Here is a 57,475-nt window from a genome sequence, read left to right as displayed (position 1 = left end):
GAAAGATCGGAAACGCACTCTGACGTACTTCGAAGCACAGCTTCGTACATTGATGGAGAACAAGCCGTGAATGCAAGACTAATTGACGACGTTGATCAACGGTATGCATCGGCAAGCTCATTTCAGGAGTTCTTCACCGCCGATGAAATTAAGAAGCTAAATCGCTTGGAGCAAACCCAGGCTCGCGTACTTCCCGATGAGCCTTGCTCAAATAATCTTTATTTCGGCTTTTTTTTCGATGGCACCAAGAACAATTACAAAAAAGCGGATGTCAACTTGGCCCATTCAAACGTAGCACGCTTGTACGACGCGTTCCCAGGTATTGGGGTCGAACCATCATTGACCAAGAAAGAGGCCTGGGACAAGTATCATCACTGTTTCAAGGTCTACGTACCTGGCGTCGCGTCGCCCTTCCCACAAATCAAAGACGATGGCGAATCGACCCGTAGTGCTGCGATGGGCTATCGCTGCTCGGACCGCATCATTTGGGGCTTGATGCAAGCGATAAACAATGTGCACAGCTACTTCCACAAAACGCCGCTGTTTTCGACGGATCAGATTCTTCATCTGATAAGGACTATCGACCTTACCCCAAACCTGCTCTGGAATATGATGCACCGCGAATATGCGGAAACCGCAGATGATCCGTCAGCAAGTCAGACGTCTCGCCAACTCATCGAGAAACAGCTACAAAGCCTGCATTCGGCGGTCAGCTTGCATTGGAAGGACAACGCCACTGATCGCCCGCAAAAGAAAGACCCAGGGATCGTGAAGACAATTCACGTATCAATATTTGGATTCTCTCGCGGTGCAACCGAAGCGCGTGCGTTTGTCAATTTCCTCATTGCGATGTGTACTTGCGACAGGCGCCTCAGCAATAAGAAGGGCCCGCTTACTTTGGGCGGGTTTGAACTGCAGATCGATTTCGTCGGCATCTTCGATACGGTGGCGTCAATCGGGATTGGCAACACCTTTGGGAATAGCTTGCTGCTGCAGGGTTTTGATGGACATGCCGCATGGGCCGATGCTGAAACCGTACTCCGAATCCCGGAAGACGTACGTTGTGTGCATCTGGTTGCCGCACATGAAATTCGACGCAGTTTCCCGCTCGACTCAATCTCAGTCAAAGGCGCATTTTCATCCTCGTTCGAAGAAGTCGTCGTTCCCGGAATGCACTCGGATATCGGCGGAGGATACGAGCCCACCGAACAAGGCAAAGGAACCGAGTCCGATGGGCACGACATGCTCTCGCGAATTCCATTGATCTACATGTACAAAAAGGCCCGGCTGGCGAACGTACCCTTTCGACTCGAAGATGCGGACGAAGAAGCGAAGAAGAAGTTCAAGATTTCGCAGAAGACCATTGATGACATGAACGCATACCTGGCCCTATGCGAATGCAAAGAAGGCATGGCCACCGATATTATGCGAGAGCAGCGCAAGCTCTACATTCAATGGCGTCGCGCACGTCGGTCCGGAAGCGGTCTCCCGCTTGAAAGGACCGCAAGCTTTGGCAGAGCCACCCAGTTCGATCAAAACGACCTGCACAGCGCGAATCTAGAATTCGACACCGAAGTGCACACGTTCGAGACCTGGCTGAATAAAAAAGGTAGCGGCTACGTTCCAAAACATCAAAAGCCTGGCTTTAAAGATTCGCATCCTAATGAATGGGAGGAGATTGCCACATGGTGGAAAGCGCCTTATCAACTGCCTGACGCAATCGCAAAAGTGTTTGACGAGTACGTTCATGATTCGCGCGCATGGTTCAAGATGATTCCTGGGAATCCAGATAGCGAAGAGGCGGCCCACGCGCAGCTCCGTGAGTGGTGTGAAATCCTGGCGAAGGAAAAGGAAGAACGCGCCCATCAACCAACTGGTGCCCACGGCGAAAGGGCCGAAACGTCCCCGCCTCAGAGCCGCCTGACTGCTGCACAACGAGAAGCCGCCCAGTCCTATATGCAGAACAAGAAGATTCCGCAAATGATCACGACGGGCCGTGAGCCATTCGATGGGCCAGGCATGTTCGCCTATCAGGATGCCAAGGCCGGTTATCTGCGATTCAGGAAGGTCTACGCAGGTGGCGACAGTATGCTCATCTCGAAAGCCGATCAGCCAGCCGCAATGAAGGCAGCGTGATGGCTTTGATCTGGCGTCCAATGCAGCGTTCAATTGCCAAAAGTATGGCGGCCAGGCATGCAGTTGGTAATCGACGCAACCGTCTATCCCGTCGACGAGACGGACTTCAAGCGCGAAGAAATACTTCGAGGTAAAGCTGCGGCAATTAATCGAGAGCAATCCATGAGCGTTCGACCAATCGAGTATGCCGATTAGACCATGGCCGCCGATTGAACTGACTGTAAAGGCTGTGGCCGCCCTACTCCATAACCCTGGGCGAAATCGACGCCCATGTTGCGCAAGCAGGCCAGCACCGCATCGTCTTCGACGAATTCAGCGATGGTCTGCTTGCCCATCACGTGGGCGATCTGGTTGATTGATTCGACCATGGCGCGTTCGGTCGGATTGTGAAGGATGCCGCGAATGAAGCTTCCGTCGATCTTCACGTAATCGACCGGCAGGTGCTTGAGGTAGGCGAAGGAGGACATGCCGGCGCCGAAATCGTCGAGCGCGAAGCGGGCGCCTTGCGCCTGCAAGTCCTGGATCAATGTCGCCGCCTGCGCGAGGTTGGCCACAGCCACCGTTTCGGTGATCTCGAAGCACACATCTTCCAGTGCAACGCCAGTCAGTCGCTTCTGCTCCATCACGAATTCCAGCAAGCCTTCGTCGCACACCGACGCGCCTGAGAGGTTGATGGCCCAGCTGGTGCCGGCCGGCTGTTCGGCCAACGCGGCGAAGGCGTGGCTGATCACCCAGCGGTCCAGCATCGGCATCAGGTCGTAGCGTTCGGCGGCGGGAATGAAGGCCATTGGCGGCACCAGGCCGCCGTCTTCGTCCAGCATGCGCACCAGCACTTCGGCGTGCGCGCGCAGGCCCGGGCGCAGCGGGGCGATGGTTTGCAGGTGCAGGCAGAAGCGGTCGTTTTCCAGCGCGGAGCGAATGCGCGAGACCGCTTCCATTTCCGTATGACGCACGGAGAGTTCGGCATCATCGTCGCTGTACAGGTGGATGCGGTTGCGGCCTTTTTCCTTCGCCATATAGCAGGCGGCATCGGCCGACTTCATCACTTCCTTCAGGCTGCTGCTGCGGCTATCGAGCAGCACCACGCCGATGCTGACGCCGATGCGGTAGCTGCGCACGCCCCAGGCGAAATGCAGGTCGACCACGGCCTTGCGCAATTTCTCTGCCACGCGCAGCGCGTCGCTATGGCTGCACTGGGTCAGCATGATGCCGAATTCGTCGCCGCCCAGGCGGCCCACGATGTCGCGCTCGCGCAGCGTGGACTGCAGCATCTGGCTCACTTGCTTGATCAGTTCGTCGCCGGCCGCGTGGCCGCTGGTGTCGTTGACGATTTTGAAGCGGTCCAGGTCCAAGTACAGCACGGCGTGTTCGCCGCCGCTGCCCTGGCGCAGGGCTGCCAGCAGCTCGCACAGGCGGCGCTCGAATTCGCGCCGGTTCAGGATATCGGTCAGCTCGTCGTGCGTGGCCTGGTAGGACAGCTGGGCGGCATGGCGGCGCGCTTCGCTGGCGTCGTGCAGCACGATGACCTGGCCGATGGCGGCGCCGTCCGGCGCGTGGATCGGCGCCAGGGAGCGGTCGACCGGCACCCGGCTGCCGTCGGCTGCCAAGAGATGCAGTGCTTCCGCCTCGCCTTCCAGTTGGCAGACTTCTTCCAGCGGGCGGCCGAGGATCACGGATTGGGGTAGGCCCAGCATCTGTTCGGCATTGCGGTTGCAGTAGCTGACGCGCTGTTCGCTGTCCGTCGTGATCACGGCGTCGGCAATCGAGCCCAGGGTCACCTGCACCAGTTCTTTTTCAGCGAAGGCTTCGGCCTCACTCTGGCGCAGTTGCTGCACCAGGCGTTCGCGGCGCGCAAAGGAACGGCGCAGGTAGCGGTGGCCGCTCAAGGTGAGGACGGTGGCGGCCAACAACAGCACGGCCAGCAGGGCGTTCGAAACCTGGCGCGCGGCGTCGTTGATGGCGGCGGAAAAACCGATGGCCAGCGGCGTCAGGCGGCGGTCGATTTCCTGAATTTCCAGCAACACTGTGGGGGCAGCGCGGTCCCCCGGTGACATGGCATGCACTTCCACGCCGAGCTCACGCAGGCGCAGCAAGTGCTCGTCGCTGTGTTCCCAATAGGTGATGGCGCGCGCCATCAGGTAGATGTCTTTGCCGCCGCGATAAAGCCAGACCATGCCGCGCACGTCTTCATCAGCATTGCGGCCGCCGAGGAAGCCCTCGCGCACCACATTCCAATCCATGTCCGGCTTATCCATTTCGCGCCGGGCGCGCATATCCGACAGAGGCACGGCCAACTCGGACTGGAACTGCGAATAGTCCTGTTCGTCGGAGGTCACCAGGTAGCGCTGGAGCGAAGCAATAGCCGCCTTCTGGCCCTTGGACCAATGGCTCTCCCCGCTGACGTAGGCGCGCAAGGTGGCCGCCATGGACAGGCTGAACACCGCCACCAGGGTGAGCGCCGCCACGGCCAGCGCAAACGGCAGGACTACGGCGGCGTAGCGTTCCTCTGGAGGGGCCATGAAATTGAACTGCAGGGGTCAAAGATCCCATGATGCGGGAATCCCTCACCTCAGCGCAATGGCTCTGATGTCATACGTTGCTCAAAGGCAACATAATTGCAGCAACATTAATTGAACACCAACTGCCGAGCCCGTGTCACACCTTGGGGTCACACCCCAAGTGTGACACGGGCTCAAGTACGTGATGGTTGAGCTCGTGTCACGTTTAGGGTGTGACCCCAAGGTGGGACACGGGCTCGGCCGTAGCCACAAGAATTAATTCAGGGCGAGGATTTGGGTGGCTTTGGCGGCGTTGGCTTCGGCGTTTTTCAACAGGCTCATTTGCGTTTCGAAGGAGCGTGCTAACGCGATCATGTTCACCATGGCGTCGATGGGGTTGACGTTGCTGCCTTCGAGCGTGCCGTCGGCGAGGCGGACGTTCTGGTCGGCGTCGGCTGGCAGGCCGCTTTGGTTGCGGAACAGGCCGTCGTCGCCGCGTACCAGGCCTTTGACGTCGGGGTTGACCAGCTTGATGCGGCCCAGCACGTTCGATGGGCCGGGCTTGGTCTGGGTGGTGTCGATGGCGGATACCGTGCCGTCGGCCGCTATCGCTACTTCGGTGTCGGGCGGGATGGCGATGGGGCCGTTCTCGCCGACCAGGGTCAGGCCTGCGGCCGTTTGCAGCATGCCGTTTTCATTGACCTTGAGACTGCCGTTGCGGGTGTAGGCTTCCGAACCGTCGCTCGATTGCACGGCAATGAAGCCGTCGCCGCGCAGGGCGACGTCGAGCGGGCGGCCGGTGGTCTGCATGGTGCCGGCGCGGAAGTCGGAGCCAACCGTGTTGTCGACCACGAAGGTGCGGGTCGGCAGGCCTTCCGATACCACCGGTACTGCGCGGAAGGAATCGAGCTGGGCGCGGAAGCCGGTCGTGGTGGCATTGGCCAGGTTGTTCGACGTGGTGGCCTGTTGCTCCAGCAAATGCCGCGCGCCAGTGGCGGCGGTGTAAATGAGGCGGTCCATCGCTTAGCTCGCTTTATCCGATTAACGCAGGTTGACCAGGGTTTGCAGCACGGAGTCCTGGGTCTTGATCGTCTGGGCATTGGCCTGGTAGACGCGCTGCGCGGTGATCATGTCCACTAGTTCCTTGGTCAGGTCGACGTTGGACGATTCCACCGACGATGAGCGCAACTGGCCGTTATTGCCCTGCCCTGGTGCGCCGATCTGCGGCTGGCCGGAGGCGGAGCTTTCGGCCCAGGCGTTGTTACCGAGCGGGATCAGGCCGTCCGGGCTGGCGAAGTTGGCCAGCACGAATTGCGCCAGTGGACGGGACTTGCCGTTGCTGTACTGGCCGACGATCACGCCGCTTGGGTCGGTCGAGAAGCGCTGCAGGCTGCCGGAAGAATAGCCGTTCTGGGTCGATTCCTTTTCGCTGGTTGGTGAACCGTATTGCGTGGTGCCGACGAAGTTGGTGGAAATCGTCATCAGCAGGTCGGCGCCATTGTCCGGGAAGATCGGCAGGTTGATCGAGAATGGCAGGGTCTGCGGCGGGGTCAGCAGGGCCATGCGCGCTGCGCTCAGGTTGCCGTTCTGGTCGAACGCCAGGGTGCCGACTTTCACTGCCGGCACTTCAATCGCGGCCGCCAGCTTCTGGTTGATGATGTCCGGGTTATTGCCAGGGATCGCGCCGACGTCGGTTGGCGGCGTGTACACGGCGGCCAGTTTCGCCAGTTGGGCCGGGGTGGCGCCAGCGGCGGTCGCTGCCGCAGTCATGGCGGCGCCGGCTGCTGCGGAGTATTGCTGCTGGGCGGCCAGCATGCCGGCTGCGTTGCCTGCCAGCGCCGCCGCGTCATAGGCTGCGCGCGCTGCGATCGATGGCGCGTCGGTCAGCACGGCCTGGGCGACCTTCTTGGCGTCGACTTCAACGCCGTCGCTGCCGGCGTACACGTCCCACACGCCGCTGCCTTTGTTGACGTAGAAGGTCGACATGGTGTGGGCATTGCCCAGGCTGTCGAACACGTCCATGACGGTCTGCTTGGTGTAGGTCAGCGGGTCGGTGGCGTCGAACGGTACCTTGGTCGGCACCGGCGAGGTGGACGACAGGTTGATCTTGAAGTTGGCATCGGTGGTTTCGACCGGGGTCAGGTCGGCGGTGTCGATCTTGATCGGCACGGGTGCGCCGGCCAGGATCACGCCGTCCTTGTTGGCAAGGTAGCCGGTGATCGCGTTGCCCTGGGCATTGGTGATGATGCCGTTCTTGTCGAGCAGGAACTGGCCGTTGCGCGAGTACTGCACTTCGCCGCTTGGCGCAACGGTGCGGAAGAAGCCGCCGCCGTTGATGGACACGTCCAACGGGTTATTGGTGGTTTCGATATTACCCTGGGTGAATTGCTGGGCGATGCGCGAGATGCTCACGCCGATACCCGGGTTGTTGCCCGCAACACCGTTCAGGGAGTTGGCATACAGGTCGGCGAATTGCGCCTGGGATCCTTTGAAGCCCACCGTGCTCGCGTTGGCGATGTTGTTGCCGATAACGTCGAGCGACTTGCCTGCGGCGTTCAGACCGCTGAGACCTTGTTGAAACATGGTATTTCCCCTATCAGGTTGGGCTTACAAAACTTGTTTGATATCGTTCATGCTCAGCTGGCCGAGCGCTGGCACGTTCAGCTTGACGCCGCCGGCGCCGGTGGACACGCTGGCCACGGTGCCAAAGCTCAGCGCCTGCACGCCGGTGTCGGCCTTGCCGCCCAGGGTGCCGCTGACGTCAACGGTGTAGATGCCGTCCGCTGCGGTGGTGCCATCGTCCAGCTTGCCGTCCCAGGTCAGTGGCAAGGTGCCGGCGTCGACTGCTTGCAGCGACAGCGAGTGCACCACCTTGCCGCTGGCATTCTTGATATCGATCTGCAGCGTGTCGACCGCATTTTTCAGGTCGATGCCGAACAGGCCTTTGCCGCCGGCCAGCTGCATGCTCTTGCCTGGCGCGAGCACGCCATGGCCGATCAGGTTGGTTGCCTGCAGCGAGGCCGATGAGGCGTAGTCTGTCTTCAGCGATTCAATCGTTTCGTTCAGCTTGTTGATGCCGGTGACGGTTTGCAGCTGCGCCAGCTGGCTGGTCACTTGCGCGTTATCCAGTGGATTCAGCGGGTCCTGGTTTTTCAGCTGCGTGATCAGCAGCGTCATGAATTTGTCCTGGTCGGCTGAGACGCTCTTGCTGGAAGAGGCGTTGTTGCCGCGCGTGTTGACCGCGTTGAGCAGGGCTTGCGATGGTGCGGCGCCGCCGGTGACTGGGGTGTTGGTGATGGCCATGATTACTGTCCGATCGTCAGGGTTTTCAGCAGCATGGTCTTGGCTGCATTCATTGTTTCTACGTTGGTCTGGTAGGAGCGCGAGGCCGACAGCATGTTCACCATCTCATCGACCACGTTCACATTCGGCATCGTCACATAGCCTTTTTCATCGGCCAGCGGGTGCTTGGGGTCGTAGACCTGGCGCATCGGCGATGGGTCTTCCACGACCTGGCTGACCTTGACTGCGGTGGCAGCGCCGTTGGCGGTCGGCGTGGCTTGGAACACGACCTGCTTGGCGCGGTAGGCTTCGCCGCTGGCGGAGGTGGCGCTGTCGGCGTTGGCCAGGTTCGAGGCGGTCACGTTCAGGCGCTGGGCCTGGGCGCTCATGGCCGAACCGGACACATTGAAAATACTGAACAAGGACATGGTTAACCTCCCTGGATCGCGGCCAGCAGGCCTTTGATCTGCCCATTAATAAAGGTCACGCCGGCTTCGTAGCGCAATGCATTGTCGGCAAAGTTGTTGCGCTCGACATCCATATCGACCGTGTTGCCGTCCACCGCGCCTTGCGCTGGATGGCGGAACAGCAGCGGCGTGCCGTCGGGCAGCGTGTTGCCGTCCTGCGGCCCGGTCGGGAAATGCTTGGCTGCGGTGGTGTTCAGCGGCTGCGGCGCGCTGGCGCGTTGCAGGGCCGCCTGCAGGTTGGCGGCGAAGTCGATGTCGCGCGCCTTGTAATTAGGCGTATCGGCATTGGCAATATTCGAAGCGAGCACGGCCTGGCGCTTCTCGCGCAGGCTGAGGGCCGCTTCATTGAACTGCAGGTAGTTGTCGAGTCTGCCTAACATGGCGCTTCTCCGCTTGATGACAGGTTCGATGATACGGAGCAATGCCTTGAATTGATCGGAAGAGAAAGGCGGGGTTTTTGCCCCTATTCGCGGCTTGCCGGTTTCGCGCGAGGGCTAAGATGGCTAGCATGAAACACATTCTCATCATTGCGTCCCTGCTCGCTGCAGGCGTTGCCAATGCGGCAGCGCCGGCAAGCCCAGCCCGCATGGAACCGGCCGCACTGCGCCAGGTGGCCGAACAATTCCTGCAGGTGCAGACCGCCGGCCTGCCGGGCATGGTCACGGTCAGCGTCGGTGCGCTCGACCCGCGCCTGAACCTGGCGCCCTGCCCTGCGCCGGAGGCCTTCCTGATGCCGGGCGCTCGCGCTTGGGGCAAGACCACGGTGGGCGTGCGCTGTGCGGCGCCTTCCACGTGGACGGTATATATTCAAAGTACGGTATCGGTGCTGGGCAGCTATGTGGCTGCGGCGGCGCCGCTGGCCCAGGGCCAGGCTATTGAAGAGGCACAGTTGGCGCTAATGCAAGGCGAGCTGACCGCCCTGCCCGCCGGGATCGCGACCGAGAAGGCGCAGCTGATCGGCAAGACCAGCAGCCTGTCCATTTCCGCAGGTACGCCGCTGCGGGTAGATATGGTGAAGGCCAAGCCGGTGATCCTGAATGGTCAATTGGTCAAGCTGGTCTCGAAAGGCAACGGCTTCTCGGTCTCGGCCGAGGGCAAGGCAGCCGGATCGGCAGCCGAAGGCCAGGTGGTGGCAGTCCGCACCGGCAATGGCCAGCAAATCAGCGGGATTGCCCGAATGGGCGGCCTGGTAGAAGTAGCTTTTTAAACAAGTTTCAACATGCCAGCTAAAGTTTGGCCGAAGGTTGCCGTAAAAGACTCGTATGCCGGGGTAAAGTACTCCAACCAGACGAGGATAAAGCTGTGAAGATCAACGATACATTGAAGAACACGCCGGGCTTGCCAAGTTCGCCTGCGACGAGCACAAACGCGCGCAGCGCGGACAAGGCCGCCGCAGCAACTTCGACCGCACCACAGGCAGGTACCGACAATGTGCGCCTGTCCGCGCAAGGCCAGGCGATGGCGGCCAGTGGAGCCGCCGCCAGCAACGCCGTGTTCGACACCAAGAAAGTCGAACGCATCAAGATGGCGATTGCTGACGGCCAGTTCCAGGTCAACTCCGAAAAAGTGGCAGACGGTTTGCTGGACACGGTCCGCGACCTGCTGAACGCTCGTAAGCAACGCTAAGGAAGCATGATGGCCGCTGTCTCCCCTAAACACAGCCTGCAGGCTGAGTTGAGCAAGATCTCGGAATTGCTGGAAGTCCTGAAACAGGAACAGCAAGACCTGGTCGCGGCGGACATCGACCACCTGACTTCGCTGACGCCGCAAAAGTCGGCCCTGGTCAATGAAATGGCCAACCTGGCCACCGCGCGCCACGCTGCCCTGGCTGAAGCCGGCTATCCGGCGCTGGAACTGGGCATGGAGTCGTGGCTGGAAGCTGCGAATGACGATGCCGCCAATATCCTGTGGCAGCGCCTGCTGGACCAGACGCGCGAAGCGAAAGAACTGAACCGCCTGAACGGCGTGTTGATCAACAAGCACCTGGGCCACACCCAGGGCGCCCTGCAAGCGCTGCGTCCGCAGCAAACCACGGTCTACGGGCCGAGCGGGATGACTTCCGGCGGCAATGCACGCCGCGGGTTCATCGCGGGTTAATCCCCTTTAAAACCGGTAAACCTGGGTCTGACCCGCAGGGTCAGACCCTGTCAGCGCATCTGCCGCGGACTCACAACATACCCCGAGGCTGTGGCGCAGAGGGGGTCTGACCCTGCGGGTCAGACCCCGGTTTCCGGGTTTTGCGGTTTATTGCATAATGCGCAAATGCGCACATTTCTCTCAGGAATCATCCTAGCCGCCGGCGCCGCCCAGGCCAGCCCCACGCCGATTCAGCCTGCCCTCGACGGCGAGCATTTCGGCCTGCACCCAACGGACAAGTTCCGCCTCCAGACTGGCCGCTGCGAAGGCTGCGGCCAACCCCAGGCCTTATGGTATTTCCAGGATGACCTGGTCGCCATGCCCACCATCGGCGCGGGTGATGCTCCAGGACTGGTCTGGGTCGGTTCGCCGCAACTGGTGCCGCAGGCACGCTACGACGGCAAGTCCCTGCGCACATCCGACGGCGCCACGCTGAACCTGCGCCTGGCGCCAAAGATCGTCACCAACCGCTCCTATTTCAACGCCAGCTCGGAAGCATTCTTCCGCCAGCGCGATGTGCGCGTGCGCGGCCAATGGGATGAAAAGAACCAGCAGTTTGAGGCGCGCACCATCTGGCCGCAAGATTTCGTGATCGACTCCAGGCTGCCGCTGCAGCCGCTGGCGGGCGCCGACAACCTGCAAGGCTTTGTGCGTCACGCCGATGGCGGCGCGCGCAGCGACTACGCGGTGCGCAAGGTATGGCAGCGGCCCGGGGCAACTGCACCCGACCTGGCTGGCAAGCCAGTGATGGCGATTGTGCTGAGCGGCGCCCAGGGCGACGATGACGAAGCCTACGGCGGACATTTCGCCATCGCCACTGGCAAGCTTGGGCCAAAGGGTGAATGGGCGGACTGGCTGGTGAATAACTTCTACAACCTGGATTCATTCAGCGAAAAAGGCATCGTCGCGTCGGCGGTGCCGATGGATAACTACCTGATGGATTTGAACAGCGGCCAGCAGTATTACCGGCCGTCGTACATGCTGGTGGCGGTGCTGGACGATGCGCGTACTGCGGAAGCGTTCCAGGGCAAGGTGAATCAGGTTTATCGCGAGTTTTATGCCCACCATTTCAGCTACAAGCATGCGGCGGATAACTGCACGGGGATCAGCGTGGATGTGCTGCGCAAGCTGGGGTGGCAGTGGCCGTTCCAGGGGCCGACCAACCGGCTTAAGGCAGTTGGTGCGTTTGCCTATATGGGGGTGAAGGAGATGAGCTTTGCCAGCGGGCGCAAGGCTTTCGACTATTTCACTGAGGAGCAGACGCGTTTGCATCCGGCAGTGGCGTTTGATGCGCTGGGCAGGGATTTGCTGGATGTGCTGGGTGGTCAGGCTGGGCGGAAGCTGGGGGCGTTTGAGCAGTCGCTGAAGTCGGATGTGGCGGCGGTGATGCTGGTGAGGATTCCGCAGGTGCCTTCGAGCCGCGCGTTCGGGTCGGCACCGGCGTATTCGATTGATGAATTCATGGAGCGGGCGCCGGCGGATCGGAGCAAGTGGCAGGTGGTGCCGACGGAGCCGAGGCCGTTTCCGGAGGCGTTGATGGATGCGCAGGCGCGGAAGAATTTGAAGTCGTCGGCCTGGCCGGTGGCGGGGGTGCTGGCTGCGCTTGCGGCGATTGGGACGGCTTGGGGTTGGAGGCGCAGGCAGCGGTTGCGGGCGGAGATGCCGCAGCAGGAGCGGCTGCGCGCCTGAAACCGTTACCCCAGTGTCTGACCCGCAGGGTCAGACACTGATACGCGGCGGCCGCATGTCGGGTGTCAGACCCTGCGGGTCTGACACCGGTTTACCGGTTCTAGGGGTTTGGAATTTCAGTCGCCGGATCCGGAACCCCCGACAAAATCGTCACCGCCACCCTTCGATTCCTAGCCCGCGACTCAGGGTCAGTATTCGGCGCCACCGGCTCATTATCCGCATGCCCCACCGCCGTCATGCGCGAAGGCTTGATCCCCGACTCAATAAACAGCCGCACCACACTCCCCGCCCTCACCGCCGACAACTCCCAGTTCGACGGATACGCCGTATTCTTGATCGGCACATTATCGGTATGCCCCTCCACCTGCACCGCATGCGGATCATCCTTCAGCAAGGAAGCCACCGCCGTCAACGCCTCGCGCGACTCCTCGGTCAAACTCGCATCGCCAGCCCTGAACAGCACCGAAGCATTAATCTCCACGCTCACCCCACGGCTATTCTGCGTGACGCGCACCTTGCCCTCCTTGACCAGGGGCGCCAGCGTACTCGCCAGATCCTTGGCCAGGCGCGTCATCTGCTCCTTCTCCTTCTTGATCGCCTCATTGCGCTTGCGCGTGGCAGGATTCGGGATGGGCAGGCTCTGAACCTCGGTATTGGTCGGCGTTGCAGAGCCGGCGCCACCGAACGCATCGCCTAAAGCATCGGAAAACACCTTGTACTTGCCCAGATTGACCGAGGACACCGCATACATCACCACAAAGAACGCAAACAGCAGCGTAATGAAGTCGGCGTAGGAAATCAGCCAGCGCTCATGATTCTCTGGCTCGTCGTCGAACTTGCGGCGCGCGCGGCGGTTTTGCATATCACGGCTCCCGCATCAGGGTCGCGATCCGCTCGTCGATAACTCGTGTGAAGTCGCCGGTGGCGATGTCGTACATCACCGCCGCAGTCAGCTCCTGCAGGTAGACCTGGCGCGTGATGATGGTCTTGAGCTTGTTGGCGATCGGGTAGAAGAACAGGTTGGCCAGGCCGACGCCGTAAATGGTCGATACAAACGCCACCGCTATGCCGGAGCCCAGCTTGGCCGGCTCGGTCAAATTTTCCATCACATGGATCAGGCCCAGCACCGCGCCCAGGATGCCAATGGTCGGCGAGTAACCCGCCGCCGATTCCCAGATGCGCACCGCCTGGCGCTCCGCCGTTTCGAAAGCGGTGATTTCCATGTCCAGCATTTGGCGCATCTTGTCCGGGTTGATACCGTCCACGATCATGCGCAAGCCCTTGGCAATGAATTTGTCCTTGGCGCCCAGCATGGGGCGCTCCAGCGCCAGCAGCCCGTCGCGGCGGGCCAGCATGCTCCAGTTATTGATATCGCGCGCCAATTGGGCGCGATTGTCTGGTGGTGGTTTGAAGACCCAGCGGATCATGGACAAGCCACGGCGCAAGGTCGGCACGCGGGTTTGCAGCATCACCGCGCCGAAGGTGCCGATCACCACGATGGCGAATGCAGCCGGCTGCAGCAAGGAAGTAAGCTTGCCGCCTTCCAGCCCCTGGCCGACGATGATGCCGGCCAGCGCCAGCAAGACGCCGGCTACGCTGGACCAGTCCATGCCTGCTCCCGCAACGAGGCACGCAGGCGCGCCACGGCTTGTGTGTGCAATTGCGAAACCCGAGACTCGGAAACGCCCATCACGGCGCCGATCTCCTTCAGGTTCAGCTCTTCCTCGTAGTAAAGGCCCATCAGCATTTTCTCACGTGGTGGCAGCGCATCAATCGCATCGATCACAGCCTGGCGGAAGTCGGTGTCGAGCAGCGCGCGCAGCGGATCGGCATCATCATCATGGGCATAGCGGTCGAGGAAGCTGTCGTTGCCGTCTTCCTCGTGAAAATCTTCGTAATACACCAGCTGGTGGCCGCCGCCCTCGGACAGCATTTCCTGGTAATCGGACAGCGACAGCTTGAGCGATTTCGCCACTTCCGACTCGGTCGGCGGGCGGCCAAGGCGCTGCTGCAGCGTGGCCATCGCAGTTTCAATCTTGCGCATGTCCTGCCGCATCGAACGCGGCATCCAGTCGGAGGAACGCAATTCATCGAGCATGGCGCCGCGGATGCGCATCACCGCGTAGGTTTCGAATTGGGCGCCGTGCGTTTCTTCATACCTGTTAATAGCGTCGAGCAAGCCGATCATGCCTGCCTGTACCAGGTCATCCACTTCCACACTGGGCGGCAATTTTGCCTTCATATGGTGGGCCAGGCGCTTGACCAACGGCATGTGCTCCGTCAGCAAGGAATCCTTGTCCACCTTCCCTTTGACCGTGTACATAAAGGTTCTAATTCTTTTCAGGCTCTAAAATGGTTGCAGCTCCCCATCGCAAAACGCCCTGCCAGCTGGCGGAAGGCCACTGAAGCCCCGGCCAATGGGAAGGCGTCCACCACCGCACGACCCAACCGGGCTGCACGCTGCAGGTATTCGTCAGCCGGGACAGACCCCATGGAAACGAGGTTGACCGCCAGGTAACGGCTTGCCGCATGTGCCATATTATCGTAAACCACCCTTGCTTCGGCCTCCGAAGCGCCGGTAACCAGGATGCCAAAGGGGCGGCGGCCCAGCTCATGGTTGAGCCGCTTGATCATCATATAAGCATTCTTGATCGAAGTCGCACTATTCGACACCTGCACCACGATCTCGGAGCTTGCCATCAGCGGCACCGGGAAGGCTTCGCCGTCGAATTCGCCATCCACCAGCACAATGCCGGACTGGCTGGCCAGCACGCCGAAAGCTTTCGCCAGGCGGCGCCCTTCGTCCGGGCCGCGGCGCGACTCGCCGCGCGTCATCGACACCACGTTGAAGCCTTGCGGTGCAGCATGAAGCACCTGGTTCAAGCCGCAGCGCTGGCGCGCCACGTCCAGCAGGCTGCTGCCGTGGTCCAGGCCCAGGCGGGAGACCACGCCATGGGCGCTGGCGCAGGCATCGACCACCAGCACGTCGTTGCCGGTCTGGGACAGCGAGGCGCCCAGGTTAACCAGCATGGCGCCTTTGTCGTCCTGCGGCGTGGCCGACAGGAAGGTAATGATGCGTGGCCGGGGACCGGCCAGCATCCGGCGCAGGCCTTCGGCCTGGTCGAAATCGAAATTAGCCAAGGCGTACCTCGCGCAGCATTGGGTCCTGGGCGGCGCCGGCTACCAGCAAAGGCAGTTCGGCATCGCCGTATTTCGGGACGGCCTGGCCGCCGAAGGCGCGCTCCACCAGCGCAGCCGGATCGGCCAGGTGCAGGTCTTCCGGCACGCGCTGGCCGTTGGACGCATAGAACAGGCGCAGCTTGTGGCGGATCACCACGTCCAGGGCGGAGCCGATCGAGGCGGCTTCGTCCAGCTTGGTGATGATGGCGCCGGCCAGGCCGCTGCCCTGGTAGGCGCGCACCACCTCGGACAGGGTTTCCTGGGTCGAGGTGGCGTTCATGCACAGGATGCGCTGCACGTCGGTGCCGACGCCCTGCAGCATGGCGACCTGCTCGGCCACCATCTGGTCACGCTGGCTGACACCAACAGTATCAATCAGCACGGTGTGCTTGTTTTTCAGTTCGTTGAGGGCGATGCGCAGGTCCGCTTCGTCCTTCACCGAGTGCACCATCACGCCCAGGATCTTGCCGTAGATGCGCAGCTGTTCGTGGGCGCCGATACGGTAAGCATCGGTAGTGATCAGGGCCAGTTTTTCCGCGCCGTGGCGCATGACGCAGCGCGCGGCCAGCTTGGCGGTGGTGGTGGTCTTGCCGACGCCGGTCGGGCCGACCAGGGCGAACACGCCGCCCTGCTCCAGCAGCGCGTCTTCGTTGCTCATGGCGTTGATGTTGCGGGCCAGGACGGTGCGGATCCATTGCAGGGCTTCGGCGCCGTCGCGGGTGGCCGGCAGCTTGTCGGTCAGGTAACGCGCCAGGCTGGCGGAGAAGCCGGCGGCCAGCATTTCGCGCAGCACCACGGTCTTGTGCGGCTCGCGCTGCTGGGTGTTGGCGAAAGCCAGTTCATTGAGCTGGGTTTCCATCATGCCGCGCATGGCGCGCAGTTCGCTCATCATGCTGGTCATTTCGGCGGCGGCGCTGGCTTTAGCGCTGGCGACGGCTTCGGCGACCATGGTCGAGATGCGGTCGATGTCGATGGCGGGTGCAGGCGCCGGGGCGGCTGGACGAGGAGCCGTTGGCGTTGGGCGCGGAGTGGCGCGCACTACCGGGGCTGCGGGCTGGGAGACCAGGGCCGGGGCCAGGTCGAGCTGCGGCGCCGGGGCGGACATTGGGGAATCGGAGGAGTGCGGGGCCAGGGCGGCGGCATCGTCGCCGGCCAGGGCCAGGATTTCAACCGTGCCGTCGACGGCGCGGTTGGACAGGATCACCGCATCCGGGCCAAGTGCTTCACGCACCTTTCGCAGCGCTTCACGGGATGTTGGGGCGGTAAATTTTTTGACGTTCATTTCCAGCGGCTCCTGCTGATTATTTCGCACATGGTCAGATTATTGACGATGCGTCGAGGTAACAATCGGTGGAATAGCTTGGGAAATGCCCTCTTAATTCAAAACCTTTGAAAACCGGGAAAACAGGGTACGACCCAAGGGTCGGACCCTGAATGAACTCACGGCCAGCGGGGTTGGGTTTGAGGACTTTGACTTTCGACGAAGATCAACAACCTAAACCCACCCTCGTTGGCGGCGCCGCAGACGGGGTCTGACCCTGCGGGTCAGACCCTGGTTTACCGGGTTTTACTGCGCCCCAACCAGCGCCGTCACCCGAATCGTCTTCGTCTCCGGAATCTCCGCATGCGACAGCACCTTCAGCTATGGCAACGCTCGCCATCGCCTGCATCAGCAAACGCTCCAAAAACCCGGTAAACCTGGGTCTGACCCGCAGGGTCAGACCCCGTCTGTTCGCACTTTCGGGGTTGGGTTTGAGGACTTTGACTTTCGCCGAAGATCAACAGCCTAGAACCAACCCCGTTGACCCTGGTTTACCGGGTTTTACTGCGCCCCAACCAGCGCCGGCACCCGAATCGTCTTAGTCTCCGGAATCTCCGCATGCGACAGCACCTTCAACTGCGGCAACGCTCGCCATCGCCTGCATCAGCAAACGCTCCAAAAACCCGGTAAACCTGGGTCTGACCCGCAGGGTCAGACCCCGTCCGTTCGCACTTTCGGGGTTGGGTTTGAGGACTTTGACTTTCGCCGAAGATCAACAGCCTAGAACCAACCCCGTTGACCCTGGTTTACCGGGTTTTACTGCGCCCCAACCAGCGCCGGCACCCGAATCGTCTTCGTCTCCGGAATCTCCGCATGCGACAGCACCTTCAGCTGCGGCAACGCTCGCCATCGCCTGCATCAGCAAACGCTCCAAAAACCCGGTAAACCTGGGTCTGACCCGCAGGGTCAGACCCCGTCTGTTCGCACTTTCGGGGTTGGGTTCGACGACTTTGACTTTCGCGGAAGATCAACAGCCTAGAACCAACCCCGTAGCCCCTGGTTTACCGGGTTTTACTGCGCCCCAACCAGTGCCGTCACCCGAATCGTCTTCGTCTCCGGAATCTCCGCATGCGACAGCACCTTCAACTGCGGCAACGCCCTCCGCAAAAACTTGGACAGCAAAGCCCGCAGCGGCCCCGGCACCAGCAACACCGGCGTCACCCCCAACGCCTCTTGCTGCTGCGTCGCCGCCGCAGCCTGCTGCGCAATCGTATCCGCCAGCCCCGGCTCGATCCCCGCCGCATCCGTGCCACCGCTCGCCATCGCCTGCATCAGCAAACGCTCCAAACGATTATCCAGGGTCATCACCGACAACTCCCCTCCCCCCGGGAACAGCTGCTGCACAATCGCCCTGCCCAGCGCCACACGCACCTGCGCCGTCAAATCATTCGGATCCTGGGTCTGCGGCGTAAATTCAGCCAGCGTCTCGATAATGGTGCGCATATCGCGAATATGCACCCCCTCCCCTAACAGGTTCTGCAAGACCTTCTGCAAAGTCGACAGCGACAGCATCTTAGGCACCAGGTCCTCCACCAGCTTAGGCGCCTCTTTCTCCAGGTGATCCAGCAGGGCCTGGACTTCAGCTCGGCCCAGCAGCTCGGAAGCATGCGAAGTAATCACATGGTTCAGGTGAGTCGCCACCACGGTACCCGCATCGACCACGGTATAGCCCATGCCGGTAGCCTGGTCGCGCAGCGAAGCATCGATCCAGATCGCCGGCAGGCCGAAAGCCGGATCGGTCGTCACCATGCCAGGCAAGGTGCCGCTGGCCATGCCCGGATTAATCGCCAGGTACTGTCCGTTGAACGCCTCCCCGGTGCCGACTTCCACGCCCTTCAGCGCGATGCGATAAGCGGAAGGCTTCAGTTCCAAGTTATCGCGGATATGCACCGGCGGCGCCAGGAAGCCCACCTCCTGCGCAAACTTCTTGCGGATACCCTTGATGCGCTTGAGCAGCTCGCCGCCCTGGGTCTTATCGACCAGAGGAATCAAGCGATAGCCCACTTCCAACCCCAGGGTATCGACGGCCAGCACGTCCTGCCAGGTCGCCTCCTCCTGTTCGGGCGCAGCCTGTCCGGCCGCCGCAGCGGCACCGCCACCGCCGCCCGGCCCTGCCACATCTCCCGCAGCCACCGCCTCCGCTTTCTCCCTGGCCTTCTTCTGCTGCATGTAACCGGAGCCGATCAGGATCGACGCCAGCAGGATGAACACCAGGTTAGGCATGCCAGGAATCAGGCCCAGGCCGCCGATAATGCCGCCGGTGATGAACAGCACTTGCGGCTTGGCGAACAGCTGGCTGATCACCTGGGTACCGATATCGGTTTCTGACGCCACGCGCGACACCACGATACCGGCCGCGATCGAAATCACCAGCGAAGGAATCTGCGCCACCAGGCCGTCACCAATCGCCAGCAGCACATAGTTTTTCAGCGCATCGGCAAAGCCCATATCGTGCTGGATCATGCCAACCAGCAGGCCGCCCACAACGTTGATCACGGTCACCAGGATGCCGGCCACCGCGTCGCCTCGAACGTATTTCGAAGCACCGTCCATGGCGCCGTAGAATTCCGCTTCCTGCGATACCTCGTTACGGCGGCGCTTAGCTTCCGGCTCGCCGATCAAGCCCGCATTCAGGTCCGCGTCAATCGCCATCTGCTTACCAGGCATTGCATCCAGGGCGAAACGCGCGCCCACTTCAGCGATACGGCCCGCACCCTTGGTCACCACGACGAAGTTGATGATGGTCAGGATCACGAACACCACAATACCGACGGTGTAATTACCGCCGATCAGGAAGTGGCCGAACGCCTCGATCACCTTACCTGCGGCGTCCGGGCCGGTGTGGCCTTCGGTCAGCACCACGCGAGTGGAAGCCACGTTCAACGACAGCCGCAGCATGGTGGAAACCAGCAGCACCGTCGGGAAGGCCATGAAATCCAGCGGCTTGACCGTGTAAAGGCTGGTCAGCAGAACGATGATCGACAGCGCGATATTGAAACTGAAGAACAGGTCGAGCACGAACGCCGGCAAAGGCAGGATCATCATTGCCAGCAGCATGATGATCAGGATCGGCGCAGCCAGGGCTTGACCGTTACCGACAATCCCCCTCATCCATGGCGGCATGTTCAACGCGTTCATTCTCGTACTCCGTTATTGTTGCTTATTCAGTGGGTCCATATCATCCGGCACATCGAGTTTGCTCGGACGGTCTGGGTAACGCAGGCCCGGACGATAGGCCTTGATCTGGTACACATAGGCCAGCACTTCCGCCACGGCGGCGTACAGGCGCGGCGGGATTTCGTCGCCGATGTCGGTATGCTTGTGCAGGGCACGCGCCAGCGGCGGCGCTTCCAGGATGGCGACGCGGTGTTCCTTGGCCAGCTCGCGGATCTTGGCCGCCACTTCGTCGGTACCCTTGGCGACCACGCGCGGCGCACCGCTGCCACCCTCGGCGTACTTCAGCGCCACCGCATAGTGGGTCGGGTTGGTGACCACCACGTCCGCGGTCGGGACTTCCTGCATCATGCGTTTCTTCGCCATTTCGCGCTGCAGCTGGCGGATCTTGCCCTTGATCTGCGGGTTGCCGTCCGATTCTTTCGATTCCTGGATCAGCTCCTGGCGCGTCATCTTCATCTTGTTCGCGTAATGCCACATCTGGTACGGCGCATCGATGGCGGCGATGAAGCCCAGCGCACCGACGATCACCATGAAGCTGAAGCCCAGCATATTCAGCACGTGCACGCTGCTCACATTCAGCGGCTCGCTTAACAGGCCGATGGCCTCCTGCTGCTGGCGCGAAATGACCATCCAAGCCACCACGCCCACGATGACGGATTTAATAATCGCCTTGACCAGCTCCACCAGCGAATTGGTGGAAAACATATTGCCGATGCCCGTCAAGGGATTCAGCTTCATGAAATTCGGCGTGAAGGCCTTGGCCGAAAACAGCCAACCGCCGACCAGGAGCGGCGACGCCAGGGCCACCACCATCACGGCGACAGCGATCGGCAGGCAAGCCAACATGACGTTCACCACATCAACCAGGATGCGGGTAACCAATACATCGGGATTGAAGACTTGCTCACGCGTCAGCGACAGTCCGGAGGTCAGCATACGGCTCAATTCGCGCACCACGCCGGAACCGGCCACCCACAGGCCGGCGCCCGCTGCCATCAGGACGGTAAAGGTGGCCACTTCCCGTGACCTGGGTACATCCCCTTCCTCACGCGCCTGATCGAGGCGCCTCTGTGACGCCGGTTCTGTCTTTTCTGCGTCGCTGTCTTCAGCCATTGCATGCTCCAGGAGGTACCGCCGGCCGGTACCTGACAGCCTGGATTATGCCGTTCGCCAGAGGGAGGACATTGGGGGAACAGTCGGGCAAATTGCCCTCTGTTCAAAAAAAACCACGTTCACAATCGTGCAACTTGGACAACTTTAAAATGAAAGAGATAATCTAGTTATTAATCAGAAACATTATCGAGTAAGTATCTCCCTTAATAGTTACAATTCGAAAATTGATTCTCGAGTGGAAAATACGTTAAAATACTATTAAATTTATATCTTCAATACGCCGGGGCGAGCTGCTGTCTACCGCGGCGATCATGAGCGCCGGCGTCCATAAGTTGGCCATCCCTAGCGCAACCAACAAGAATGAAATACATCTTCCTCGGCCTGCCACGCCTCTATAAGCAACTGTTAGCTGCCACACTGGATCTGCTATTCCTGCCATTGATGTTCTACTGCGCGCTCGCGCTGCATTTCGACACTTTGCACCCACAGCAGCTGTTGGGTTACGGAGGCTTGGCACTGGCCGCAGCCATGACTGCCATCCCGATATTTGCCATGTGCGGTCTGTACCGCGCCGTGATCCGCTACATCGACCAGCGCATCATTGGCACCGTTATGGTGGGTACCACCCTCTCGGTACTGCTGATGGCGGAAGTTGCACGCCTGCTCCTGAGCACGCAGCTCTCGACCACCATGCTCCTGATTTTCTGGGCGAGCACGGTTCTGTATGTAATGACCAGCCGCTTTATTGCACGCAGCGTATTTATCGGTTCGAAATCCCGATCTCAGCGCAAGCGCGTTGCAATCTACGGCGCAGGCCGGGCTGGCAGCATGCTGGCCGCTGCTTTGCAAAGCAGCCATGAATACGAGCCGGTATTGTTCATCGATGACAATCGCCAACTGCAAAAGACGACCATCGGCGGCATCAAGGTCTACTCGCCTGCCAACATTGGTCGCTTGCATGCTTTGCAGGGCATCGACACCGTATTGATGGCCATGCCATCGCTGTCGCGTCAACGCCAGGCCGAGATCATCGATCAACTGACGGCATTAAAACTCAACGTCAAAGTCACGCCACCAATCGCCAGCATTATTCGCGGCCAGGCCAAAGTGCAAGACGTACGCCAGGTCGACGTGGAAGACTTGCTGGGACGCGAATCGGTCGAACCGAATCCCGACCTGCTGGCTGGCTGCATTACCGGCAAGGCGGTGATGGTCAGCGGCGCCGGCGGTTCCATCGGCTCCGAGCTTTGCCGTCAGATCCTGCGCCTGTCACCTTCTCGCCTGGTCCTGCTGGATATTTCGGAGTTTGCGCTCTATTCCATCGACCAGGAATTGCAGCAGATGTGTGCAGCAAAAGGTCTGCAGGTTGAAATCGTTCCATTCATGGGCTCAGTCCAGGACTACGACAAATGCGTTCGCATCCTGTCCACCTTCAAGATCGACACCGTGTACCACGCAGCTGCATACAAGCACGTGCCGCTGGTCGAATTCAACCCTATTGAAGGCATTCGCAACAACGCGTTTGGCACCTTGAAAATGGCGCGCGCGGCCATGGCGGCCAAGGTGAAGTATTTCGTTCTGGTGTCGACCGACAAGGCTGTACGCCCGACCAATGTGATGGGCGCCACCAAGCGCCTGGCGGAATTAATTCTGCAAGCCTTCGCGCGCCAAGGCGGATCAACTCGTTTCTGCATGGTCCGCTTCGGCAACGTACTTGGCTCTTCCGGCTCCGTGGTTCCGCTGTTCCGCAAACAGATCGCAGCCGGGGGCCCACTCACACTCACCCACCCTGAAATCACACGCTATTTCATGACCATTCCTGAAGCGGCGCAACTGGTGATTCAGGCTGGCTCCATGGGCCAGGGTGGCGACGTTTTCGTATTGGATATGGGCGAGCCTGTCCGCATTGCTGATCTGGCGAAGCGCATGGTTCACCTGAGCGGGAAAGAAGTTAAATCTGCGGCCACTCCGCACGGCACCATTGAAATTGAATACGTGGGCCTGCGCCCTGGCGAGAAGCTGTACGAAGAGCTGCTGATTGGCGGTGATGTCTCCGGCACCAACCATCCGCTGATCATGCGCGCCGAGGAGCACGAAATCGACTGGCGCTTCTTGGAAGTCATGTTGAAACAGCTCGAAGACGCGTGCAACCGCGACGACCAGGAAGCTATCCGCACAATGCTAACCAAGATCGTCAAAGAGTATCGCCCAAGCAGCGAGATTTCCGACTTGATCTGGTGCGGGCGATCAGTTGGGGACGAAGAAGACGAGGCGGAGGAAATGGCCTAAACGATTTATCCCGTTCCAATGCAAACGGCCTGCTCAGTGAGCAGGCCGTTTTTTATCAGGCAGTTGCCTTTTGCAGGATCGAGCGGATCAATTCGATCGCCTGCGCCATCCACGCTGGCGTCAAAGTGGGATGCACAAGGAACATCAGGCTCGTCTCGCCCAGGTCCTTCGCCACCGGCAGCCGTTCGCGCGGTTTACCCGGTTGACCGTCAAAGGCCTTTTCCAGATAAATTTCGCTGCAAGAGCCGCTAAACGCCGGGACGCCCAGAGCACTTAGCTCGGCAATGATGCGGTCGCGGCTCCAGCCGTCGGCCAGATTTTCGGGCCGAACAAAGGCATAGTAGCGATAGTATGCGTGACCAATGTCCTCCGCCGGCAGCGTCAGGCGCAACAGCGGCATGTCCTTCAGACCGGCGGTGAGCGCAGCGGCATGAGTGCAACGACTTGCGGTCCAATTGGACAGCTTGGCCAATTGTCGCAGGCCGATTGCGGCCTGCATTTCCGTCAGGCGCCAGTTGGTACCGAAGGAGTCGGTGAGCCAACGGAAGCCTGGCGGGTGCTCACGACGATACACCGCATCATAGCTGCGGCCGATATCCTTGTAGGCCCAAGCCCTTTCCCAAGCTTCCGTATCGTTAGTGGTCAACATACCGCCTTCGCCACCGGTGGTGATAATCTTGTCCTGGCAGAAGGAAAATGCCGCAGCGTGCCCTAAGCCGCCAACCGGGCGGCCTTTATAGGTCGCGCCATGTGCCTGTGCGCAATCCTCGATCACTTTGAGGCCATGTTCTTCGGCGATGGCCATGATTTCATCCATCTCGCAAGGCCAGCCGCCTAGGTGGACCGCAATAATGGCCTTGGTACGAGGCGTAATGGCAGCCCGAATAGCCGCCGGTGAAATATTCTGCGTCACCGGATCGACATCAACGACAACAGGTACGGCGCCGCGCATTACTGCGCAGCTTGCCGAAGCGATGTAGGTGCGGCTCGGCGTAATCACTTCGTCACCTGCACCAATGCCGAAAGCATGTAAAGCGAGTTCCAACGCCACAGTGCCGTTTGCTACGGCCACCGCGTACTTGGTACCAGCGTGGCGCGCATATTCGCGCTCAAATTCGCGGCACAGGTCACCAGTCCAGTAGTTGACTTTGCCTGACCGCAGGACCGCAGTCACCGCATCTACTTCATCATCTGCGTAGTAAGGCCACGGGGCCGGCGCCGCCAAGCGCTTTTCTGTTTCACTCAATCTAGTTGCTCCTTAAAATTCAGTCCTGAGTTCGGCACATCGGCCGGGCTGGTACGCCCACGACCGTATTGCCATCCGCAACATCCGCGACGACGGCAGCACCAGCGCCCACGCGCACGTGTGTACCGACCTTTATGCCCTGGCGCACCACTGCACCCATTCCGATCCAGCTCATTCCGCCCACTTGCACTCCACCGGCGAGTACCGCCCCCGGTGACAAGTGACAAGCAACGCCAACTTTGCAATCGTGCTCGACCACAGCGGAGGAATTAACGATGACCGCTTCGTCCAGCACAGCATCAATATTTACCACCGCCTGCGCCAGCACGACGACACCATCGCCAAGCTGCGCATCAGGGCTGACCGCAGCAGTCGGGTGAACGATGGCGGGCAGCGCAAAGCCCTGCGCCTGAAGCAACTGCAGTAATTCGGCGCGGAACTTGTTGTCGCCGATACCGAGTGCGGCTTGAGGAAATCGGGCCAACAAGGCGCCAGCATCCGCAAAGCGTCCGATCACAGGCCACCGCCCGATGCTGGCCAGCGCTGGATAACGATCATCGAGAAAGGCGATTTCGTCCCATGCTCCGCTGGCTCTGGCGGCATCGGCCACGACTTTGCCGTGGCCGCCGGCTCCCAGCACCAGCAGTCGCCTTTGATTTACTGTGCTCATCCCGGCTTCCGATTCTCGCTACCGGCAAAACGCGTCATGGTCGCTTCGCCCGCAGCGTTGATGCCGTCTTTGCGCAGGACTTTTCCAACGGTCATCCACAGAATGCGCAGGTCGAGCAAGAACGATTGATTGTCGACATACCAGACGTCGAATTCGAACTTCTGCTCCCAGCTGATGGCGTTACGGCCATTGACCTGGGCCCAGCCAGTCACGCCTGGCCGAACTTGGTGGCGCCGCGCCTGCTCCGGCGAGTACAGCGGCAAATATTCAACCAATAGAGGTCGCGGACCAACCAGGCTCACCTCCCCGCGCAGCACGTTGATCAGGCTGGGCAGTTCATCAATGCTCAATTGCCGCAAACGCTGACCGAATGGCGTCAGGCGCACAGCGTCTGGCAGCAACTGTCCCGATGCGTCACGCTCGTCCGTCATGGTGCGGAACTTCAGCAAGTGAAAGATCTTGCCATTCAGACCCGGCCGCGCCTGGCGGAACAACACAGGTCGGCCGAGTTTCAACGCAACGAGGATTGCGACGACCAACAGTACCGGCGCCAGCAACAGCAGCGCGGTGCCCGCCACGATAATATCCAGTAAGCGTTTCATTTATCCTTCCATCTTCATATTGGCCAACATCGCCTGGTTGACCAAATTTACATCATATTTTTGCTCCGCCATTTCCCTGCTGCGCTGTCCCATGCGGTGCAATTCTTCGGGGTTTTCCAGCAAACGAATCATTGCCGCAGCCAATGCATCGACGTCTGCCACCGGCACCAGCAAGCCGTTATCGCCTTCAACCACAGTCTCCCTACAGCCTGGCGCGTCCGTGGTAATGATGGCACGCCCGACAGCCATCGCTTCCAGCACGGAACGCGGCGTGCCTTCGCGGTACGATGGCAAAACAAAGACGTGGCAGTTGGCCAAGCTCGCGCGCACATCGGACAAGCGGCCATGGAACTGAATCCATCCTTCCTCCTGCCATTGCTTCAGCTCACCTTCGGTAATCGCCGACGGGTTCGAATCGATCCAGCCCACCAGGTTGAAGACAGCGTGTGGATGGGTCTTTTTTACCTCGCGCGCCGCAGCCACATATTCATAGACGCCTTTGTCGCGCATCAGGCGCGCTACCAGCAGGAAATGGACGGAGCCGATTGGCGCCAAAGGCTGCTGCGCAAATTCCTTCAAAGGCACGCCGGAGCCATTGACCAGAGCTGTGCGGTCCGCCTTCACCAGGGCATGCTCGACAAAATAGGCCTTGTCATCGGGGTTCTGGAAAATAACACGCGTAGCACGCGACAGCGCGACGCGGTACATGCTCTCCTGCACCAGCCTCAGCAAATTGAATCCCTTGCCGCTCCCGGCAAAAGCGTGGCCAAGGCCAGTAATCAGCGCCACCCGATTAGGTACACTGGTCAGCTTGGCAGCGAGGGTGCCATAGATCACAGGCTTGATGGTGTAGGCAAGAACGTGTGTCGGTCGGATCTTCTGCATCAGGCGTGCCAATGAATACAAGGTCCAGCTATCCGTCACCGGATTAGTGCCATTCCGGATCATTTTCGTTTCATGGCACACGCATCCCATCCCCAGCAACTGCTCCCTGATTTCCGGCGACGCATAAAGGTTGGGTACTGCGATATGCACAATCGCCCCACGCCGAAGCATTGAGGCGATCAATTCCCCACGGAACTTAATGAGAGAGTCTGCGAAACTGGCGATAACAAGTACAGTCTCTCCCTTCCCAGCTTCCTTTTGGCCGTCGACTCCCATTGCCGCGAGAATGGTCGCGTTCACCTTCACCACGTCAAAATCCGCAACAGCGATCTCGCGACTCGCTTTACCCATCACCGGAATCAGGTCCGGTCGATCGACAAATTTCATCATGGCGTCTGCCAGTGCAATCGGATTACGCACCGGCACCTTAAAGCCATTGACACCGTCAACCACCGTTTCGCGGCAACCCGGCACATCGGTCGTGATGACTGGGCGCCCCATTGCCATAACCTCCTGAGTACTGCGGGGTAAGCCCTCACGATAGGAAGGGAGAACAAATACACTGCTCTTTGCCACCCATTGACGGACATCTGAAACATGACCAGGCCACTCAATCGTGCCCTCGTTAACCCATTGCCTCACTTCATCGACTCCGATCGAGCCGGGATTGGCATCGACATCGCCCAAGATGATGAACCTGGCCGCCACACCTTTGCGTCTGACAATGCGCGCAGCCTCGACAAAGTCGTAAACGCCCTTTTCTTTCAACAACCGGCCGATCAGGATAAAGCTCAATGGCTCGACTACCGGAGGCAACTCAAGGTAATGCTCCAGCGGAAGACCGATACCCTTCAATAGACTTACTTTTTCCGCCTGCACCATGCGCTGCTCAACAAACAATTGTTTGTCGTCAGGGTTTAACATGAACACACGATGTGCAAAACGCAGCGCCGCACGATACATGTTCGTCACCAGGTTTCGCAGCAGGCGGCGCTTCGCCGAGACCACTTCATCGTCGGTAAAGGCGTAACCTGCCCCTTCGATCATTGCGAAGCGCTTCTTTACGCCGGCAAACCGAGCCGCGATCAGACCATAGATTACTGGCTTAATATAGTAGGAGAACGTGGCATCCACACCCAAACGCCGCAGGAGCAGCGCCAGTCGTACGATATCGCCAAAATCGCGCAAAGGATTCATGCCGGCGCGCGACATGGAAAAGTCGACAGGAGTCGCACCCAGCCGCTGCACAGCCGTACGTGTCGCCTCGTCATAATCGGGGGCCAGCGCATACACCTTGATGCCCCGTTGGTGGATGGCAGAAATCAAGGGGCCGCGAAAGTTCACCAGCGACGCAGAGAAGTTGGAAATGAATGCCAGCGTCTTCATGCCACCTGCCTCGCGGCTGCCGTTTCGTAAAAGCGCATATATTTTTCCACGACGTTATTCAATTCGAACAGCCCGCTGATTCGCTGGCGCGCAGTGCGCCCGAGTTCCGCCCTCTTATCCTCAGGCAGAGCCAGCAAGGACTGGATGGCGTTGGCAAATGCCTGATGATCGCTCGGCGGGACCACCATCCCAGCATCTCCAACTACTGCTGCACAATCGCCAACGTCGGTGACTACGCACGGCGTTGCACAAGCCATGGCCTCCCCAACCACATTAGGGAATGCTTCCATGTAGGACGACAGGCAAGCCACATCAAACAGATTGTTCAGGGCAGGGATATCTTTTCGTTCACCGAGCAAGCTGATGACCGTACGCAAGCCAAATTCATCGACCCACTCAACCAATTGCCGGTTATTCCAATCAACGTTGCGGCCGGCCAGCACAAAACGTACAGCTGGATTGGCCGCATGCACCAAACTGGCGGCGGCCAGGAAATTCCTGTGATCCTTTGCCGGATCAAAGCGGGCCACCATGCCGACGACCGGCGCCTGCCCCAACTTCAATTCGACACGCAAAGCCTCGGAACACGCTGGGCTTGGGCCAAACGCGCCGATATCGAAACCATTCGGGATAACTTCCATCGAATGCGACGCGAAGCCATGGCGCTTGTGCGAAGACAAACTCACTTCACTATTGAACATGCATGATTCCGTCCGTTTGGACAGCCAGGCATTGGCCTTAATAACCGCCCGCGTATGACGCTTTTCGCGCGTCAAGTCGTACAGCGTGTGACGAATGCCGAAACACAACGCAGCGCGGCGCAAGGAGAACAGACGCCCCAACCAAGCAAATAGGTTGCCGTGGTACATCCAGCCCTGGATGACGTTGAACCGGCCCTGGCGCATTACCTTGGTGAGGCGCCACAATGCTGTCGTGATGCCTTGCAGCGTATTGATTCGCAAGCTGATCACCGGAATGTCCAGCTTCCTGATCTCGCCACCGAGCGTGCCCTCGTCGATCAGGGAAACAACCACCGGGTCGAAACGCGAGCGGTCAATATTCTGCAGCAGCTTCAAGAGCATGCGCTCGGCCCCGCCGGTCTGCAGCCCAGTGGAAACAAAAAGTATCTTCAACATATTCAGGTCAACCAGTGATCCGCCCATGCATTGAACATGAGTACATTCCAGAGATGGTGTTCCCAGTTGCGCTGGCCGGATTGATGCTCAAGCCACTTCTGACGCACTATTCCGACATGGAAATAGCCGTCGCGCTCAAGGCGCGCTTCGCTCAACAACGCTTCTGCCCATGGTTTCAGAGGGCCGCGCAGCCAGTCGCCGATCGGTACCGCAAATCCCATTTTCGGACGCTCGATCAGCTCTTTCGGCACATAGCGGTACAGCACTTGGCGTAATGGCCACTTGGCCTGGCCATCGCGCACCTTCATCGACTGCGGCAGGCGCCATGCGAACTCCGTCACACGGTGATCCAGCAACGGCACACGGGTTTCCAGCGACACGCCCATCGCCGCACGGTCGACCTTGGTGAGGATGTCATCGGGCAGATAGCTCAGCATATCCCAAGCCATCATGCGCGACATATCGTCGACCTCGCCCAAGGCCGGCAACTGTTCGTCCAGCCAAGCCTGAGGCACTCCGCCACCCAGCACCATGGATGCAGGATCACGCCATAAAGTGAGCAGGTTTCCGTAAAGGTCACTGGCCGAAGCTGACGCCACGAGCGCGGCACCTTTATGGATCTTGTCGCCCCAGTTCTGCTTACGCAGGCGTGCCGGGAGAACTGGACCAGCAATGGAGGCCATCGCATTCCAGGAGTCGACGGGTATTGCACCCAAACCCCGCGCAGCGGCATTACGCAGCGGGCGCGGCGCCATCGCTACACGGCGCCAAATCGATGCAGCTAGCGAATAGCGTTGGTACCCGCAGAACAGCTCATCACCAGCATCGCCGGAGAGCGCCACCGTCACATGCTGGCGTGCCAACTGCGACACCAGGAAAGTGGGGATTTGCGATGAATCGGCAAAAGGCTCGTCATATAGATGCGGCAAGCTTGGAATGACTTCGCGCGCCTTGTCGGACGCGACGTACAGTTCAGTATGCTCGGTGCCCAGATGGCGTGCGACGGCTTTCGCGTGTTCGGCCTCGTTGAATTTCGCTTCGTGGAAGCCAATGGTAAAGGTCTTTACTGGCCGCGTTGCTTGTGCCTGCATCAGCGCAACGACTGTGGACGAATCCACACCGCCAGATAGAAAAGCACCAAGCGGCACGTCAGCCACCATTTGCTGGCGCACTGCGTCCTTCAAGAGCGTATCGAGGGCATCAACCGCCTGTTCCGCGGTCCCCTGGAACTGATCGGCCCGGCCGGCCGAAACTGCACCTACGACCGACCAATATTGCCGCAAGCGTGGCTCTGGGTGTGCTGGCGAGACTTCGAGCAAAGTGCCAGGTAAAAGCTTATAGATGCCCTCATAAATTGAGTATGGCGCCGGGATGTAATTGCTGCGGCAATACAAAGTCAGGGCCGCACGCGACACACGGCCTTCGAACTGTGGATGGGCACGTAATGCTTTGAGTTCCGAGCCGAACAGGAACGCGGCACTGTCGCCCTTACCTTGCCAGCCATAATAGAGCGGCTTCTCGCCGAGACGGTCGCGCCCCAGTGTCAGTACGCGCGATTCCATGTCCCAAACGCCGAAGGCAAACATACCAATCGCTTTGCGAATGGTCGCCTCAATGCCCCAGGCATCAAAGCCCGCAAGCAGCGTTTCAGTATCGGAATGACCGCGCCAAGCCGGAGCCAGGCCCGCCGATTCCAGTTCGGCGCGGATGTCGAGATGGTTGTAAATCTCGCCGTTGTATGCGATCTGATAACGGCCGCTGGCCGAAGGCATCGGCTGATGCCCCGCTGGCGACAAGTCGATGATAGACAGGCGGCGATGGCCCAGGCCTATCGCATGTTGCGGCCCCACCCAAGTACCGAAATCATCCGGTCCGCGAGACTGGATGGCTGCAGCCATTTTTTCCAAAAGAAGCGACGTGGCTGGTTCCGAGCCAGGCTGTCCACCCCTCATAAAACCTACAATACCGCACATCAGCGCGCATCCTCACGATCAGTCGCGCCTGGGCTGGCCCGCAATGCAGAGGCACCAGTAATCGCGAAATACAAGAAAACAACCCACAAAATAGCCGATGTCATTGAGCCTTTCGACATCATTAAAATCAGCAACAGCAACAAAGAATAAACCTTGCGTGGTACCGCTAGGAACAGGAACAGCACCAGCAAAGCAAGTCCGATAAATCCAACAGCGGAAAGAATTACGAACCACAAACCAACGTCCTGAAACACCAACTCGGCGTCGGCATGCAGAAAGTAATCCGAAAACATACCGTAGCCAAACAGGAATCGGCCTGGCGTGAGTCCAGTAAAGTAGAGTTCCAACGCCTGCATCCGGAAGCCAACGCCGGATTCGCCGGCGCCGAGCGCCATTTTTTGGTCGACAATCTCGTAGCCAAGGTAGATTAGTGGCAGCAGGCACAAGCCCACGATGATCAGAGTTGACGGCTTAAATTTTCGCTCGAAAAAAGCCGCAGAAATATAGATCAACGCAAAGACAAAACCGAAGGTCGAGAACGATAGGAAGATCGACGCCAGCACGAAAATCTCCAACGCCTTGTATTGGTTCCGCACTCCCTGGCTTTCGCCTGAACTCTTAAAGAGAAGAAAGAGGATAATGATCCAGGTCGAGTACGTGCCAGGCTCGTTGTACAGACCGGTGGCACGAATAAAGTTCGCGAGCAATGCTGATTCATATGAGCCTCCCAGCGCGCGCTGCGTTTCGCCCGTCAGTGGCTCCAGAAAATCGATCAGGTCTCCTGTTACCAGGAACCATGCCAACTGTCCAAAAAAGACGATCACGTGAATCCAAACAACTTTATGAAGCACCCAATGGAAATCGCGCCCATGCCCTTTGAAAACTACGAATGCGAACATCGTCCACATCACAAAGAACATTGGCAGCAATAGCTTCGATGGCAGCAATAAATTACTACCTGAGATGAGCGCCATCAGCGCACCGCCACCGAACGAATAAATGAAAAATACTATCAAAAGCTGCAGCCGGAGATTGGCAATCGTCACGTACTGGGTGCGGAACAGGCAAATCGCCAGAACCAAGCCAACAACCTGGAAAAGGTAGATGCCCAGGTTGTAAAAATAATGCGAGCCCAGCGAGAAGAGGAAAACGGACAAGAATAGCCACCATCGCGTGCCGCGATTGCTTGCCCGATCCGATGTCAGTTTATCTGCGTACATAGCCTAAGAAAACGCAATTGCCCCGGGAGCGCCCCGGTAGCACAGTCAATTATGAAATGAAGGTGAGTCAGCATCCTGCGCCGCCCCACGTCGCTTCAACCAGCTCAGGCCATGCGTTCGGCACTGGAAAAAGTTCAGGGCAAACAAAATACCAACATAAACAATGGCCGATGCCATTACTTTACCAAGCACCATCGCAATCGAATTCCATTCACGGCCAATCATCAGGCACGGAATGATTCCGACAGTCGCCGTGAGCACCTTGTAGCTCTCCGGATGCAATGCCAGCATCGCGATCTCCCCGCGCGCAAACCATAGGCTGCACACTACGGCAATAGAAAATGCAATCAATGTCGAATAAGCGGCACCCATTACTCCCCATGCTGGAATCAGCACGATGTTCAGGACGACGTTTACTGCTGCGGCGAGTATGACACTCCACAATTGATACTTCGGTGTTTTCTGAAGGAGGAATGGATAGTCGATGTAATACGTGCGAATATTAGCCATCAAAGTCGCCACCGCAATCACAGGAATTACCTTGGCCGCACTGGCGGAAAAAGACGGCCCCATCAGTAACGTGGCAATTTCAGGTCCGAGCATTGCCAACCCCAGCGTCGCAGGCAGGGAGATCGCAAAGAAGAAGAGGCCGTTCAACTGCACCTGTTTCTTGGCCGCGTCCTTCCCACTCTTGGTAAATGCAGCGATTGCGAGGGGAAACGCGGCCAAATGGACGATCGCCATCAGCACACCGAGAGTTTGGCTTGCCAAGTCATAGGCGGGCGCATAAATACCCACGGCTGCCATACCCATGAAATGCTTAAGAAATATCCGGTCTGAGGCATCGATGACAAACACCAATGCCGCCGTCGCGCCGAAGGGAATACCGTATGCAGCCCACTGGCGCACCAAGGATTTCTCGCAGAGATCAGGTTTTACCCCCGCCCAATACCTCCAACCTAAAACGGTTGGAAACACCAAGGCCAGGAAGAGGGCCAGCAACGCGCCCATCACACCTGCGCCTTGTTTAATCAGGAAATATCCCAGCAACAACGCAATGATCGCCTTAGCGGTAGTCATTACGCTGTAAAGGCCCGGACTCAGCTTGATGTTGGAAATTCGGATATTGAGCTCAAACCAGCCTTGGCCCATGCTCAACAGCAGTGCCATCAACAAAAGCTTGTGGTCAATTCCAAAGTCCCAGTGCAAGACGACCAGCGCACCAATGCCGCAAACCACTACGGAAAGTAGGATAAAGCTGACTAAAGCCGTGGAAAAAAATGCGCGAGCGCGGTCAACAAATTCAGGATAAAACCGCGCGATACTGATCGCCAGCCACTGAAAGCAGACTATGTTCAATAGTCCCATCAGGGTTATCGCCAAGGCGTAGCTCCCATACTGTTCCGGCGTTAAGACGCGCGTGAACAGTGCGAGCGTAATCATCGCTGTGGCGGCGGGCGTTATTCTGCCCAACAAATAAATCAGGCCATGACGAATCAGCATGCGAGATATTCCAATGCGTCACTTCGCGCTAAATTTCAGGTGCTTCCTCAGCTCGCTCCAACGGGTAGCCGAACCAGCACCCTCGTTTTCACGGCGACGGGATTCACGCAGCAGGACGAAACCAGCAGCGACGAAGAACGCTAAGGCCGTCGACACTGCAACGATCAGCGCACGCAAAGGCTTGGCTTTTCTCTCAGGTACTTGAGCGGCGTCCAGTACCTGGATAATCGAAGCATCTTTGGCTTCGTCCAATCGGGCGACTTCGTATTGCTTCGCAAGCAGTTCGTATAACATTTGGTGGTACTTGACGTCTCGTACCAGCTTGATGTTTTCCAGGCCTGCTGGGTTCGAGGCAGCAGCATTGTCTTCCGCCCCATCACCGCCTGCCCGCAAACGGTTAAATTGTTGGCGCAAACTCGCCAACTCTTGTTGGACTTTCTTGTATTCGTTGTTGTTTGCAGTGACGAAGGCCTGCATAGAACCCAGCTGAATCTCCTTGGCTGCGATTTGAGCACGCAGACGACTTGCAGTTTCCACAACTGCACGGCTGTCGGCATCTACGCTGATAACGCCATGCGCATCCAGGCCGGCCCGAAGTGCATTTTCAGCATTTGCAAGGTTGTCCTTGGTTGCCGTCAACTGGCGTTCGAAGAAAAGACGGCGCTGCGAAGCTTCCGTTACTGCAAGGACCTTGGTCAGCCGCAGGAGTTCATCAGCGTAGCTGTTTGCCATTGCCGCAGCACGCTTGGGATCAGTATCTTCCACTTCGACGTTGATCAGATTATCTTTGCCGGATGCGATGGAAGTGTTTTCCTCAAGTTTCTTGCGCGTTTTTTCGAGGAACTCTTCGTCGTAAACCGCTTTCAGGTCATATTTGCTGATGATCCGGTCCATAACACTGCGGCTCTTCAGCATGCCAATATAGAGGTCGTTCGGATTCTTCACGCCAGCAGCACTTGCAGCCGCGCCTGCGACGCCTCCCAATTGAGCCAACAATGCCGCGGCACCTGACTGTGCCTGCTGCGGCGGCAAAATCTTGGTGTTTGCTTTATATTCATTTGGCATCAGCAAACTGCCAACTGCCGCAATGACTGCAACTACAAGCGGAATCGTAAGCAAAGTACGCTTATTCTTGGCCAGGATGATGGCCACGTCCATCAGGTCCAGCTCCCGCTTTTGACCTTCGTTTTCTTGTGTTACGCGATTAATTGGTTCCATAGCTCAAAATATTGTCGCGAGAATTAATTCGATTGATCGCATGGCACCACGCTCAGGGAAGCGTAGTACGGAGTCGTCGCATCGAGGCCCATTGCTACGTCATGGGTTGGCAAATAGCCCAGCAGATCCGAAATCTTGGCAATATCCGCCTGAGAGTGGCGAACATCACCGGCACGGAATGCGCGATACGCAACGTGAGCATCCGCTGCTTGTGGGTAGGCGCGCGCTACGCGTTCACGAATTAGGCTAAACAGCTCATTGAGCGTCAAACGCCCCCCCACTGCAACGTTGTAAACCTGATTAACCGCGGTATCGTCCAACGTAGTTGCAGAGAGGATATTGGCCTGCATCACATTCTGGATAAAGCAGAAATCGCGGCTGGTTTCCCCGTCACCATTGATAAAGATTTGCTCGCCGCGAATCATCGCGTCGTACCATTTGGGGATCACGGCAGCATAGGCACCTTCCGGATCCTGACGTGGACCAAATACGTTAAAGTAACGCAGGCCAATCGAAGCCAAACCATAGCAGCGACCAAATACATCGGCATAAAGCTCATTGACATACTTGGTCACTGCGTATGGTGACAAAGGCTTGCCGATAACATCTTCAACTTTAGGCAGGCCTGGATGGTCGCCATAAGTAGAACTTGAAGCTGCATACACAAATCGCTTGACGCCTGCGTCACGACTAGCCAGCAGCATATTCAGGAAGCCAGACACGTTGGCGTCATTGGTACGAACAGGATCCTGCAACGAGCGCGGCACACTACCCAATGCTGCTTGGTGCAGGACGAAGTCAACGCCTTCTACTGCGCGATTGCATGCGGCGATATCACAGATGTCACCTTCATGGAAACGGAAGCGCGCCCATTGATCCTCAGTCACCAGCTTACGGACCGCGTCCAAATTGTGTCGATGACCAGTAGCGAAGTTGTCCAACCCGACGACTTTTTGGTCCAGCTTCAGCAACGCTTCCAGCAGATTCGAGCCAATGAAGCCAGCCACACCAGTTACTAGCCAAACCTTGGGTTCGGCACGCAATTTGGCCTTTACCGATTCAAACGCTGACATTAAAGTCTCCACAGTTCAATGCCAGCTTCGGCAAACTGTTCACGCTCACAGACGCCTTTGACATCTAGCACCAGTGGCTTGGCGCCCAGGAGCTTGCGATATTGCGATGCATCCCAGCCAGCATATTCTTTGTGCGCTACTGCCACGATTACAGCGTTCGCCGGTTGCAGGTCGTTGGTTGCGGTCAGTTCAATGCCGTATTCGTGCTGCGCTTCTGCAGGATCGGCTTCGCAGTCGCTCACTTGCACGCGTACGCCGAACGATTGCAGTTCGCGGATCACGTCGATGACCTTGGAGTTGCGCAGGTCAGGACAGTTTTCTTTAAACGTCAGACCTAATACGGTAACCACCGATTCAGCAACATGATGACCGGAACGAATCAGCTCTTTGACCGCCTGCTGCGCAATATACGCACCCATGCCGTCATTGATGCGACGCCCCGCCAGGATCACCTGCGAGTGATAACCCAGCTTTTCCGCTTTGTGTGTCAGATAGTAAGGGTCAACGCCGATGCAATGGCCGCCCACCAGACCCGGTTTGAACTTGAGGAAGTTCCATTTGGTACCGGCTGCTTCCAGAACGTCATTAGTATCAATTCCAAGGCGCTCGAAAATCAGCGAAAGTTCGTTCATCAATGCGATGTTCAGGTCGCGCTGGGTATTCTCGATTACCTTCGCGGCCTCTGCGACCTTGATGGTGGCGGCACGGTATACGCCAGCCGTCACCACCGAGGCATACACCTCTGCAACCACTTCCAGCGTCGCAGCATCTTGACCCGATACCACTTTCTGAATCTTGGTGAAGGTGTGTTCCTTGTCACCCGGATTAATCCGCTCAGGGCTGTAGCCAACGGTAAAGTCGGACCCACAACGCAGGCCAGACACGCGCTCCAGAATTGGCACGCAAACGTCCTCGGTCACGCCAGGATAAACCGTCGATTCAAAGACAACGATGTCCCCGCGCTTAAGTGCGCGGCCAACGGTTTCAGACGCGCGCTCTACTGGCGTCAGGTCGGGTTGGTGCGCGTCGTCCACTGGCGTCGGTACAGCGACGATGTGGAAGTCCGCCTGCGACAGTTCGGCGGTGTCGGAGGTGTACAGAATTTCCGCTGCACGCAATTGGTCGGACTCGACTTCATTTGTACGATCATGGCCTTCGCGCAATTCGCTCAGGCGCTGTTCGTTGATATCGAAACCGATTGTTTGGGCCTTCATGCCGAAGGCCACAGCGACCGGCAAGCCTACATAGCCCAGGCCGACCACAGAGATTTTACGTTGATGCATATTTCTTATTTCAGAGTTTTGATTGCTGCGGCGCCGAGGCCCAAGTTGGCGAGAATCTGCGACCATTCACGCAGACCGACAGTGAAGCGGGACCATGCAGTTTCCTTATCCAGTTTCTCAGGCACGACAATGCTGTCGCCCGGCATGACTTCCATTCCGCCAACGCCGCGCGAGTACCAGCTGGTGCCGCTGTTGGCCGCAACCGAACCATCGACACGAATGACGAAGATATTGTCGGTATCAGCCTCGGCGTTCACGCCCGCCTTGTTCAGGTAATCGTTGACGGTCATACCCTGGCGCCACAGAGCCGACGATTCAGCATTGACAGCGCCGAACACGTGCACGAAGTCAGGTCGAGCTGGGATTACCAGGCGGTCGCCATTCTCCAGCTTTAGCTTCGGAAGGTGGTTAAGCGAACGTTCATCTTGCGACAGGCCGAAGGCGATTCGGCCGCTCGGCTTCATCTGGCGGAAGCGGGAAATCGTTTCGCGCGCCATTTGCATGTCGGCCTGGCGACGTGCTTCGGCAATCTGCGCATCCGCAGCGGAGTTGCCGCGCACATTGGCCAGCAGGCGCGATTGCTCGGAGCGCAACTGCGATTCCAGACGGTTTGCAGCTTTTTCCTGATTTGCTTCCTGTTCCTTACGAACTTGCTCGCGATAGAAAGCAGTGCCGAATGCATAGGCATTCGAAGTTGGGCCGCCCGCGCGAGCGATCAAGGCTTGCAGGTCTTCCCCGGCGCCCATTTGATACACGCCCGGCACCTTCACTTCGCCTTCGATCCGTACGAAGACGCGGCGTTTATCGACTGGCACAGCCATATCACGCTGCGAGAAGATCGTCACGGTGTCACCCGGCTGCAGTTCCACGTTGTCTGGACCGCCTGGGTTATCGAACATGCGGCCCAGGTTGAACGGAATCAGGTTAACGCTCAGGTCTTCGCGGTTAACGCGCTCGATCACGGCGTAATCCCAGTTGATTTCATCCATCAGGTCGCCAATGCGAGACGCAACCGACGCATCTTCGCCGTCTCCCTCATGCGTACCAAAGCGATCATTGCCCGTGAGGCCCAAAGCGCTGTTCTGACGTTGTAGAGCCGTGCGGCGATCCTGCGGATTATCAAGTTGGTCGCTGCCACCATTTACGACGGCATTCTGACGCTGAACAAATTTACGGGTCATCAGATACTGACGCGTTGGAATCAAATCGCTGACATGCATGCCAGGAGTGAACGGCGCACGCACCGACTGGTCAACGTTGCCACGCAAAACCACGGCGTTCGAGAAGTCCTGCTTGATGGCGACGACATTCAACACGTCACCATTCTTCAGTTGGCGCGCCAGCCCTTCGCCCTGCAGGGCAAACTGGTCAACGCTGCGCGGCTGGTTCTTGCCAGGTTCCACTCGCTCCAGATAGGCACGACGCGGGTCAGCTACGACTGGCAAGCCGCCGGCAAAGTCCAGCATCGACTGCACGGTGTCGCCACCATTGCGCAATTCATAAATTGCTGGCGAATTGACCTTGCCGGTCAATGCAACGAAGCCCGCTGCTGCCGGGATGTAGATCGTATCGCCATCGCGCAGCTTAATGTCGGCGGAACGGTCGCCTTTAGCGATGAAGTCATACAGGTCAAGGGTTGCCGCAACTTTGCCGCCACGCTTAACTTCGACTCGACGCATACTACCGTTGGCGTTAGGGCCTCCGCTGGCGAACAAGGCCGTCACCAGAGTCGACAGGCTCGATACCGTATAAGTGCCCGGACGGTTTGCCTGACCAACTACATATACCGTAATGGCGCGCAGTTGGCCGAAGTTTACGCTGAGGTTAACACCTTTATACAGCCTGCTGACTGCCTGCTGCACCACACCTTCGGCATCACCGGCCTTTACTCCGCCCAGAACCACAGGCCCAATTGTAGGGACGGTCACCAGACCGTTTCGGTCAATGGTGGCACGGTAGTCGACGTCGATAGTGCCCCAGCCGCGAATCAACACCTCATCGCCAGGACCCAGGGTGTATTCGGCCGGCACCGGCGTATTTTGCACGGGGGCGAAGGTCGAAGGAGCATTGCTAAAGAACTCGGAGCCAAATACCGGCAGTGGTTTGCCCAGGTTTTCGGTTACGAATTTCTGGAATTCGCTTGGCGCCCGAGGCTGCCCCATATTGTTACTCACAACGACTTGCTGCTGCTGTACGTCACGTGTAAGCGTCGATTGGGCTCGCGAAGTATTCGTATCAGTGTAGTTCGATAACGTATTGTTAATACGGGTGCGCGACTGCGTCATGCCTTGCGGTGCGCCAGGGATGTCGCCAACGCTCACAGGCGCCTGGTCAATGCTGGAACGCGGGTCCGGCATATCGTTTTTATTGATGGAGTCCTGAGCAAACGCAAGGCTGCTCGCGGCCAGGCTCAGGGCCAAGGTGGAACGAATGATTGGGCGCATGTGGGATCTGGTTCGAAGAAAAACTCAGGCGAAACTAGCGGTAAGGCGCTTGCCATCCGGAATCACGCCGTGGAAATATTACATTATAACATTAACCACTCAGCCATTTACCGCATCAGGGTTACTCGTAGGTACTTCTGCTGGAACTGGCTTTGGCCGTCCAAACTGGTGCACTGCCTGCTCGATGGCGCCAAAAATCGATTTACCTTCCGAATCGAGCATTTCGATCTTGATCGTGTCGCCGAATGACATGAAAGACGTCGTCGCTTTGCCATCGGCAATCATTTCCAGGCAGCGCTTTTCAGCGATGCAGGAATAGCCCTTCTTCGCATCTTTGTTGGATACGGTGCCGGAGCCAACGATCGTCCCGGCCCGGGCGTTGCGGGTTTTCACCAGGTGCGAAATCAGCTGTGCAAAGTTGAACACCATGTCGACGCCGGCATTCGGCTGCCCGACCAGTTTGCCGTTCCAGGTGGAGCGCAGTGGCAGGTGGACTTTGGCATCCTTCCACGCCTCCCCCAGCTCATCAGGGGTAACAGCGACCGGCGAGAAGCTGCTGGCCGGTTTTGACTGGAAGAAGCCGAAGCCTTTCGCCAGCTCTTCTGGAATAAGGTTGCGCAGGGAAACGTCGTTGACCAGCATCAGCAAGCGGATTTGCTGGAAGGCCTGGTCAGGCGTGGCGCCCATTGGCACATCGTCGGTAATGACGGCGATTTCCGACTCAAAGTCGATGCCCCACTCCTCGTGTTTCAGCTCGATATCGTCGCATGGGCCGATGAAATCATCGCTGCCGCCCTGGTACATCAGCGGATCTTCCCAAAACGAGGCTGGCATTTCAGCATTCCGCGCCTTGCGTACCAGCTCGACGTGATTCACGTAGGCGGAGCCGTCTGCCCACTGGTAGGCGCGGGGCAGTGGGGCCATGCAGTCTTTCGGCTCGAAGTCGAAGCTGCGGCGGGCCTTGCCATCGTTCAGTTGGCGGTAGACCTCTTCGAGCTGGGGAGAGATGAAAGACCAGTCGTCCAGGGCGCGCTGCAGGCTGCGGGCGATGCCGTCGGCGACCACGGCGGTCTTCAAGTCACGGGAAACGACGATCAGTTGGCCGTCGCGGGTACCGTCTTTCAGGGTGGCTAGCTTCATGGATTGCTATTGATTCGGTAGAGATAATCAATTTTACCTCCTTGGTGAGAATCATTACCATTTGCTCAACTAAGAAAGGAACTCGAACATGGCAATTGCGGCGAAAAAACTCAGCCAAGTAACGGCCCACATGGGGATCGCGTTCGGTTTGATGTACGTCCTGACGGGCTCCCTGGCGTTTGGCGGCCTTGCGGCGCTGCTGGAACCTGTGATCAATGTTGTACTGCTGCCCTTCCACGAGCGGGCATGGCGTGCATTGCGCGCCCGCCTACCGGGCCGGCGGGTGGCATTGCTCGCCGGGGAGAAAATCTCGCAAACCCTGATGCATGCGGTTGTCGCGTTTGGCGTACTGTATTGCGCTACTGGTTCGTTGGCGTTCGGTGGCCTTGCAGCTGTGCTTGAGCCGATCATTAATGTGATCGCACTTCCTTTCCACGACCGGCTTTTCGATCGCCACGTGCTTCGGGGAATGCCATCTGGAGCGGCGGCGACTTAAGGCTTCAACTCCGCGGGAATTTCTTCGGAAACCAATTGCTCGATCCAGTTGTTCAAGGTTGGAACCTCGGCGCGCTGGATTTGCTCGACAGCTGAGCTCGAAAGTTGGACGTGACGCCGCTCGAGCAACATGCGGACCAGCTCTACCAGGGATTCTTGGCGCCCCTCTTCCCGCCCCTCTTCCCGCCCTTCCATGCGACCAGCCTCGCGTGCCAACCTTCGGCCGTGCTTTCGGCCTTCCCACATGCCTTTGATACGTTCTTCCCTTCTCGTCTCGGCCTTAAAATATTCGATGAAGCATTGCGACAGAGTGTCCATCATTTCAATTACCTCCTCCAGCGTTGATGGCTGCGGCACAGCCGGGCATTTGATTTCAGACCAAACCTCGGCTCCAATTAACGCGACGATGGTCTGCACCAGTTGTAGATTTGACTGTCGTCCGCACCATAAGTTCAATTCTTTTAGCATGGCCCGGAGTGCCCTGGAATGGGCAACCTGATTCAATTCGAGTAGTAGATAGACAATATTCGATTGATCCTGGATGAGATAGCGGTCAATTAGCAGATAGCTGAACAGCGCTTCAAACTGCTCCAGCCCCGGCTGCGCAAAAGACAGGGTGGAAATGCTCGTTTTCACATGCCACCGCACACGTCCGGTGTAGAGCACTATCGGAAGTGTTTGAATTCCTTCCGCCATGCCACGTACCCACGCTTGGTTTATCGCCGCACATAGCAGCTCTTTCGCCATCTCCGGAAAGGAGAATACTTGCTTGCAGCTTGTGTCGCTGAGGAAGGCCATGTTTGAGAGTCTATTTGCGCGGAGGGCGTCGATCCTTGGCCGCGCGCAAGGCTTGGCGAGAATTCAGTTGTCCGGGTGCGGCAGCGAACGGACGCGGCGGGGTGCCGGGCCTAGCCTCCTCTAGTCAATCAAAGCAGGAGGCAAATCATGCTTGCTGATTCAGATGCAATCGCAATGATCGCAGTCAAGGACCTGGCTGCGGCGGCGAGGTTTTACGAAGAGGTTCTCGGACTTGAAAAACTCGACAGTCCGGAAGAGCAGGTTCTGATCTTTCGCAGCGGCGCGACCAGGCTTAACGTCTATCGCTCGGAGTTTGCGGGCACCAATAAGGCGACCACTGTGATGTGGAATGTGGGCAGCGAGCTGGAGGCGATTGCGGCGCGGCTCAAATCCCAGGGTGTGAAGTTTGAGCATTACGACATGCCGGGCTTGACGCTGGAAGGCGATATCCATGTCGGCGACCGCATGAAAGTGGCGTGGTTCAGGGATGCCGACGGCAATATTCTGAGCATTGTCAGTGGATAGGAGAACGACATGAATTCGAAAGCACTTACGTTCGTTGCGGGGGCGTTATTCGCGCTTCAGGCGGCGGCGAATCCGGCAATTGAGAAGGAGTTCGCGGCGATGGATGCGGATCATGATGGCAAGGTTTCAGCTGCCGAGCATGCGGCAGGGGCCAAAGCCATGTTTGAGAAGATGGACGCTAACCATGATGGCAAGGTGACTGCGGCTGAGATGACGGCGGCGCATTTGGCAATCACTGGCCAGGCGGCGAAGAAGTCGGATATGTCGGCGGCGGATAAGATCAAGGCGGTGGATGGTGATGGCGATGGTGTTCTTACTGCTGATGAACATGCGAAGGGTTCGGCAGCCATGTTTGCGAAGATGGATGCTAATAAGGATGGGTTCCTGAGCAGGGAGGAAATGGCTGCGGGGCATGCACAGATGATGCGGAAACCGTAGAAAACCGGTAAACCGATGTCTGACCCGCAGGGTCAGACACCGTCGTGCTGGCTGTCAGGTGGGGGTTAGCAGGGCTAGGTGTTCGGGGGTTAGGTAGCACCATTCGCCTTCTTGCAGGCCGAGACTTGCTAGCTCGAGCTGGCCGATGGCGGAGCGGTGCAAGGCGGTGCAGTGGTTGCCGGCGGCGGCCAGCATGCGCTTGACTTGGTGGTATTTGCCTTGCTCCAGCACGATTTCAAGCTGGTTTTCGCCGCGTTTGATGCAGGTGACGGCGGCCAGTGGGGCTGGTTCGTCGTGCAGTTGGACGCCGGCCAGCAGTTGGGCGACCAGTTCTTCCGTTACCGGTTCGGCGGTGGTGGCCTGGTAGACCTTTGGCACGTGGCGCTTGGGTGAGGATTGGGCGTGGATGAAAGGGCCGTCATCCGAGATCAGCAGCATGCCTGTCGTGTCATGGTCGAGGCGGCCCACCGGCTGCACTTCGCGCCAGGTGAATTGCTCGGGAAGCAAGGTCAGCACGCCGGGATGGTGGCTGGGCTTGCGCGAGCATTCATAGTCGGACGGCTTGTACAACGCAATATAGAGGTGCTCGCGGTAGACCCACTCCTCGCCGAACACTTCCAGCACCAGGCCCTCGGTTTCGATTGTCGCTTTATAGTTGTCCTGCACTGCGCCGCCGATGGCAACGTCTCCGTCTTCGATCAGGGCGCGGCAGTATTTACGGGTGCCGAAGCCTTGCGACTGCAGGATTCGGTCCAGGGATAATTTACTCATGGGGCGGAATTTTACCGGATTTACGCTACCGCAAAGCTTCCTATTGATGCAGATCAAAGGGCGTGCCGGTTGAGTTGGTACACTTAAATAGCATTAGGAATCTGCTGAATGGGCTATAGGAATTTCTTTGGGAGATCTCGGCAATGAAGTTCAACATCAACCGTAAATCGCTGGCGCAGGCCCATGCTGCCTCACTGGAAACCAAATTGGCTGTCGCGCGCTGGAGCGGACAGGCTGGTGCAATGCCGCAGGCGCTGTGGCGGCATCAACGCAATTTGGAGTTGGTGGAGTGGCTGGTGCATGGCGGCTTTGCAGCCGAAGTCCAATGTGCAGAAACGAAAACAGCGGCCATGGGCCGCCGTTCTCTTGCCTCTCAAAGAGACAGTGACGAGGAATGTAAATTCACTCAAGTCCGCATCCGTAATGCGGCTGCGTAGTCTGCCTCAAGAATTGATTGCCTATTCGCCCTCCCCTTGAATCGAACTACACCGTCAATATAGTCCACGTCGAGGAAATGGCAAGGCAAAATCTAGGCATAAATGCCAACGTTGACTGCTGAGCTAGCCTTTAGCGCAGGGTTGGCTTGGCTGCCTCGGCAGCAGCCTTGATGGCCCCGTGGCCCACTGCTGCGCCAAACTTTTTCAACACGCGTTCGGGCAGGTTTTCGTGCTGGGTGTAGTCGACGATGTCTTCCGCCTTGACCACATCGCGGGCTACGCTGTCCACGCTGCCCAGGTCGTCGGCCAGGCCCATCTCGATGGCACGTGCGCCAGTCCAGTACAGGCCGGAGAACATTTCCGGCGTTTCCTTCAGGCGCTTGCCGCGGCCTTCGCGCACCACTTCAATAAATTGCTGGTGGATTTCCGCCAGCATGCTCTTGGCGTGCTGCTTCTGCTTTTCGGACTGCGGGCTGAACGGGTCCATGAAGCCCTTGTTCTCGCCGGCTGTCAGCAGGCGGCGTTCGACGCCCAGCTTTTCCATCGTGCCGGTAAAGCCGAAGCCGTCCATCAGCACGCCGATCGAGCCAATGATGCTGGCCTTGTTCACGTAGATGCGGTCCGCTGCCGAGGCAATGTAATAGCCGCCGGAAGCGCAGATTTCATCGACCACCACGTACAGTTGCTTTTGCGGGTAGCCTTGGCGCAGACGGTGGATTTCGTCCACGATCATGCCGGCCTGGACGGCGCTGCCACCCGGGCTGTTGATATGCAGGACGATGGCGACCGAGCCGCTGTCGGAAAAAGCTTTGTTCAGGGCGGGGATCACCACGTCGGCGGCGCCGCTGCCTTCAGACTCGATACTGCCTTCAATCTCGATCAGCGCCGTGTGGCGGCCGAGCGATTCCGCATCGCCGCCCATCAGGTTGATGCCAAAGAAGCTGGCGACGGCAAAGAAGATAATCGCCAGCATCGACACCTTGAAGAAGATGCTCCAGCGGCGATTGGCGCGCTGCTCTTTCAGCGTGGCGAAGACCAGCTTTTCCAACACCTCGCGTTCCCAATTGATGGGTGGATTCTCTGCCGGGGGCGGCGGTGGCGCCGGATTTGGTGAAGGTTGCGTGTTCTCGTTGTTATCGCTCATGGTCTTGGGCCTACGTAATCGTCCGGCTGCCAGTAGATGTTCTCGTCATGCTCGCTTACCGCGATGGGGCGCAGCCGCCCGCCGCGGCATGGGCCGCCGGCGCATTGCCCATTTTCCGGCATATATATCGCGCCGTGGGTGGAACACATAATATATAAGCCGCTCGATTCAAAGAACTCACCCTCGGCCCAGTCGAGCTCAATTGGTACATGGGCGCAACGGTTCAGGTAACCATAAACCTTGCCCCCATAGCGCACCACGAAACCGGTGGTGTCTTCACCGCCGGCGCGCAGCGGGAAACGGATGCCCTTGCCGCCTTCCAGCAGCGCTTCAGCTGCGCAGACCAGGATTTCAGCGGCCATCACGCGTTCTCATTCAGCCATTCGTGCAGCTGCGGCACCGTGCGGGCCGAGTACACTGGGTTGCAGGCGGCCAGTTGATCCAGCGGATGGGCGCCATATTCGACGGCGATGCCGGACGATCCGGCATTTTGCGCCATCATCAAGTCGTGCGTGGTGTCGCCAATCATGACTGTGCGGCGCAGGTCCTGGCCCAGTTCGCGGGTCAGTTCCTGCAGCATGGCCGGGTGCGGCTTGGAGAAAGTCTCGTCGGCGCAGCGCGTGGCATCGAAAGTCGACAACAGCCCAGCCGCGTTCAGCGAACGGTTCAGGCCAACACGGCTTTTGCCGGTGGCGACAGCAAGGAAGTAGCCCTGCTGTGACAAATCCTGCAACATTTCTGGCACACCATCAAACAAGGTCAGCTCATGATCCTTGGACAGGTAGTGATAGCGGTAACGCTCCACAATGCGCGGATAAACTTTCGGGTCGAGGCCCGGCATCGCCACTTGCATGGCCTCAGCCATGCCGAGCCCAATCACGTGGGCGGCCTGCTCCCTGTTCGGGATCGGCAGGCCAAGATCCTTGGCGGCGCCCTGGATGCACTTCACGATAGTGGCTGTACTGTCCATGAGCGTGCCGTCCCAATCGAAGACGATCAGGTCAAATTGCTTACGCGGCATTATTTTTTTCTCAATTCAATGGTTTTCCCAAGCTTACCAAGAATCGCTGGCATTCGGCGGCCAAAGGCGCATTCAAGGTCATAGACTTGCCCGTTTCCGGGTGGGTGAACGTAATCTGGTAGGCGTGCAGGAACATGCGTTTCAGCGCGCCGCGGGTTTCGGTGGCTTTTTGCAAAGCCTTGTTCAGTGCAAAATCGCCGTATTTATCGTCACCTGCGATGGGGAAGCCCGAAGATTGCAGGTGAACGCGGATCTGGTGGGTGCGGCCGGTTTTCAGTTCGGCTTCCAGCAGGGCGAAGCCTTCAAATTTCTGCAGCAGGCTGAAAACGGTGTGCGAGGCCTGGCCATCGGCCTGCACGCGCACGCGGCGCTCGCCGTCCGCCAGCGTAAATTTATGCAATGCCAACTTCACGTGCTGGCGTTTGTTCTTCCAGTCGCCCACTGCCAGGGCCAGGTAGCGCTTGTCGGTCAGGCCGTCGCGCATCTGGTCGTGCAGGTTGGTCAGGGCGGTACGTTTCTTGGCGATCAACAGCAGGCCCGATGTTTCGCGGTCCAGGCGGTGCACCAGTTCCAGGAACTTGGCATCCGGGCGAGCGGCGCGCAACTGCTCGATCACGCCAAACGAGACGCCGGAGCCGCCGTGAACGGCCACGCCGCACGGTTTGTCGATCACCAGCAAGTTGGCGTCTTCGAAAATAACGGGGAATTCGGCGGCCGGAACGTTCGACTCTTGCTTTTCAGCAATGCGAATCGGCGGAATGCGGACCAGGTCGCCGGCATTCAGGCGGTACAACTGGTCGATACGGCCCTTGTTGACCCGCACTTCACCCGAGCGCAGGATACGATAGACGTGGCTCTTCGGCACACCTTTGCAAATGCGCAACAAGTAGTTATCGATCCGCTGACCGGCCTCTTCTTCAGTGATTGTCACGAATTGCGCTTGCGGCAGGACCTGTTGGGGGGAAGCGGAATCGGCTTTTTGCGGCTTGTTTTGGCCCGACTTCCCAGAATTTCTCTCTAAGTCCTTCATTTTGAATATATAATCGTTTTTGCCGCAGTTTTAATTGCTGCACGTGTAAAGAATTAAACGTACATTTTACACAGGGGCGTATCCACTGGCCTCGCCAAACGCAAATTCAGTGGGGAAAAATTGTATACGCACATTCGTGCGCCGATCAGGGTCGCAACCACTGTTGCCATCGGCTCGAGCGCTCGTGTGCTGAATTAGACTGGCTGGATTGTTAGGATAAGTCCGGTGAGCAAGCACTACAGTCGTTGCTCGCTGGTTGATGAAGTCGATAACGCTTGCCGTTTCGCCAAGGCACCATACAAGATGTCCTGGCCCGACGATGTGCGCACGCCTGCATTCTCCCGCCACCCGAAAAGTTCGGGCCGTTGGATGATGTTGCACGCAGTGCGCAAACTCGGCATGACGATCGGCTTCATGCGCCCAATGCGGCGGCAGCGCTTTGCGCCTGCCGCATGACGCGGCATTTCCCCCTACAGCCTCCTTAATTCACGCGTATATCCTTGTACTTCGCCGTCTCTCCGGAGGCGGCTTTGACATGGCCCAAGGGTCGCGGAGTTAATAAAAATGAAACGCATGTTGTTTAATGCTACGCAGCAAGAAGAGCTGCGCGTAGCAATTGTCGACGGTCAAAAATTGATCGACATCGACATCGAGACCGCCGGACGAGAGCAGCGCAAGTCCAATATCTACAAAGGCGTCATCACTCGAATCGAACCCTCCCTCGAAGCTTGCTTCGTCAGCTACGGCGAAGACCGCCACGGCTTCCTCCCCTTTAAAGAAGTTGCCCGCTCCTATTTCCGCGAAGGCGTCGACGTCCGCAATGCATCCGTCAAGGAAGCGCTGCGCGAAGGCCAGGAAATCATGGTGCAGGTGGAGAAGGAAGAGCGCGGCAACAAGGGCGCAGCCCTGACTTCGTTCATCTCGCTGGCTGGCCGTTACCTGGTCCTGATGCCGAACAACCCGCGCGGTGGTGGTGTATCCCGCCGTGTGGAAGGCGAAGAGCGCCAGGAACTGCGCGAAACCATGGACAAGCTGGACCTGCCGCAAGGCATGTCGGTGATTGCCCGTACCGCCGGCATCGGCCGTACCGTGGAAGAACTGCAGTGGGACTTGAACTACCTGATGCAACTGTGGCGCGCCATTGAAGGTGCCTCCAAGGGTGCTACCGGCGCCTTCCTGATTTACCAGGAATCGTCGCTGGTGATCCGCGCCATCCGCGACTACTTCCAGCCTGACATCGGCGAGATCCTGATCGACACCGACGAGATCTACGAGCAGGCGCACCAGTTCATGTCGCACGTGATGCCGGACATGGTGCACCGCGTGAAGCGCTACAGCGACGACGTGCCGCTGTTCTCCCGCTTCCAGATCGAACACCAGATCGAAACCGCTTACTCGCGCACCGTGCCGCTGCCATCCGGCGGCGCCATCGTGATCGACCACACCGAAGCCCTGGTGTCCATCGACGTCAACTCGGCCCGCGCCACCCGCGGTTCGGACATCGAAACCACCGCCTTCCACACCAACTGCGAAGCCGCCGACGAAGTGGCCCGCCAGCTGCGCCTGCGCGACCTGGGCGGCCTGATCGTCATCGACTTCATCGACATGGAAGTGTCGAAGAACCAGCGCGAAGTTGAACAGCGCCTGAAAGACGCACTGCACCACGACCGTGCCCGCGTCCAGATGGGCAAGATTTCCCGCTTCGGCCTGATGGAACTCTCGCGCCAGCGCCTGCGCCCTTCCCTGTCGGAAGGCTCGCACGTGACTTGCCCGCGCTGCTCCGGCACCGGCCACATCCGCGATACCGAATCGTCCGCCCTGCAGGTGCTGCGCATCATCCAGGAAGAGGCGATGAAGGAAAATTCCGCCGCTATCCATGTGCAGGTGCCAGTCGACGTGGCTGCCTTCCTGCTGAACGAGAAGCGCGGCGAAGTGCTGAAGATCGAGACCCGTCACCGCATCACCGTGATCCTGATCCCGAACAAGCACCTGGAAACCCCGCACTACAAGCTGGAACGCATCAAGCACGACGATCCACGCCTGGAAGACCACGCTGCTTCGTACACCATGGCAGAAACTGCCGAGACCGACATGTCGTTCTCCAAGCGCCATAAGGAAGAAGCCAAGCCGCGCCAGGAAGCCGTCGTCAAGACCATTACCCCTGAGCAACCAGCTCCGCTGGTGGAACATAAGCCGGAGGCTGCCAAGCCTGCCGCTGCTCCACGCGCTGCTGCCGCAGCTCCTGCAGAAAAAGGCTTCTTCGCCAAGCTGATCTCCTTCTTCACCGGTGGTGACAAGGAAGAGCCGGTGAAGCCGAAAGCACCAGTCATCGTCACCAAGGCGCCAGCCAACGGTGATCGCGGCGACCGCAAGGATCGCGGCCAGCGTGGCCGTAACCGTGGCGGCAAAGGCGGCCGAGGCGATCGTGAAGACCGCGAACCGGGTTCCCGTCCAAGCGCAGAAGAAGCTAAACCGGCAGCAGAAGCCCGCAAGCCGCGCGAACAGCGTGAACCTCGCGAGCCGCGTGAACAACGTGAACCACGCCAGCCGCGTGAGCCACGCGAACAGCGTGAAGGCGCCGAAGCAGCACCACGCGCCGAGCGCGAGCCACGCGAGCCGCGTGAACCACGCCAGCCGCGCCAACCGCGTGAGCCACGTGGCGAGAAGCCAGTTCCAGCAGAAGCCAAGGCCGAGGAATTGGCACTGGCAGCAGCAGGCGTCGGTCCAGTAGGCACCGGCACCGGCGCTCCTGAAACTCCGGTCCTGGTGAAAGCTGTTGCCAACACCGGTCCTGAGGGTGAAGAGAACGAAGGCGCGGAAGGTGGCGACGAGCCACGCCGCCGCCGCCGCCGCGGTGGCCGCAACCGTAACCGTCGCGAGCGCGAAGGCGTTGAGGACGTGGAAGGTGCGGAAGGCGCGACCGAAGCAACGTTTACTGTTGCTCCGGCTGAAGGTGAAGTTGAACACGCCGCTGCACCGGCCGCTATCGAGTCTGCACCAGCAGCCCCGGTTGTCGCCTCTGCTCCTGCAAGCGTCGCCGTCAGTGCTGCCGTTGAACCGGCTGCCGCCGAAGCTGCCAGCGTCGCTGCAGCCGAAGGTTCGGCTGCCCAGGCTGCTGCTACCGCAGCTGTCGAGGCGCCAACTGTAGCTGGGCCAGTCGTAGCTGCTCCTGTGGCCGCACCGGTGGCCGCACCAGCAGCCGCCGCTCCTGCTGCGCCGGTTGAGGCTGCACCTGTTGCCGCTCCGGTGGAACCTGCTGCCGTAGACCTGCCAGTGGCTGCTCCAGCCGCTGAACCGGTCGCTGCCGCTCCAGCTTCGCCGCAAGCCTCGCTGCCATTCTCCGAGCCTGCTCCTGCCGCTGCCGAACCGGCAACCGCAGAAGAAGTCGCCGCTGACGTGGTTGAGCCAGCCGTTGCCGCTCCGGTAGCAGCCGCACCAGCGCCAGCTGCGCCGGTTGCCGCGCCGGTCGCTGCGCCTGCTCCAGCCCCGGTTGCTGCACCAGCTCCTGCTCCAGCCGCTGCAAAAGTCGACGTCGACACCATGCTGGCAGCAGCAGGCCTGTCGATGGCCGTGACCGACCCAGCGAAAGTGCGTGCCGCACAAGAAGCTGCCGCAGCCGCCGTCACCACCCAACCGATCCGCGTGCCACGCGAGCGCAAGCCGCAGCCGCAGGTCGCCAGCGAGCCGCTGGTGCAGGTTGAAACGAAAGCGAATGGCTAATCGGCCAAACGCTGACGAAAAAGGGAAGCCAAGCGCTTCCCTTTTTTACGTCCCCTTGCAGGAAGCTTTCCTGTATTGGCTCAAGCTAGGCTTCATCAGCTTCGGCGGCCCCGCCGGCCAGATCGCCATGATGCACGCCGAACTGGTTGAACGCCGGCGCTGGATCTCCGAACACCGCTTCCTGCACGCACTGAATTACTGCATGCTGCTGCCCGGCCCTGAAGCCACGCAGCTCGCCATCTACATCGGCTGGATGATGCACCGCACTTTGGGCGGCATCATCGCCGGCGTGCTTTTCGTCCTGCCCTCGCTACTGCTGCTGATTGGCCTGTCCTGGGCCTATATGGCCTACGGCAGCCTGCCCGCCATCGCCGGCATCCTTTACGGCATGAAGCCCGCCGTGGTAGCCATCGTGCTGGCAGCAGCCTGGCGTATCGGCACCCGCACGCTGCGCAACCGCCCGCTGATGGCCATCGCCTTTGCCGCATTCATCGCCATCAGCTTTATCGAACTGCCCTTCCCCGCCATCGTCGGCACCGCTGCCTTGCTGGGCTGGATTGGCGGCCGCCTGCGTCCACACCTGTTCGCACTGGGCGGCGCCGCACACGGCCCGGCCAAATCGCAAGGCGCCCACGCCCCCGCCCTGATCGACGACGACACTCCCACCCCGCCCCACGCCCGCTTCAGCTGGGCCGGACTGGCACGCGTGAGCGTCGCCGGCATCGCGCTGATGGCGGGCGGCTGGCTGCTGCTGGCCTGGATATTCGGTGTCGACCAGACCCTGGCGCAAATGGGCTGGTTCTTCACCAAAGCGGCCATGATGACTTTCGGCGGCGCCTACGCCGTGCTGCCCTATGTCTACCAGGGCGGCGTCGAACGCTTCCAATGGCTCACCGCAGCCCAGATGGTGGACGGCCTGGCATTGGGCGAAACCACGCCCGGCCCGTTGATCATGGTGGTCGCCTTCGTCGGCTTCGTCGGCGGCTGGACACATGAAGCCATTGCCGCCCATCCGGGCCTGGCCGGGGTAGTCGGCGCACTGGTCGCTGCCTGGTTCACCTTCGTGCCATCGTTTATCTTCATTCTCGCCGGCGGGCCATTGGTCGAATCCACGCGCGGCAATATCCGCATGACCGCCCCGCTCACCGCCATCTCCGCCGCCGTGGTTGGAGTGATTGCCAGTCTGGCACTATTTTTCGGTATTCACGTGTTCCACCCCGCTGGCCGCTGGGAATGGCCTGCCGTCGTCATTGCCGCCGCAGCCGCCATCGCCTTAATGCAGTACAAGCAAGGAACAATCCGCGTATTGCTGGCCTGTGCAATTGCTGGCATCGTGCTATCGTACCGGGTGTAACCGAGCACCCAGCATGACCGAAAAAATCATCCTTCTGAACGATGGCCGCAGCCAGGCGCCGGCCGTCCCGGCAACACTTGAGGCGCCAAGCGGCAGCTTGCAGGACCGGTTCGCCCGTCCGCTGCACGACCTGCGCATTTCCATCACCGACCGCTGCAACTTCCGCTGCGTCTATTGCATGCCGAAGGAAGTGTTCGACAAGGACTACCAGTACCTGCCGCACAACGCCCTGCTCACGTTTGAAGAGATCACCCGCGTTGCGCGCTTATTCGTCGAACACGGCGTCGAGAAAATCCGCCTGACCGGCGGCGAACCGCTGCTGCGCAAGAACATCGAAAAGCTGATCGAGATGCTGGCCGAACTGCGCACCGTGCACGGCAAACCGCTCGACCTGACGCTGACGACCAACGGCTCCCTGCTGGCGCGCAAAGCGCAATCGCTGAAAGACGCCGGCCTGCAACGCGTCACCGTTTCGCTCGACGCGCTGGACGACGCCATCTTCAAGCGCATGAACGATGTCGATTTCGCCGTGTCCGACGTGCTGCACGGGATCGACGTCGCGCACAGCGTCGGCCTGGGTCCGGTGAAAGTGAATATGGTGGTCAAGCGCGGCATGAACGAGCAAGAGATCCTGCCGATGGCGCGCCATTTCAAAGGCTCGCCAGCGATCCTGCGTTTCATTGAATTCATGGACGTCGGTTCGTCCAACGGCTGGAATATGCACGACGTGATCCCGTCGGCGGAAGTCGTGCGCATGATCGGCGCAGAGATGCCGCTGGTTCCCGTCGATCCAAACTACACCGGCGAAACTGCCGAACGCTGGCGCTATGTCGATGGCGGCGGCGAGATCGGCGTGATCTCCAGCGTCACGCACGCCTTCTGCAAGGATTGCTCGCGCGCCCGCCTCTCGACCGAAGGCAAGCTTTATACCTGCCTGTTCGCCACGCGCGGCCACGACTTGCGCGCACTGCTGCGCGAAGGCCGCAGCGACGAGGAAATCTCGTCCGCCATCGGCGCGCTGTGGCGCGTACGCGGCGACCGCTATTCCGAACAGCGTACCATCAATACAGAAGGCCTGGCGCAAGGCCGCGACGGCAAAGTCGAAATGTCATATATCGGGGGTTAAGCTGGCGATGGAAAACAGCATCAGCGCATTGATACTGGCGGGCGGCCGCGGCACCCGCATGGGCCGCGTCGATAAAGGCTTGCAGCCCTTCCGCGGCGGAACGCTGGCCTCGCACGTGCTGCAGCGCCTTGTACCGCAAGTGGCCAGCGTCGCCATCAACGCCAACCGGAATATCGGCGCCTACAGCGCACTGGGTGCGGAAGTCCTGCCTGACGAACTGGAAGGCTACGAAGGTCCGCTGGCCGGCCTGCAAACTGGCCTGCGCCATTGCCCCACCGACCTGCTGCTGACCGCCCCTTGCGATTCACCCTTCCTGCCTTCCGACCTGGCGCAGCGCCTGTACGAAGCACTGAACGCGCAAGGCGCCGACCTCGCCGTGGCATCCACGCTGGAAACCGACGACGACGGCAAGTCTCGCACGCAGCTGCACCCCGTCTTCTGCCTGGTGCGCAAAAGCGCCCTGCCCGCGCTCGACGAATATTTGAAGGCTGGCTCGCGCAAAATGGATGGCTGGTACAAATCGATCAAGGTGGCGGAAGTGCTGTTCAGCGATGCCGCCGCCTTCCGCAATATCAACACACTGGCCGAGCTGCAGACAGAAGAAGATGCCGCCGCCAATCCCTCGCTGAAGGACGTGGCCAGCTGCCTGTCCGGCTACGATCCCGACGCACTGCCGGTGCGGAATGCGCAGCGCATCATCCGCGAATTTATCCAGCCGGTGCGCGGCATCGAGAAGGTCGCCCTGCGCAGCGCGCTCGATCGCGTGCTCGCAGCGGACATCATTTCGCCGATCAATGTGCCTGCACATGACAACTCCGCCATGGACGGATTCGCCTTCGCCGGCGCCCAGCTCAAAGCGGACAGCAACACCACGCTGAAAGTGATCGGCACCGCATACGCAGGCCGCCCTTCCGCGCTCAAACCCGGCCCAGGCGAATGCGTACGCATCATGACGGGCGGCGTCATGCCCGACGGCTGCGACACCGTGCTGCCGCAAGAACTAGCGGCCGACTTGAGCGACGTTGCAGTGACCATCGCACCCAACACCGTGCGCACAGGCGACAACCGCCGCTTCAAAGGCGAAGACCTGTCAGCCGGCACACCCGCCCTGCGCAAAGGCAAAATCATTCGCCCGGCCGACCTGGGCCTGGTCGCCTCGCTCGGTCTGGCCGAAGTGCCGGTGCAGCGCCGCCTGCGCGTAGCATTCTTCTCCACCGGCGACGAACTGCGCTCGATCGGCGAGCCGCTGGCCGAAGGCTGCGTCTACGACAGCAATCGCTACACCCTGTTCGGCATGCTGCAGCGCTTGGGCTGCGATATCGTCGACATGGGCATCGTGAAAGACGACGCCGCATCGCTGGAAGAAGCCCTACGCACCGCCTGCGAATGCGCCGACGCCGTGATTACCTCCGGCGGCGTCTCGGTCGGCGCAGCCGACTACACCAAACAAGTCATGGCCACGCTGGGCGACGTACACTTCTGGAAAATCGGCATGCGCCCTGGCCGCCCTATGGCCTTTGGCCGCATTCGCTCCAACGGCCACAGCGCCTACCTGTTTGGCCTGCCCGGCAATCCGGTCGCTGTCATGGTGACCTTCTACTTCTTCGCCCGCCACGCCCTGCTGCGCATGATGGGCGCCGACTCGCCCGGCGACCAGCTGCTGCGCGTGCGCTCCACCAAAGCTATCCGCAAGAAACCGGGCCGCACCGAATACCAGCGCGGCATCCTCAGCACCGCCCTGGACGGCACGCGCGAAGTCAGCATCACCGGCTCACAAGGCTCGGGCATCCTGCGCTCGATGTCCGAAGCGAACTGCATGGTGGTGCTGCACGACGAACAAGGCAATGTCGCCGAGGGCGACCTGGTCGACGTGATCGTCTTCGAAGGCCTGATCTGAATGTAGAAGGCCTGGACGGCAAGCATCATAAGCTTGTGTACGACGTGACAAAGTGTGAGCTTTGAAGAAAGGCAAGATGCTAACCTGCACCGCGTTGAATCAGACAGGCCTGATTCGGACACAGGTTGTCGCCCAAAGCCAATTTTTCAGACTCACAGAGGGGTTTCGTTGAAACAGCTTATTGCCAGAGTAATGATCTTTCTCATGTTTCCGCTAGTTGCTAATGCCGAAGAAACGCCATTGATCCATCTAATCGTCAAGGATCAACCTGTTGAAAATGGGAAGATGCTTGACATGGAGTTCCACGAAGTCGACCGTCAGGCCGAGTCATCGACCGTTCAAATAGTACGTCGCACTGGAGGTTCCGTTTCATCTTCAATGTTTGTACTAAAGGGAATGTGCGCGATAGCACGTTCGCGAGGTGAGCAATATTTTGTGGCAGAAAAAGCGGGCGACAATAACGAACGCTTCACAGTAACTTTTCCCAAGGCGCCGCCTGAGCGGGGGAAGAGCTTCTCCATCGCGCAATGCGACTTGTTGCGATACTGAGCGCCATGCGCGACCAAGAAAGAGATGCACCAGTGTGCTGCTTCCGCCGGGTGCATCCGGCCAATAGCGGACGAGGACTGAAACAGAGAAATTTATGAACGAGCCATCGACAATTGATCGAGAAACATTCCTGCATATGTTGGCTGAGCGCTTTCCGGAAGTCGCGTCCAACATCAGCGAATTCGCAAGTGGGCTTCTGCATTCAGAAATGGGCGACGTCGCTCAGGCAACGCGAATCGCAATAACATCAAGCACATGGGAGACCGTGGAGGCGCACTTCCAGTTTATTGCCGGGATTTTCGCCAATGGAGATGACTTCATTCGAAATGCAGTCTATGTCTCGTATCTAGAAAACGTCTTCCTAGGAGAAGGATCGCCAGAGATTACTGAGGCACAAACTTTGTTGCCGCCACTTTTAAAGGATGCTTTTGCAGAGCTTGAGGCACACTTTGAAACGCTTTCCCGTACGAGTCACCAACTGTAGGAACGACCGGTGCGAAGTAGAGGCGACAACCGGCCAAGAACAGCCATCCATAGGAGCATTGGGAATGTTTTGGCTTCGACGCACTTTGAAGTATTTGCTCATTGCATTGATTTTAATTCCGTGCGCTACAATTTTTTTGGTTACTGTTGAAGCCACTGATTATCGAGAAAAGCTAGCCTCGAGTTTGGCACTTGTAGACATCGAGAATGGCATTGATGAACATGAGGCTGAAATCATTTCTCAGGCATATTTTGACGTGTACGCGAGTAGTGCTTGTGGTGCCCCGGATAAGGTGTCGATGGTTGATGGCGTCTGGATCGCACCATTTCTAACTGGCTTTGCAGGTAGGCGTGAAGACAACGTACTCCTAATAAACGCAAAGACGGGCGCAATGAACTATAAAGGTGGCCCATCGTTTTCAGGTTTCCATAAGTTTAGGCTCTACCTACTATGGATTTCTCCACTTGTGCAAACAGCGAATTGGCTGTTCAGATGACGACCTTGGGGCGAATGCAATATAAATGCTAAGGTCCGAGAAGGGGTGCGGATTCAATCGGTCGACGCAACACTATAAACTGCTTAGGCAGGAGGAGTGTTGCTATGAAACGCAAACTACGAA

At 58.9% G+C, this 57,475-nt stretch carries 51 protein-coding genes (1 of these 51 cut by a window edge); 19 read left to right on the top strand and 32 right to left on the bottom strand.

The features are described 5' to 3' along the window. On the top strand, positions 1-70 hold the 3' end of the coding sequence (locus AC1RTP_RS00255; RefSeq protein WP_498603940.1) for a DUF3304 domain-containing protein. 728 nt of this gene lie to the left of the window's left edge; 70 of the gene's 798 nt are visible here — the last part of the coding sequence; the start codon falls outside the window, past its left edge; its stop codon occupies positions 68-70. Further along, a complete protein-coding gene (locus AC1RTP_RS00250) occupies positions 67-2,136 on the top strand; it encodes a T6SS phospholipase effector Tle1-like catalytic domain-containing protein (protein ID WP_498603939.1) in 2,070 nt (689 codons plus the stop codon). The genes AC1RTP_RS00255 and AC1RTP_RS00250 overlap by 4 nt, the downstream gene beginning before the upstream one ends. A 191-nt stretch (positions 2,137-2,327) precedes the next feature. On the opposite strand, the gene AC1RTP_RS00245 is transcribed toward AC1RTP_RS00250, so the two are convergent. The 6 genes from AC1RTP_RS00245 to flgB all read right to left on the bottom strand — a co-directional run bounded on the left by AC1RTP_RS00245 (position 2,328) and on the right by flgB (position 8,763). After that, complete coding sequence (locus tag AC1RTP_RS00245; protein WP_498603938.1) at positions 2,328-4,655, bottom strand: EAL domain-containing protein; 2,328 nt, start codon at positions 4,653-4,655, stop codon at positions 2,328-2,330. 255 nt (positions 4,656-4,910) lie between these two features. Continuing rightward, positions 4,911-5,654 (bottom strand): flagellar basal-body rod protein FlgF, encoded by a 744-nt coding sequence (gene flgF, locus AC1RTP_RS00240; protein WP_498603936.1) that lies wholly within the window; start codon positions 5,652-5,654, stop codon positions 4,911-4,913. 21 nt (positions 5,655-5,675) lie between these two features. After that, positions 5,676-7,217: a flagellar hook protein FlgE gene (locus AC1RTP_RS00235; RefSeq protein ID WP_498603935.1), complete on the bottom strand. Its 1,542-nt coding sequence runs from the start codon at positions 7,215-7,217 to the stop codon at positions 5,676-5,678. A 24-nt stretch (positions 7,218-7,241) separates the two neighbouring features. Then, positions 7,242-7,937: a flagellar hook assembly protein FlgD gene (locus AC1RTP_RS00230; RefSeq protein ID WP_498603934.1), complete on the bottom strand. Its 696-nt coding sequence runs from the start codon at positions 7,935-7,937 to the stop codon at positions 7,242-7,244. 2 nt (positions 7,938-7,939) lie between these two features. Then, the gene (gene flgC / locus AC1RTP_RS00225) at positions 7,940-8,344 is read right to left on the bottom strand and encodes a flagellar basal body rod protein FlgC (RefSeq protein ID WP_498603933.1); all 405 of its coding nucleotides are present in this window, start codon (positions 8,342-8,344) and stop codon (positions 7,940-7,942) included. 2 nt (positions 8,345-8,346) lie between these two features. Beyond that, on the bottom strand, positions 8,347-8,763 hold the full coding sequence (flgB, locus tag AC1RTP_RS00220; RefSeq protein ID WP_498603932.1) for a flagellar basal body rod protein FlgB: 417 nt from the start codon (positions 8,761-8,763) through the stop codon (positions 8,347-8,349). Positions 8,764-8,891: 128 nt separating this feature from the next. Between flgB and flgA the strand changes: the two genes are divergently transcribed. The 4 genes from flgA to AC1RTP_RS00200 all read left to right on the top strand — a co-directional run bounded on the left by flgA (position 8,892) and on the right by AC1RTP_RS00200 (position 12,208). Then, positions 8,892-9,590: a flagellar basal body P-ring formation chaperone FlgA gene (gene flgA / locus AC1RTP_RS00215; RefSeq protein WP_498603931.1), complete on the top strand. Its 699-nt coding sequence runs from the start codon at positions 8,892-8,894 to the stop codon at positions 9,588-9,590. 95 nt (positions 9,591-9,685) lie between these two features. After that, positions 9,686-10,009, top strand: coding sequence for a flagellar biosynthesis anti-sigma factor FlgM (gene flgM / locus AC1RTP_RS00210; RefSeq protein ID WP_498603930.1), 324 nt, complete (start codon positions 9,686-9,688; stop codon positions 10,007-10,009). A 6-nt stretch (positions 10,010-10,015) separates the two neighbouring features. Continuing rightward, positions 10,016-10,480, top strand: coding sequence for a flagella synthesis protein FlgN (locus tag AC1RTP_RS00205; RefSeq protein ID WP_498603928.1), 465 nt, complete (start codon positions 10,016-10,018; stop codon positions 10,478-10,480). A 165-nt stretch (positions 10,481-10,645) separates the two neighbouring features. Then, the gene (locus AC1RTP_RS00200; protein ID WP_498603927.1) at positions 10,646-12,208 is read left to right on the top strand and encodes a hypothetical protein; all 1,563 of its coding nucleotides are present in this window, start codon (positions 10,646-10,648) and stop codon (positions 12,206-12,208) included. A 100-nt stretch (positions 12,209-12,308) separates the two neighbouring features. On the opposite strand, the gene motD is transcribed toward AC1RTP_RS00200, so the two are convergent. The 7 genes from motD to flhB all read right to left on the bottom strand — a co-directional run bounded on the left by motD (position 12,309) and on the right by flhB (position 20,999). After that, the gene (motD, locus tag AC1RTP_RS00195) at positions 12,309-13,070 is read right to left on the bottom strand and encodes a flagellar motor protein MotD (protein WP_498603926.1); all 762 of its coding nucleotides are present in this window, start codon (positions 13,068-13,070) and stop codon (positions 12,309-12,311) included. Position 13,071: 1 nt separating this feature from the next. Beyond that, complete coding sequence (locus AC1RTP_RS00190) at positions 13,072-13,818, bottom strand: flagellar motor protein (protein WP_498603925.1); 747 nt, start codon at positions 13,816-13,818, stop codon at positions 13,072-13,074. After that, entirely contained in the window at positions 13,800-14,531 is a 732-nt protein-coding gene (locus AC1RTP_RS00185; RefSeq protein WP_498603924.1) for an RNA polymerase sigma factor FliA, read from the bottom strand. Before AC1RTP_RS00185 ends, AC1RTP_RS00190 begins: the two co-directional genes overlap by 19 nt. 17 nt (positions 14,532-14,548) lie before the next feature. After that, positions 14,549-15,349, bottom strand: a complete 801-nt coding sequence (locus AC1RTP_RS00180) for a MinD/ParA family ATP-binding protein (RefSeq protein WP_498603923.1) — start codon at positions 15,347-15,349, stop codon at positions 14,549-14,551. After that, complete coding sequence (gene flhF / locus AC1RTP_RS00175; protein WP_498603922.1) at positions 15,342-16,670, bottom strand: flagellar biosynthesis GTPase FlhF; 1,329 nt, start codon at positions 16,668-16,670, stop codon at positions 15,342-15,344. The genes AC1RTP_RS00180 and flhF overlap by 8 nt, the downstream gene beginning before the upstream one ends. Positions 16,671-17,720: 1,050 nt before the next feature. Then, the gene (gene flhA, locus AC1RTP_RS00170) at positions 17,721-19,847 is read right to left on the bottom strand and encodes a flagellar biosynthesis protein FlhA (RefSeq protein WP_498603921.1); all 2,127 of its coding nucleotides are present in this window, start codon (positions 19,845-19,847) and stop codon (positions 17,721-17,723) included. A 12-nt stretch (positions 19,848-19,859) separates the two neighbouring features. After that, a complete protein-coding gene (gene flhB / locus AC1RTP_RS00165; RefSeq protein ID WP_498603920.1) occupies positions 19,860-20,999 on the bottom strand; it encodes a flagellar biosynthesis protein FlhB in 1,140 nt (379 codons plus the stop codon). Positions 21,000-21,359: 360 nt separating this feature from the next. On the opposite strand from flhB, the gene AC1RTP_RS00160 reads away from it, so the two are divergent. Next, positions 21,360-23,288, top strand: coding sequence for a polysaccharide biosynthesis protein (locus tag AC1RTP_RS00160; protein WP_498603919.1), 1,929 nt, complete (start codon positions 21,360-21,362; stop codon positions 23,286-23,288). A gap of 55 nt (positions 23,289-23,343) precedes the next feature. On the opposite strand, the gene AC1RTP_RS00155 is transcribed toward AC1RTP_RS00160, so the two are convergent. The 13 genes from AC1RTP_RS00155 to AC1RTP_RS00095 all read right to left on the bottom strand — a co-directional run bounded on the left by AC1RTP_RS00155 (position 23,344) and on the right by AC1RTP_RS00095 (position 41,067). Further along, complete coding sequence (locus AC1RTP_RS00155) at positions 23,344-24,534, bottom strand: DegT/DnrJ/EryC1/StrS family aminotransferase (protein ID WP_498603918.1); 1,191 nt, start codon at positions 24,532-24,534, stop codon at positions 23,344-23,346. Between the two features lie 19 nt (positions 24,535-24,553). Next, complete coding sequence (locus tag AC1RTP_RS00150; RefSeq protein ID WP_498603917.1) at positions 24,554-25,204, bottom strand: acetyltransferase; 651 nt, start codon at positions 25,202-25,204, stop codon at positions 24,554-24,556. Further along, a complete protein-coding gene (locus tag AC1RTP_RS00145) occupies positions 25,201-25,806 on the bottom strand; it encodes a sugar transferase (protein WP_498603916.1) in 606 nt (201 codons plus the stop codon). Before AC1RTP_RS00145 ends, AC1RTP_RS00150 begins: the two co-directional genes overlap by 4 nt. Further along, the gene (locus AC1RTP_RS00140; protein WP_498603915.1) at positions 25,807-28,077 is read right to left on the bottom strand and encodes a glycosyltransferase family 4 protein; all 2,271 of its coding nucleotides are present in this window, start codon (positions 28,075-28,077) and stop codon (positions 25,807-25,809) included. Continuing rightward, the gene (locus AC1RTP_RS00135; protein WP_498603914.1) at positions 28,074-29,213 is read right to left on the bottom strand and encodes a glycosyltransferase; all 1,140 of its coding nucleotides are present in this window, start codon (positions 29,211-29,213) and stop codon (positions 28,074-28,076) included. Before AC1RTP_RS00135 ends, AC1RTP_RS00140 begins: the two co-directional genes overlap by 4 nt. Positions 29,214-29,215: 2 nt before the next feature. Next, positions 29,216-31,186 carry an asparagine synthase (glutamine-hydrolyzing) gene (gene asnB, locus AC1RTP_RS00130; protein ID WP_498603912.1) on the bottom strand — a complete coding sequence of 657 codons (1,971 nt, stop codon included), beginning with the start codon at positions 31,184-31,186 and terminating at the stop codon, positions 29,216-29,218. Beyond that, positions 31,186-32,343, bottom strand: coding sequence for a hypothetical protein (locus tag AC1RTP_RS00125; RefSeq protein WP_498603911.1), 1,158 nt, complete (start codon positions 32,341-32,343; stop codon positions 31,186-31,188). Before AC1RTP_RS00125 ends, asnB begins: the two co-directional genes overlap by 1 nt. Before the next feature lie 108 nt (positions 32,344-32,451). Beyond that, entirely contained in the window at positions 32,452-33,909 is a 1,458-nt protein-coding gene (locus tag AC1RTP_RS00120; protein WP_498603909.1) for an oligosaccharide flippase family protein, read from the bottom strand. Positions 33,910-33,927: 18 nt separating this feature from the next. Then, positions 33,928-35,127 (bottom strand): GumC family protein, encoded by a 1,200-nt coding sequence (locus tag AC1RTP_RS00115; protein WP_498603908.1) that lies wholly within the window; start codon positions 35,125-35,127, stop codon positions 33,928-33,930. Between the two features lie 23 nt (positions 35,128-35,150). Further along, positions 35,151-36,200, bottom strand: a complete 1,050-nt coding sequence (locus tag AC1RTP_RS00110; protein ID WP_498603907.1) for an NAD-dependent epimerase/dehydratase family protein — start codon at positions 36,198-36,200, stop codon at positions 35,151-35,153. After that, positions 36,200-37,483: a nucleotide sugar dehydrogenase gene (locus AC1RTP_RS00105; RefSeq protein ID WP_498603906.1), complete on the bottom strand. Its 1,284-nt coding sequence runs from the start codon at positions 37,481-37,483 to the stop codon at positions 36,200-36,202. The genes AC1RTP_RS00110 and AC1RTP_RS00105 overlap by 1 nt, the downstream gene beginning before the upstream one ends. A gap of 5 nt (positions 37,484-37,488) precedes the next feature. Further along, a complete protein-coding gene (locus AC1RTP_RS00100; RefSeq protein WP_498603905.1) occupies positions 37,489-39,927 on the bottom strand; it encodes an SLBB domain-containing protein in 2,439 nt (812 codons plus the stop codon). Between the two features lie 99 nt (positions 39,928-40,026). Continuing rightward, positions 40,027-41,067 (bottom strand): fumarylacetoacetate hydrolase family protein, encoded by a 1,041-nt coding sequence (locus AC1RTP_RS00095; RefSeq protein ID WP_498603904.1) that lies wholly within the window; start codon positions 41,065-41,067, stop codon positions 40,027-40,029. Between the two features lie 88 nt (positions 41,068-41,155). Here AC1RTP_RS00095 and AC1RTP_RS00090 point away from each other — a divergent pair, with 88 nt between their 5' ends. After that, positions 41,156-41,563 (top strand): DUF2061 domain-containing protein, encoded by a 408-nt coding sequence (locus AC1RTP_RS00090; RefSeq protein ID WP_498603903.1) that lies wholly within the window; start codon positions 41,156-41,158, stop codon positions 41,561-41,563. On the opposite strand, the gene AC1RTP_RS00085 is transcribed toward AC1RTP_RS00090, so the two are convergent. Beyond that, positions 41,560-42,360, bottom strand: a complete 801-nt coding sequence (locus AC1RTP_RS00085; protein WP_498603902.1) for an RpnC/YadD family protein — start codon at positions 42,358-42,360, stop codon at positions 41,560-41,562. The genes AC1RTP_RS00090 and AC1RTP_RS00085 overlap by 4 nt on opposite strands. 147 nt (positions 42,361-42,507) lie before the next feature. On the opposite strand from AC1RTP_RS00085, the gene AC1RTP_RS00080 reads away from it, so the two are divergent. Next, positions 42,508-42,885, top strand: coding sequence for a VOC family protein (locus tag AC1RTP_RS00080; protein ID WP_498603901.1), 378 nt, complete (start codon positions 42,508-42,510; stop codon positions 42,883-42,885). 9 nt (positions 42,886-42,894) lie between these two features. Further along, positions 42,895-43,323: an EF-hand domain-containing protein gene (locus AC1RTP_RS00075; protein ID WP_498603900.1), complete on the top strand. Its 429-nt coding sequence runs from the start codon at positions 42,895-42,897 to the stop codon at positions 43,321-43,323. 54 nt (positions 43,324-43,377) lie between these two features. Here AC1RTP_RS00075 and AC1RTP_RS00070 read toward each other — a convergent pair whose 3' ends face one another. Continuing rightward, entirely contained in the window at positions 43,378-44,094 is a 717-nt protein-coding gene (locus AC1RTP_RS00070) for a pseudouridine synthase (protein WP_498603899.1), read from the bottom strand. Positions 44,095-44,237: 143 nt separating this feature from the next. Here AC1RTP_RS00070 and AC1RTP_RS00065 point away from each other — a divergent pair, with 143 nt between their 5' ends. Then, positions 44,238-44,531 carry a hypothetical protein gene (locus AC1RTP_RS00065; protein WP_498603898.1) on the top strand — a complete coding sequence of 98 codons (294 nt, stop codon included), beginning with the start codon at positions 44,238-44,240 and terminating at the stop codon, positions 44,529-44,531. A gap of 130 nt (positions 44,532-44,661) precedes the next feature. On the opposite strand, the gene AC1RTP_RS00060 is transcribed toward AC1RTP_RS00065, so the two are convergent. The 4 genes from AC1RTP_RS00060 to AC1RTP_RS00045 are packed head-to-tail and all read right to left on the bottom strand — an operon-like array spanning position 44,662 to position 47,726. After that, positions 44,662-45,675, bottom strand: a complete 1,014-nt coding sequence (locus tag AC1RTP_RS00060) for a S49 family peptidase (protein ID WP_498603897.1) — start codon at positions 45,673-45,675, stop codon at positions 44,662-44,664. Next, positions 45,672-46,037, bottom strand: a complete 366-nt coding sequence (locus AC1RTP_RS00055; protein WP_498603896.1) for a Rieske (2Fe-2S) protein — start codon at positions 46,035-46,037, stop codon at positions 45,672-45,674. Before AC1RTP_RS00055 ends, AC1RTP_RS00060 begins: the two co-directional genes overlap by 4 nt. Further along, on the bottom strand, positions 46,037-46,696 hold the full coding sequence (locus AC1RTP_RS00050) for an HAD-IIIA family hydrolase (protein ID WP_498603895.1): 660 nt from the start codon (positions 46,694-46,696) through the stop codon (positions 46,037-46,039). The genes AC1RTP_RS00055 and AC1RTP_RS00050 overlap by 1 nt, the downstream gene beginning before the upstream one ends. A 10-nt stretch (positions 46,697-46,706) precedes the next feature. After that, entirely contained in the window at positions 46,707-47,726 is a 1,020-nt protein-coding gene (locus tag AC1RTP_RS00045; protein ID WP_498603893.1) for an RluA family pseudouridine synthase, read from the bottom strand. A 225-nt stretch (positions 47,727-47,951) separates the two neighbouring features. On the opposite strand from AC1RTP_RS00045, the gene AC1RTP_RS00040 reads away from it, so the two are divergent. The 8 genes from AC1RTP_RS00040 to AC1RTP_RS00005 all read left to right on the top strand — a co-directional run bounded on the left by AC1RTP_RS00040 (position 47,952) and on the right by AC1RTP_RS00005 (position 57,352). After that, positions 47,952-48,182: a hypothetical protein gene (locus tag AC1RTP_RS00040; protein ID WP_498603892.1), complete on the top strand. Its 231-nt coding sequence runs from the start codon at positions 47,952-47,954 to the stop codon at positions 48,180-48,182. Positions 48,183-48,290: 108 nt separating this feature from the next. Beyond that, positions 48,291-51,446 (top strand): Rne/Rng family ribonuclease, encoded by a 3,156-nt coding sequence (locus AC1RTP_RS00035; protein ID WP_498603891.1) that lies wholly within the window; start codon positions 48,291-48,293, stop codon positions 51,444-51,446. Further along, the gene (gene chrA, locus AC1RTP_RS00030) at positions 51,439-52,800 is read left to right on the top strand and encodes a chromate efflux transporter (RefSeq protein WP_498603890.1); all 1,362 of its coding nucleotides are present in this window, start codon (positions 51,439-51,441) and stop codon (positions 52,798-52,800) included. Before AC1RTP_RS00035 ends, chrA begins: the two co-directional genes overlap by 8 nt. Positions 52,801-52,813: 13 nt before the next feature. Further along, positions 52,814-53,926: a GTP 3',8-cyclase MoaA gene (moaA, locus tag AC1RTP_RS00025; protein ID WP_498603889.1), complete on the top strand. Its 1,113-nt coding sequence runs from the start codon at positions 52,814-52,816 to the stop codon at positions 53,924-53,926. Positions 53,927-53,933: 7 nt separating this feature from the next. Next, positions 53,934-55,823 (top strand): molybdopterin molybdotransferase MoeA, encoded by a 1,890-nt coding sequence (moeA, locus tag AC1RTP_RS00020; RefSeq protein WP_498603888.1) that lies wholly within the window; start codon positions 53,934-53,936, stop codon positions 55,821-55,823. Between the two features lie 168 nt (positions 55,824-55,991). Beyond that, on the top strand, positions 55,992-56,372 hold the full coding sequence (locus tag AC1RTP_RS00015) for a hypothetical protein (protein WP_498603887.1): 381 nt from the start codon (positions 55,992-55,994) through the stop codon (positions 56,370-56,372). A gap of 94 nt (positions 56,373-56,466) precedes the next feature. Further along, complete coding sequence (locus AC1RTP_RS00010) at positions 56,467-56,856, top strand: DUF7674 family protein (protein ID WP_498603886.1); 390 nt, start codon at positions 56,467-56,469, stop codon at positions 56,854-56,856. A 64-nt stretch (positions 56,857-56,920) separates the two neighbouring features. Next, the gene (locus AC1RTP_RS00005) at positions 56,921-57,352 is read left to right on the top strand and encodes a hypothetical protein (RefSeq protein ID WP_498603884.1); all 432 of its coding nucleotides are present in this window, start codon (positions 56,921-56,923) and stop codon (positions 57,350-57,352) included. Positions 57,353-57,475: the final 123 nt, after the last annotated feature.

This window comes from Pseudoduganella sp. GW821-FHT11H04 (assembly GCF_058807935.1).
This window is presented reverse-complemented; position numbering and strand designations above follow the sequence as displayed.

What these genes read in the sequence shown, in the direction of transcription:
- AC1RTP_RS00245 (WP_498603938.1), bottom strand. Translation starts at nt 4,655, where the DNA reads ATGGCCCCTCCAGAGGAACGCTACGCCGCCGTAGTCCTGCCGTTTGCG.
- flgF (WP_498603936.1), bottom strand. Translation starts at nt 5,654, where the DNA reads ATGGACCGCCTCATTTACACCGCCGCCACTGGCGCGCGGCATTTGCTG.
- AC1RTP_RS00235 (WP_498603935.1), bottom strand. Translation starts at nt 7,217, where the DNA reads ATGTTTCAACAAGGTCTCAGCGGTCTGAACGCCGCAGGCAAGTCGCTC.
- AC1RTP_RS00230 (WP_498603934.1), bottom strand. Translation starts at nt 7,937, where the DNA reads ATGGCCATCACCAACACCCCAGTCACCGGCGGCGCCGCACCATCGCAA.
- flgC (WP_498603933.1), bottom strand. Translation starts at nt 8,344, where the DNA reads ATGTCCTTGTTCAGTATTTTCAATGTGTCCGGTTCGGCCATGAGCGCC.
- flgB (WP_498603932.1), bottom strand. Translation starts at nt 8,763, where the DNA reads ATGTTAGGCAGACTCGACAACTACCTGCAGTTCAATGAAGCGGCCCTC.
- flgA (WP_498603931.1), top strand. Translation starts at nt 8,892, where the DNA reads ATGAAACACATTCTCATCATTGCGTCCCTGCTCGCTGCAGGCGTTGCC.
- AC1RTP_RS00205 (WP_498603928.1), top strand. Translation starts at nt 10,016, where the DNA reads ATGATGGCCGCTGTCTCCCCTAAACACAGCCTGCAGGCTGAGTTGAGC.
- AC1RTP_RS00200 (WP_498603927.1), top strand. Translation starts at nt 10,646, where the DNA reads ATGCGCACATTTCTCTCAGGAATCATCCTAGCCGCCGGCGCCGCCCAG.
- motD (WP_498603926.1), bottom strand. Translation starts at nt 13,070, where the DNA reads ATGCAAAACCGCCGCGCGCGCCGCAAGTTCGACGACGAGCCAGAGAAT.
- AC1RTP_RS00190 (WP_498603925.1), bottom strand. Translation starts at nt 13,818, where the DNA reads ATGGACTGGTCCAGCGTAGCCGGCGTCTTGCTGGCGCTGGCCGGCATC.
- AC1RTP_RS00185 (WP_498603924.1), bottom strand. Translation starts at nt 14,531, where the DNA reads ATGTACACGGTCAAAGGGAAGGTGGACAAGGATTCCTTGCTGACGGAG.
- flhF (WP_498603922.1), bottom strand. Translation starts at nt 16,670, where the DNA reads ATGAACGTCAAAAAATTTACCGCCCCAACATCCCGTGAAGCGCTGCGA.
- flhA (WP_498603921.1), bottom strand. Translation starts at nt 19,847, where the DNA reads ATGAACGCGTTGAACATGCCGCCATGGATGAGGGGGATTGTCGGTAAC.
- flhB (WP_498603920.1), bottom strand. Translation starts at nt 20,999, where the DNA reads ATGGCTGAAGACAGCGACGCAGAAAAGACAGAACCGGCGTCACAGAGG.
- AC1RTP_RS00160 (WP_498603919.1), top strand. Translation starts at nt 21,360, where the DNA reads ATGAAATACATCTTCCTCGGCCTGCCACGCCTCTATAAGCAACTGTTA.
- AC1RTP_RS00150 (WP_498603917.1), bottom strand. Translation starts at nt 25,204, where the DNA reads ATGAGCACAGTAAATCAAAGGCGACTGCTGGTGCTGGGAGCCGGCGGC.
- AC1RTP_RS00145 (WP_498603916.1), bottom strand. Translation starts at nt 25,806, where the DNA reads ATGAAACGCTTACTGGATATTATCGTGGCGGGCACCGCGCTGCTGTTG.
- AC1RTP_RS00140 (WP_498603915.1), bottom strand. Translation starts at nt 28,077, where the DNA reads ATGAAGACGCTGGCATTCATTTCCAACTTCTCTGCGTCGCTGGTGAAC.
- AC1RTP_RS00135 (WP_498603914.1), bottom strand. Translation starts at nt 29,213, where the DNA reads ATGTTGAAGATACTTTTTGTTTCCACTGGGCTGCAGACCGGCGGGGCC.
- asnB (WP_498603912.1), bottom strand. Translation starts at nt 31,186, where the DNA reads ATGTGCGGTATTGTAGGTTTTATGAGGGGTGGACAGCCTGGCTCGGAA.
- AC1RTP_RS00120 (WP_498603909.1), bottom strand. Translation starts at nt 33,909, where the DNA reads ATGCTGATTCGTCATGGCCTGATTTATTTGTTGGGCAGAATAACGCCC.
- AC1RTP_RS00115 (WP_498603908.1), bottom strand. Translation starts at nt 35,127, where the DNA reads ATGGAACCAATTAATCGCGTAACACAAGAAAACGAAGGTCAAAAGCGG.
- AC1RTP_RS00110 (WP_498603907.1), bottom strand. Translation starts at nt 36,200, where the DNA reads ATGTCAGCGTTTGAATCGGTAAAGGCCAAATTGCGTGCCGAACCCAAG.
- AC1RTP_RS00105 (WP_498603906.1), bottom strand. Translation starts at nt 37,483, where the DNA reads ATGCATCAACGTAAAATCTCTGTGGTCGGCCTGGGCTATGTAGGCTTG.
- AC1RTP_RS00100 (WP_498603905.1), bottom strand. Translation starts at nt 39,927, where the DNA reads ATGCGCCCAATCATTCGTTCCACCTTGGCCCTGAGCCTGGCCGCGAGC.
- AC1RTP_RS00095 (WP_498603904.1), bottom strand. Translation starts at nt 41,067, where the DNA reads ATGAAGCTAGCCACCCTGAAAGACGGTACCCGCGACGGCCAACTGATC.
- AC1RTP_RS00090 (WP_498603903.1), top strand. Translation starts at nt 41,156, where the DNA reads ATGGCAATTGCGGCGAAAAAACTCAGCCAAGTAACGGCCCACATGGGG.
- AC1RTP_RS00085 (WP_498603902.1), bottom strand. Translation starts at nt 42,360, where the DNA reads ATGGCCTTCCTCAGCGACACAAGCTGCAAGCAAGTATTCTCCTTTCCG.
- AC1RTP_RS00080 (WP_498603901.1), top strand. Translation starts at nt 42,508, where the DNA reads ATGCTTGCTGATTCAGATGCAATCGCAATGATCGCAGTCAAGGACCTG.
- AC1RTP_RS00075 (WP_498603900.1), top strand. Translation starts at nt 42,895, where the DNA reads ATGAATTCGAAAGCACTTACGTTCGTTGCGGGGGCGTTATTCGCGCTT.
- AC1RTP_RS00070 (WP_498603899.1), bottom strand. Translation starts at nt 44,094, where the DNA reads ATGAGTAAATTATCCCTGGACCGAATCCTGCAGTCGCAAGGCTTCGGC.
- AC1RTP_RS00065 (WP_498603898.1), top strand. Translation starts at nt 44,238, where the DNA reads ATGAAGTTCAACATCAACCGTAAATCGCTGGCGCAGGCCCATGCTGCC.
- AC1RTP_RS00060 (WP_498603897.1), bottom strand. Translation starts at nt 45,675, where the DNA reads ATGAGCGATAACAACGAGAACACGCAACCTTCACCAAATCCGGCGCCA.
- AC1RTP_RS00055 (WP_498603896.1), bottom strand. Translation starts at nt 46,037, where the DNA reads ATGGCCGCTGAAATCCTGGTCTGCGCAGCTGAAGCGCTGCTGGAAGGC.
- AC1RTP_RS00050 (WP_498603895.1), bottom strand. Translation starts at nt 46,696, where the DNA reads ATGCCGCGTAAGCAATTTGACCTGATCGTCTTCGATTGGGACGGCACG.
- AC1RTP_RS00045 (WP_498603893.1), bottom strand. Translation starts at nt 47,726, where the DNA reads ATGAAGGACTTAGAGAGAAATTCTGGGAAGTCGGGCCAAAACAAGCCG.
- AC1RTP_RS00035 (WP_498603891.1), top strand. Translation starts at nt 48,291, where the DNA reads ATGAAACGCATGTTGTTTAATGCTACGCAGCAAGAAGAGCTGCGCGTA.
- chrA (WP_498603890.1), top strand. Translation starts at nt 51,439, where the DNA reads ATGGCTAATCGGCCAAACGCTGACGAAAAAGGGAAGCCAAGCGCTTCC.
- moaA (WP_498603889.1), top strand. Translation starts at nt 52,814, where the DNA reads ATGACCGAAAAAATCATCCTTCTGAACGATGGCCGCAGCCAGGCGCCG.
- moeA (WP_498603888.1), top strand. Translation starts at nt 53,934, where the DNA reads ATGGAAAACAGCATCAGCGCATTGATACTGGCGGGCGGCCGCGGCACC.
- AC1RTP_RS00010 (WP_498603886.1), top strand. Translation starts at nt 56,467, where the DNA reads ATGAACGAGCCATCGACAATTGATCGAGAAACATTCCTGCATATGTTG.
- AC1RTP_RS00005 (WP_498603884.1), top strand. Translation starts at nt 56,921, where the DNA reads ATGTTTTGGCTTCGACGCACTTTGAAGTATTTGCTCATTGCATTGATT.